This window comes from Acinetobacter sp. YH12063 (genome assembly GCF_013419715.1).
Taxonomy (GTDB): domain Bacteria; phylum Pseudomonadota; class Gammaproteobacteria; order Pseudomonadales; family Moraxellaceae; genus Acinetobacter; species Acinetobacter amyesii.
The window spans coordinates 1-57671 of record NZ_VOZO01000014.1; the positions used below are offsets into that span (position 1 = coordinate 1).

A 57671-nucleotide genomic window follows, 5' to 3' on the forward strand; every position below is an offset into this window, starting at 1 on the left:
TTGAAAACCTTCAAAATTCTTGCTGAGCGATATCGCAATCGAGGCAAAAGACTAGCATTAAGATTCAATCTAATTGCTGGAATTTATAACTTGGAGCTGAGTGAAAAATGACTTATGAAAGAAATCTTATGTATATTTAAGTATAGTTATACCATTAAAAATCAATGAGAATGCATATTTTTTTAAATTCCTTACTTACGATGTATTGTTCAATTTCAATATTTATGGTCATTTTTATATATTTTTTATCTAATTGGCAAATATGGGAAAAACATTTTACATTCATTAGTTTAATGTCATTCTTAATACTGGCAATTTGTTTTTACTTTAAATATAACGAAAAATTGAATGATGGTAATATTTTATTCAAGCAGTTGCCAATGAAAGTACAACTACCAATAAGAACTTCAACTATATTATTTTTAAACCTAAATTTGGGTTTTATCTTATTTATATTGGCAGTGCTTACGATAGTAATTACAGCTAATATATGGTTTTTTACACTTTGTATTTTTATTATTTGGAATGCAATAATTTGTCATCCTCATATTTGGTTTGTAGATTCAATTGATTTAAAACAAGATATAAAAAATAAAACAAACGAATTTGAAATTCTAAGACAGGATAAAGGTGATTTTGAATATTTTAATGATGGTTTCACATACACTATAACTGGGCCTGAAATAAGCACTAAAACTATATTATGGAAAGATATTCAAAGTATAGATGTCGTACGCCAAGATCTTGGAACCATTGATGAGATTCAGCTCTATATATTGTGTTCAAATACAATCATTTATATTGCCGAAAATACACCGGGTTATTACTATTTCATTGATCAACTGCATCAGAATTTTCCAGAAATAGATGAAATTTGGCAAATTTCAATCATTGCAGATGATTCAGGGCAACCATTCAATATTTTAAAAAAAGGTAATGGTCTCTGATATGAAAAGCTATTTAGCCATCTATGACATTGGCGCATAATTTGCTTGCTTCTACCTAATTTTTTTACTGTTTGATATAACAAATTAGGAAGTTGAAGTGACTACAGGCTACTTACGTGGACAAGACTTAATTGACCAGATCCAACAACAGGATTATTCCAGAGACCTAATTGGATATCATGGCGATGTACCTCAAGTCGTATGGCCTAATCAGGCACGTATCGCAGTGCAGTTCGTGTTGAACTATGAAGAAGGTGGAGAAAACCACATCGAACATGGGGATACAGGATCAGAACAATTCTTATCCGATATTATTGGAGCGGCCAGTTTTCCTGCCAAACATATGTCGATGGACTCGATGTATGAATATGGCTCCAGAGCCGGTTTTTGGCGGATTCATGAAGAATTTAAAAAACGTGATTTACCCATGACGGTCTTTGGTGTCGGTATGGCTTTAGCGCGCAATCCTTATATCGTCGATGCGATCAAACAAGCCAATTATGATGTCGTTTCACATGGTCAACGCTGGTTACATTATCAGGATATGCCGATAGAGTTGGAACATCAGCACATGGATCAGGCAATTAGTGTGCTTGAAGCTTTATTTGGAAAGATGCCTATTGGTTGGTACACAGGGCGTGACAGTCCCAATACACGTCAGCTATTGGCTGAATTCCCGCAAATCAAATATGACTGTGATCACTATGGTGATGATTTACCTTTTTGGAGTCATTTGACGAATGAAAATGGTCTAACCCGTCCTCATTTAATTATTCCTTATACACTCGAAAGCAATGATATGAAGTTTTGTTCACCGGGTGGTTTCAACAGTGGTGAACAGTTTTATCAATATCTTAAAGACGCTTTTGATGTGCTATATGCAGAAGGTGAAAGCGCGCCAAAAATGTTATCGATTGGGATGCATTGTCGTATTTTAGGGCGACCAGGCCGTTTTAAAGCACTACAACGATTCTTAGATTATGTGCAATCACATGAAAAAGTCTGGATCTGTCGCCGTGGTGATATCGCGGAACATTGGTATACACATCATGCAGTCTAGTAAAAAAATATTTGGATAAAGAGGAGCTTAGCTCCTCTTTTTTTAGGCCTGTACTTAGGTAACTGACATCATAGACCTAGGTTGGCACTGATATTGCAAAACTAAATTTGAACAATCATTCAATAATTTTAGGCGATTTTATAGTGCAACTTGTTGAATTTAATAAAGCATCCGAAGCAGATGCAAAAACTTTTTTAAAGCACTGTGTGCAAATTGAAGGCTGGGCAGAACATATTGTAGCGCAGCGTCCTTATACCTGTGTCACACAAATCATAGAGCAAGCAGTAAAAGCTGCAAATGCTTGGACTTGGGATGAAATCAAAAATGCTCTAGATAACCATCCACGGATTGGTGAAAAAAAGGCACAGGCAGAATTAAGTTGTTTGGAACAACAATTTTCAAATCAAGAACAGTCTGAAATTTCAGCAGATGAAGAAACTCAATTTGCATTGCTCAAAGGCAATGTCGCGTATGAGAAAAAGTACGGATACCTCTTTTTAATCAAAGCCTCTGGCCTTAGTAGTGAAGATGTACTACAGGCACTGCAATATCGATTATTGAATGATCCTGAAACTGAAAAACGAATTGTTCATCATCAATTGGCTGAAATTGCCTTATTAAGATTAAAACAGGAGCTTAGCGCATGATTAGCTCACATATTTTAGATACCAATCTGGGTAAACCTGCAGCGAATGTCCACATTCAATTATTTAATGCACACGGAGAGTTACTAGGTTCAGCCCAAACCAATGCAGATGGTCGCGTCAATGATTTTGCGCTGAAGGACTTTACAGCAGGTGCTTATAGCCTTGAATTTGCGACTGCTGAATATTTTCAGACTTTAAATACCGAAACCTTTTTTCCGAAAGCTGTGATTCATTTTTATGTAAAAGATGCCTCGCAGCATTTTCATATTCCTTTACTCATCAGCCCATTTGCATATTCAACGTATCGTGGCAGCTAAGAGCAAAGTTAAAAAATAGGGGATATAAAAATGACAGAACAAGATAAAACAGATTCACCAGAACATGAATATTTAGGCGCAGGGAAAAGCCTTGCCTATGGTTTACAGCATGTATTAACCATGTATGGCGGTATTATCGCTCCGCCATTGATTATTGGTACAGCCGCGGGACTTGAACCTGCGCAAATCGGTTTATTGATTGCGGCGGCGCTTTTTGTCGGTGGCTTGGCGACCATACTACAAACCGTAGGTGTGAAATATATCGGTGCAAAATTACCCTTAGTACAAGGTGTTTCATTTGCAGGTGTGGCGACGATGATTGCCATAGTAACCGCAGGCGGTGGGCTTTCTGCTGTTTATGGCGCGGTGATTGTTGCATCCCTAATTGGCTTTTTCCTAGCACCTTATTTTTCAAAAATTATTCGTTTTTTCCCACCGATTGTGACAGGCTGTGTGATCACCGTGATTGGTCTTTCATTGCTTCCTGTAGCGGTACGCTGGATGATGGGGGGCAATAATAAAGCACCAGACTGGGGAAGTGCTGAGAACATCAGCTTGGCATTTTTAACTTTGGGTATCGTGATAGCGCTGAATTTAACACGTAATGCAACCATCCGACGTTTATCTATTTTGTTAGCCATCGTCTTCGGTACAGTGCTCGCTTATACCTTTGGCTTTGGAGATTTTTCTAAAGTTGCACATGGTAACTGGATTCAATTTCCAAGCTTCTTTGCTTTCGGTATGCCAACTTTTGAGTTAAGTGCCATTATTGCCATGCTGATCGTAACTTTAGTGATTATGACTGAAACGACGGCAGACATTATTGCTGTCGGGGAAATTGTAGGTACCAAAGTGGATGCTGAGCGTATTACCAATGGCTTACGTGCAGATATGCTATCTAGTGCAGCAGCGCCAATTTTCGGTTCATTCATGCAAAGTGCTTTTGCACAAAATGTCGGTTTAGTAGCGATTACAGGTGTGAAAAGTCGCTTTGTTGTCGCAGCGGGTGGAATGATTTTAGTCGTATTAGGCGTTCTACCAATTATGGGGCGACTGATTGCAGCGATTCCAGTCCCTGTATTAGGTGGTGCTGGTTTAGTTTTGTTTGGAACGGTTGCGGCAAGTGGTATTCGTACCTTGGCGAAAATTGACTATAACGAGCAAAAGAACCTCATCATTGTTGCGACTGCAATTGCAGCAGGGATGATTCCAATTATCGATCATTCTTTCTATGCAAACTTCCCGAAATGGGTGCAAACACTCTTTCACTCAGGTATTAGTTCAACTTGTTTGATGGCGATTATTTTAAATATTGTGTTCAATCATTTGAATTTATTTAAAAATAAAGAAGTGAATATGAGCAAAGATCAGGTTAAAAACCCAAGCATGGCGATAGATGTGCATCATTAATCATGGCAGATCTTGGGTCTTGAACCATACGATGATTCATAGAATATAGTTTGTATCGAACAATAAAGCCCTCGAAGTAGAGGGCTTTTTTATTGCGATATTTTTTAATTAAACTATATCAAGAGGTGAAATAAATTATGTATTAACAGATGGTTAGATGGTTAGATGGTTAGATGGTTAGATGGTTAGATGGTTAGATGGTTAGATGGTTAGATGGTTTTTAGTCTATTTAACTCTAAGTATTTAAGCTAAATACATTAATTTGAAATGTGAATAGGCATTGGGAACTGGAACACATCACAATTATGCCCAGTCCCAATACGATCGATGACGGCAAAGCTACTTGGTGCTTCGAGTGTTAGGAGAGGATGATGCCATGTTCCTGCACGATAATTGACTCCTTGGCTACCATCAGTAATGAAAGCACATAGCTGTGTAAGATCAGGGCTGTGATCATCCAATGCAGGTGCGACTAACACTAAAAAAGCCTGTGCTTGCATTGGAATAAACGCTTGCGAGCCGTTGGGATGCCGCTCTAACATCGAAATCGTAAAAGGCAATTCAGTGGTTTTGATATTTCTAAAGATGCTAATTCCAGCAACCGCATCACCTGAAATTTCTGTTTCTACGAGGGCATGATATCGCTCTGTATGTGCATCATTGATGTGGAAAAAATCATGTCCAGTTGTGCAAATGACCTCTCCAAAAGGCGCAAAGCCTTCAATACTGAGAGCTTGTATTTTTATGCTGTGTGTCATGTTTAGATATCTTATAGGGCATTTAATTAAAAAAATTGAAACCAAACACATAGGAAGCACGAAGGCTTCCTATGTGATTAACACTGCAATTAAGGATGTATTTTTCCCCATAACCGTATGCGACTAATCCCCCCGTCAGGAATCATATTGATGCGGATATGCGATATTTTTTCATGCTTTAAAATCTCACTGACAAAGCTATGAATATGATCCATCTGCATGTCTTGTGCATCGAGTAAAAAAGGCCAGAACATACTTTGCGGAATCAGTTGAGGGTCAGTGGCATCTTCTACATAGATCGCTTGTATAGAAACCTGCGCAGGGAAGTTGCCTTTAAAATGGGCAGTATCAATATCAATTTTTTCAATTGAACCAGATTGACCCAAAGCCAAAATACACCAGTCAAAACCTGGTGCACGGCGACGTTTAGTTTCCCAACCATCTCCCATATTGATGCCGCGACCAGGGTTAATTAAGTTTCGTGGATGTCCAAAATGAGCATCACTATAAGCAACAACACGTCCACCATTTTCTAGCGCAACGAGGTCTAATGTGCTCGTATTGTCTTGAATTTGAACCTGAACTTCACCATAGACTTTAAATCGTGCAATACCACCGTCTGGATATATATTTAAACGTACATGGGTAAAAACCTGATCATTTGAGACGGTCAATATATGGTGTTGGCTCGGGCCCAATACTGTATTGTCTAAGATATTGACCCATGCTGCCTGTGCTATTTCACCACTCGGTGCAAAACAAGCTTCAACTGATGCGGAAGCTGGATAATTCCCTGTAAAGAATGTTGTATCAATATCTAAGGCTTGAATTTGGCCAGCAACACCGAGTTGGATGATGGCCCAATCATAACCTGCATGGCGTTTACGACGCGTTTCCCAACCATCCATCCATTTGCCATGATCATCAAATTTATCTTCGACAAAGATTGGTGCATTAAATTGAAGCATGCGTTTTGCTTCTGCAAAAAAATCATCTGAACAATCAAGTATTTTTGCACCAATACGGTCATCAGCTAAATTTGTAAGTGCCTGTAATTGTGCAGGAATATCAAAACTTGGTGCGAGTAAAGTCGCCATATATAAAATCCATTCACTATTTTCATTTAAAACATATGCATTTTGTTTTCAGTGTTAAAAATTTAACATTTGATAAAAACAAGCATTTACACGTGTTTAGAAGCACAGCGTGTGCCAACTTTAGAATTTTTTATTGCTTGTTTGAAAAAATGGCATGCTTTTCGCTTTTTAGGAGAAGGATATTTAAAAAAACACAGGGGGAGTTATAGATGGACATTACAATTATTGGTGCAGGTATGGCGGGCCTAACGACTGGGATCGCTTTGAAAAAATTTGGACACCAAGTAACCATCTATGAACAGGCAGAACAAATTTTACCTGTTGGAGCCGCTATTTCTTTATGGTCTAACGGTGTCAAATGTTTGAACTATTTGGGGCTAACCGAACAAGTCGAAAAGCTCGGTGGCAAGATGGATCACTTAGCCTATATTGATGGCTTAACGGGCGATGTTATGACGCAGTTTAGTCTGTTTCCTTTAATCGAAGAAGTTGGACAACGACCTTATCCCGTTTCACGTGCAGACTTACAAAATATGCTCATGGATGAATTTGGTCGTGAGAAGATTCATCTAGACAAAAAAATGGTGAGCTTCTCAGAACAAGATGATCAGGTGATCACCCGTTTTGCCGACGGAAGTGAGGTTCAGGCTGATTTATTGGTTGGCGCCGATGGTACACATTCATTGACACGGGCATATGTATTGGGTGAACAAGTTGAGCGCCGCTATGCAGGTTATGTCAATTGGAACGGTTTAGTCGACATTTCAGAAGAATTTGCTGCGGCAGATCAATGGACGACATTTGTAGGAGAAGGTAAACGCGTTTCGCTGATGCCCGTTGCCGACAACCGATTCTATTTCTTCTTTGATGTACCTTTAGCAGCAGGCTTAGAAAATGACCGCACACAATATAAGGCCTTATTTAAAGAATACTTTAAAGGTTGGTGTGAACCGGTTCAAAAGCTAATTGATGCTGTAGATGCCAAAAAAACCAATCGGGTAGAAATTCATGATATTGAACCTTTTGCAGATTTCTACAAAGGTCGTGTGGTGATCGTGGGTGATGCAGCACACAGCACAACGCCTGATATTGGACAAGGTGGTTGCCAAGCAATGGAAGATGCAATTTATCTAGCTCGTGCTTTGCAAATCAATACTTTGGGCTTGCATGATTCATTGCGACGTTATCAAAATAAACGTAATGAACGTGCCAATGAATTGGTTTTGCGAGCGCGTAAGCGTTGTGATGTGACCCATATGAAAGATGAAAGTGTGACGCGTGAATGGTATGCAGAACTGCGTAAGGAACAAGGCAATCATATTATGAAAGGCATTATTAGTAATATTGTAGGTAATCCATTGGATTAAAAAAATAAACTAATAAAACTTTAGCTTTCAGCAGCCAGTACGGGTTATTCGCACTGGCTTTTTTTTACAAAAAAATAAGTGACAAAAAAAGCCTAAATAATGGTTTTAGGGGTTCAAAGATTTTAAATTGATCTTAATTTCTTCCATTTTTTCCACCAAAAGATTAATCATGATCTGAGAAATTCGGGAGGTTTGGCGCTTCGATGCGACACATAAAGCGATGGTTAAACTGTGTAAACCTTTTTCACGGATCGGTTTAAAAATAATCTTATTATTCTCAAGCAGTGGCAAAGCATCCATGTATGACATCAAACTGATGCCTAATTGTTGCTGAACCAATGACAATATCATTCTAATGTCATTACATTCGATCTTTTGAATCGGACTAAACTTATGATGTTTATATAAAGTCTGTACATATTCACTAATAATGAGTGGATCACTCGGTAAAATATGCCGTTCATTTAACGTATCTGAAAGATAGATTTTATCCATCCCACCCAAGGTATGATGCGGCGACATTACAAAGCCCAACGGAATTTCTATAAAGGATAAAATCTCTAATTGGCTATGGCTTTTGGGATTTAAAATAATGCCAAAATCTAATTCTGCATCGACGATTTTTCTAGAAATGTCTTCACTGCTATTCATGCTGATGTTGAGGTTGATCCACGGATAGGTTTCAGCCATCTTTTGAATGCAGTCGACGACAAAACTGTCATTCAAAGCCGCAATAAAGCCCATTTCAATGTTTCCACGGTTCAAACCTTGGATTTCATCAAATCGAGTTCGCGTCAGTTGATATTCTTTTTGCCATTTTAATAAATCGGCGTACAGTAATTCACCCGCAAGCGTCAGTTTTAAGCCCTGAGGTAGTCGTTCAAATAGGGCAACCCCCAGTTCTTCCTCTGCCAAAACGATTTGTCGATGTACTGCCGAGACTGAAATAAAAAGTTGTTCAGCAGCTTTGCGTAGACTTCCAGTCCGTGCAACCGCCATAAAATATTCAGAAAATCTAGAAAAAGTAATCGACATACAGGCTTCAATCTCTATCGCGTAAATAGCGAATCATAATGTTATGCATTTTAAGCGATATTCATGCCAGCTTTATCAAATCGTGCAGAGTTCAATGCTTAATGTTCTAAAAAACAGAACAATCCATGCAAATCATTCTAATAGACAGAAATGTGTTTAGATTTTAATTTCGACTTAGAAAATAAGGATTTAGCAAAATTTAAATAGCGCTAAATGCTAAAGAAATATTGCAATTGTCGAGATGAACTATGAATGCCATTCCAGTACTCAATTTATTTACCCAACCTCAGTGCAGTACATTTGATGCCAACGACTGGAATATTTTGGCGCAGCACTGGTATCCCGTTGCACGTGTAGAAGATGTTTCGACTGAACCGCAACAAGTGCAATTACTCGATGTAAAAATGGCGTTATATCAAACTGAAAGTGGAAAAATTCATTTGGTTCGTGACATTTGTCCACATCGAGGGGTGCCATTAACTAAAGGCTGGGTCAAGGGTGAAGACATTATTTGTCCATATCATGGTTTACATTATAACGGCGCAGGAAGGTGTGTAAAAATTCCCGCACAGCCAGAGCTGACTCAAATTTCAGAGCGTTTTTCATTAACTAAATTTCCAGTTGTATTGAAATATGGATTGGTGTGGACCAGTTTATTTAATCGCGATGAATCTACGGCCAATTTTCCAGATTTAGACACGTGGGATAACGAGCAGCACCAATCTATATTGCCACCTTATGTAGATATTGGTGGTTCAAGTGGACGTCAGCTTGAAGGCTTTATTGATGTTGCACATTTCGCATGGGTGCATCATGAGAGCTTTGCAGACCGTGAAAACCCCAAAGTGAAAAAATATTCGACAGTGCGTACAGACTATGGACTACATACAGAATATCTCAGTGATGTGAGTAATTATCCGCATGGCTTACAACATTTAGCGCCAGAAGATTTTTTATGGAAAAGAACGTTTGATGTCTATCCGCCATTTTCTGCAATTTTAACCATCGATTTTCCTGAAAATGGGGTGTTAAAAATCTTAAATGCTTGTTGTCCTGTATCGCATAATAAAACCCGTTTATTTGTGCCTTTAACTCGTAATTTTGATACCACTGGCGATTTACAAGCGGTCTATGATTTTAATGCACAAATTTTTGCTGAAGATCAGGACATGGTGGAAAGTCAAAAACCAGAGGAATTGCCACTGGATATTAGTATGGAGGCGCATTTCGAAGCAGATCGATCATCGACAACCTATCGTCGCATATTAGCTGAATGGGGGTTAAGCAAACGTTATACCGTTTAATATATAAATTCCAAAATTTTTAAATTTGAAATTTTCATGCAAAAAAGCGACTCAATCGAGTCGCTTTTTGAATTTGTACGATACGGATTAGTTTACACGTATCCATGTCTGGCTGCGTCCAAGCGCGGATACTCCAATATAGCCACGACCATTCAAGGTCTTACCGTCATTCGACATTTTTGCATTGAAGCTATAAGTTTTACCATTTTTCGGGTCAGTAATTTTACCGCCGTCATAGGTATTTTTACCGGTATTTTTCAAACCATTCACGATTTGCACACCGAGTAGTGGTTTATTGTGGAATTTACCTACACATTTTTGGCAGTTTTCTGCTTCACCCGGGGTGAGTACATCAACGATTTTTGCAGATAAAACGCCCTTTGATGTTTCATTAAATTGAACTACAGATAAAGGTTTTTTGGTTTGGTCATCGATGGTTTTCCATTTAGTACCATGCAATGGATCAGCAGCCAAAGCTAAGCTAGACACCAGTGACAAACCGATTAGGCTAAGAGTTGTTTTTATCATTTTAGAACCTCTATTGAACATAGTAAGAGATGTGCATCCCTGATCTTCCAAAGGGTGGATACACAAGACTTGGAAAATTACAAAGCATCAGCCTTGTTGTCTTCAAGGGCTATATTCACAAAAAAATAAGTATATATTGTGGATTTTATATACTGATTTTGAATATGTAGAATCTGGATCGTGTAGAAAAATAGAATAAATGTTGAGCTTTGTTTATAACATTTGGGGTTTGTATCACTTTTATAAATATCAAACGCAATTTGATTTAAAAAAATTGGAGCTACAATCCCAAAAAAAGCCGGAGCTAAAAGGCTCATTTAAGTTTTCAATTTTTGCTCTAATCATGTTGAATTACATTAATTTGATTTGAAGCAATAACGCTAAAGAGCTATGTATAGCATTCATATTTTACAATTAAATAAAATCATTTCATTCATAGATCAGTTATCGTTAAGCTTGTGTTATGAATAATATGAAAATGCAGCTTGTTCACTGAACGAGATTAAGTGTGTATAGGAATAACGATGAAAAATTTTAACAACAAAGTCGCAGCCATTACTGGAGCAGGTTCAGGTATTGGGCAGCAGTTAGCCATTCAACTGGCTCAATCAGGTGCGCATCTAGCATTAAGTGATCGCAACCTTGACGGTCTTGCACAAACGGCTGAAATGATTAAGCACACCGGTGTGAAAATAATTCAGACCCAATTAGATGTGTCTGATCGTGCCGCTGTCGAGCAATGGGCGGCTGCAACCCAAGCTGAATTTGGTCAGGTCAATTTGATCTTTAATAATGCGGGTGTCGCGCTAGCCAGTACAGTAGAAGGTATGCATTATGATGAAATTGAGTGGATTATGAATATCAATTTCTGGGGCGTGGTGTATGGGACAAAAGCATTTTTACCGTATTTAAAACAAAGTGGTGATGGACATATTGTGAATATTTCCAGCTTATTTGGTTTGACGGCTCAACCGACGCAAAGTGCCTATAATGCAACAAAGTTTGCAGTACGTGGTTTTACGGAATCTTTACGTCAAGAATTAGATTTGGAAAATGTCGGAGTGAGCGCTACCTGCGTGCATCCGGGTGGAATTCGAACCAATATTGCAAATAGCGCGCGTATGAGTGACAGTATTCGTGCGTTAGGGATGAACCCAGATAGGGCAACCAAAGCATTTAATAAAGTGCTAAAAACACCGCCTGAAGTCGCAGCAAAAGTCATTTTAGATGCGGTAAAGCAGAATAAACGTCGAGTTTTAATTGGTAATGATGCCAAAATTATTGATTTAATTCAGCGAATTGCACCTACACGTTATGCCCAAGCCGTAGATCTACTTAGTGGTAAGAAAAAACGTAAATAATTCAAAGATAAGTAAAAAAGGGATGATGCAACATGATCCCTTTTTTATCCTATAGAGCTCTTAATTTCGAATATTGAATTTTTAAGTTTAAATGACAAGAAAATCAAAAAATTGAGTTTTCGATTAAACAAAGAAGATGTAGTGTTCCATCTTCTTTGTATTGGCAATGCGTTTGGACATTATGAACTTTTAGAATCTTGAGTCGTTGTCATCGGTGCTTGTGTGGCTACTCGTTTGGTCAAAATGACATGTGCAGCGACACCGATACAAATCCCCCAAAATACTGAGCTTAGCCCTAAAAAATGCATACCTGAGGCTGTCGCTAAAAAAGTGATTAGCGCCGCATCACGGTTGGCCTCATTTTTCATCGCAACGGACATGTTTGTTCCAATCGCACCTAATAACGCTAAACCTGCAAGTGCAGCGACCAACTCTTTAGGTAATAGGCTAAATAACATGACAATACTGCCTGCAAATAAGCCGCCTAAAATATAAAAAATACCATTGGCAATACCAGCTATATAACGTTTTTCTTTTAGTTCATGTGCATCTTTGCCCATACACATGGCTGCGGTAATAGACGCTAAAACAATGGTAATGCCTCCGACACATGCTACAGCGAGCGAGGCAATACTGGTCGCAGTGATAATGGGCTTAGCTGGCGTGTCATATCCACTTAGTTTCATGATCGCCATCCCCGGAAGGAATTGACCACTCAGACTGACTAAAATTAAGGGAATCGCCAAATTTAAAGTCGAGTTCCAAGTCCAAACTGGAGCAATAAACTGCGGTATAGCGAGTTGAAAATTCACATCAACAGGATTAATTTTTCCTAATGTAAAACTCAGGATGACACCAGTCAGTAAGACCCAAATCATCGCGTAGCGTGGCGAAAGTCTTTTCGATATGAGAAAGACCAATAACATGCCAAAGACAATGATCGGCATACTATCTGTCGCAGTGAACAGCCCAAGTCCAAACTGAAATAAAATACCTGCCATCATTCCCGCAGCGACATCTTGAGGAATCCATTTTAAGAGTTTGTCAAAATAGCCAGTGATGCCAATCAAGAAAATAACAATAGCGGACGTGATATAAGCTGCTATGGCTTCATTCAGTGAAATATTCGGAAATAGGGTGACTAAAAGGGCTGTACCGGGCGCTGACCACGCGGTAATCACCGGGGTTTTATATTTAATAGAGAGATAAATACCCGCCAGCGCAGCACCAATAGAAATCCCCCAAATCCATGAAATCATCATGGCTGGGGAAACTTGAGCTTTTTGTGCGGCTTGGAAAAAAATAATCAGTGGGCCTGAATATGAAATCAGCACGGCTAAAAATCCTGCAACCGTCGCTGAGATCGACCAATCTTCTTTTAATGTTTTTAACAGGGGTGCCATCGCTTTTGCCTCCATGCGACTATGTCAATGAGCCTGTTGAATTAAACCAATGACGGTATAGCGTTTAACCTTGATCTCCACCACCAACAGGGACGACTGTTCCTGTCATATAAGATGAATCATCGGATGCCAAAAATAAGATGGCATTGACTTGTTCCTGAATTGTGCCATAGCGTCCTAAGAATGTACGGTCAATGGTTTGATCGACCACGTCTTGCATCCATTGTTTTTCATGATCTGACAATGGATTGGTATTTCTTGGTACTTTTCGTGGTGGGGCTTCTGTGCCACCTGTGGCTACGGCATTGACTCGAATACCATCTTTGGCATGTTCAAAAGCGAGAGCAGCGGTTAAGCCATTGACCCCACCTTTTGACGCTGAATATGGCACACGGTTAATACCACGGGTTGCAATAGAAGATACATTTACAATTGTCCCTTGCTGATTTTGAATCATTTCAGGTAACACGGCTCGGCAGCACCAGAGGGTTGGAAATAATGAACGATTAACTTCCTTAATGATTTCTTCTTCTGAAAATTCTTGGAAGGGCTTCATCCAAATCGCACCGCCAACGTTATTGATTAAAATATCAATTCGGCCATATTTTTCAATGGCTTGAGCAGCAACTGATTGAGCGCCTGCAAATGTTTCAAGATTGGCTTTAACAATAATGGCATCGCCATTGTGGGCTTGAATATCGTTAAGCGTCTCTTCAACAAAATCTGAGAGATCTGCCAATACCACTTGAGCGCCTTCTCGAGCCACTTGTAGTGCTACTCCACGACCGATACCTTGAGCGGCACCGGTAACGATGACAACTTTATTGTTAAATCTGGCTTGTTCTGACATTAAACTATTCTCCCTTAATTCGCTGAGAATTTTTCAAACAAAAAGTTTGCAGGTTTAACGCCTTCGGTATCTAACCAGCCACGTACCGCTTCGACCATCGGTACAGGACCACAGAGGTAAATATCCACATCGCCATTGTTTAACCAATCTTTTTCAACATGACTGGTCACATAGCCTTTACGTTCATGCTGTGACTCAGGGTGAGCGACCACAGTACGGTATTCGAACCACGGGAGTTTGCTTTGTAATTCATCGAGCTTGTCTTTTGCTACGATGTCAAAGTCATTGGTTACGCCAAATACAAGACGAACAGGTTGTTCAGAACCTTTTTCTTCAAGCACTTGTAACATGGACATAAACGGCGCAATACCTGTACCACCTGCAAGCATGACCACAGGGCGGACAACATTACGCAGATAAAAACTACCAAAAGGTCCTTTGAAGGTCATTTTGTCGCCGGCTTTCGCATCGGCACTCAGGAAAGTACTCATTTTGCCTTCAGGGACATTACGAACCACGAAGCCTGTTAAACGATTGCCCGGCTTTGAACTAAACGAATACGAACGAGTTTCTTCAGTCCCCGGAATGCCGACATTGACGTATTGACCTGCCAAGAAGTTAATGTCAGGTTGACCTTCATCCAGTTGAATATCAAAGGTAATCGTAGAATCCGACATATTTTCAACACGAGACAATGTGCCTTGAAACTCATGAATTTCAGTTTTACACACGTCAGATGATGCACTGATTTGGAAAACCGCATCTGAACTAGGACGACATTGGCAAGCTAAAATATAACCTTGCTCTGCTTCTTCGGGGGTTAAAGCGTCTTCGATATAAGATTCTTCAGGCATGTCGTAAGTACCCGACTCACAAAATGCACGGCATGTCCCGCATGCGCCATCACGGCAATCTAGAGGGATATTGATTTTTTGACGATAGGCTGCGTCGGATAGGGTTTCACCTTGAGCAACACTAATAAAACGAGTAACGCCATCTTCAAATTGAAGTGCAACATTATGGTTTGACATGGCTGAATATCCTTTTGAAAATCTGGTATAACGTGTCCTTTCAGCCAAATATCCTTCTGGCTGAAAGTTAAACCTTGCTTAGTGAAATAAGCTTTTATAGGTGATAAATATCAATAACTTGGTTGATATAATCGTTTTTCAGAACAACATATTTGCTGAGGATTTTTGGCTGCTCGCCTGAAAAATCAATTTCATAACGTGACATGCCAAAGTAGCTATAGTTGGTTTTGTAGCGGAAACTTAAGGTGTTCCAGTTAAAACGCACCGTCACTTTTTCGCCATCACGTTCAATAATCTCGACATTATTAATGTTATGGCTGGTGCGGGTATCTGGCATCGTTGCAGATGAACGCTCAGTTTTAATGCGGAAGACACGGTCTTCTAAACCTTGGCGGTCTGGATAATAAATTAAAGAAATCTCAGACTGAGGATCTTCCGTTAGGCGGTCGTCGTCATCCCAAGCCGGCATCCAAAATGATGCAGATGGGGCATAGCACTCTAGCCATTCATCCCACTTTTCATCATCTAAAAAACGCGCTTCGCGGTAGAGGAACTGAGATACAGCTTCAATGCTTACGCTGTCTAAATGTGCAGTTGCATTCATGCGACATCTCCTTGTTCATTTGCGACTTGTTGTGCCAATTCTTTTTCTTCAGCGATGGCATGTTTCATGGTTTTTAACCAATATTGATGCTGAGCAAGGTAAAGACCTTCATCTTCGGTTTTGATGCCACTTAATAGTGGTTTTAATCCAATTTCATTGGCTGCATCATCCGGTCCATGAATCCAGTGTTTTGAACCACGGCACATGTCGTTCCATTCCAGTTCAATCCCTGCATAACCTGCTTGGCAGGCACGGAATTCTTCTAAATCGTCAGGTGTTGCCATGCCTGAAGCATTAAAGAAGTCTTCATATTGACGAATACGACGTGTACGTGCTTCTGGCTCTTCACCGACAGGGGCGATACAGTAAATGGTGACTTCAGTTTTATTGACAGAAATCGGGCGTAAAACTCGAATTTGTGAACCAAATTGATCCATCAAATAAACGTTTGGATAAAGACATAGGTTACGTGAACGTTCGATCATCCATTTCGACATCGGCGCGCCAAATTTTTCGGTATATTCATCGGCTTTGCTAAAGTTTGGACGGTCTTCTGGGTTAGCCCATTGTGTCCACAACAACATGTGACCACTGTCAAAACCATAAGAACCACCACCTTGCTTGCCCCAAGAACCCGCACTCATGGCACGAATATTATCTGCCGCTTGTGCTTCTTTACGGTGCTGAGTGGTCGCTGCATAGTTCCAATGCACGGCTGATACGTGATAGCCATCTGCGCCATTTTCAGCTGTCAGTTTCCAGTTACCTTCATAGGTATAGGTAGATGAACCACGTAAAACTTCTAAACCGTTTTCCGACTGACCTTCGATCATGTCGATAATTTTGGTGGTTTCACCTAAGAATTCTTCTAGACTTGGCACATCAGGATTTAAGCTACCAAATAGAAAGCCTTTATAACTTTCAAAGCGTGCGACTTTTTTCAAGTCATGTGAACCATCTTGGTTAAAGCAATCTGAATAACCGGCTTCAGCAGGGTCTTTAACTTTGAGTAATTTACCTGAGTTATTAAAAGTCCAACCATGGAATGGACAGGTGTAGGTTGCTTTATTGCCTTTTTTATAACGACATAACTGTGCGCCACGGTGTGAGCAGGCATTGATCATGGCATTCAGTTCACCATTACGGTTACGTGCAATGATAATGGGCTGGCGACCGATATGAGTCGTGTAATAATCATTGTTATTTGGAATTTGGCTTTCATGTGCCAAATACACCCAGTTACCTTCAAAAATGTATTTCATTTCAAGATCAAACAACGCTTGATCGGTAAATACTGAGCGGTGCAGTTTAAATTCACCAGTATCAAAATTATCGACAAGAAGTTCATCAATACGATCTAGATGGCTGGTGTTAATTACAGGAATACGTGGCATGTCCATTCTCCGACTGTCCAATGAGGGGATAGTCGCCGAGTTGTCAAACTTGGATGAGACAGCTCGGCTTCCTTTGAGTGAGTAATTAAGCGCTAGCGCGTCGACGATCAACTTCAGTATTTGGTGCTGCGGCTTGTTCTTTAACTAACTCAACATTAAAGCTAATGTGCTTAAACGGTTGGTTTAGACCACGACGCGCAATTTCAGCTTCGTCTGTGATATCAACAGCAGTTGCTACCAGACCATCACGAGTTGCAAAGGCAAAGTCGTCCCAAAGGTATTTATCACCTTCGATGTTGAATTGAGTGGTTAGCTTGCGGTAACCTGGTGCAGAGATAAAATAATGTACATGTGATGGACGGTTACCATGACGGCCTAATTTGTCTAAAACAAATTGAGTTGTACCTTCTGGAGGGCAGCCATAACCAACTGGCATCGTGGTTTGTGCAACATATTTACCGTCTTGGTCAGAAAGAATCGTACGGCGAAGGTTAAAGTCAGATTGTGACTTATCAAAGAAAGAATAGTTACCCAGGCTGTTGGCATGCCAAATCTCAACTTTAGCGCCTTCAATGATGTTGCCTTCGGTATCTGTTACTGTACCTTCAATAAACAGAGTTGGAATTTTATCGGTTTCCGTACCATCATCCATACGAGCAAAGCCCACTGATTCAGGTGCGCCAGCTACATATAAAGGGCCTTCAATGGTACGTGGTGTACCACCTGTAATACCTGCTTTCGCATCAGCTTCATCGGCACGTAAATCTAGATAGTGCTCTAAACCTAAACCAGCGGCTAAAAGACCTAATTCGTTCGCTTGACCTGCATCTGTAAAATACTCTAGACCTTTCCATAATTCAGTTTGAGTAATATCTAGATCTTCAATCGCTTGGAATAAATCACCCAATAAACGGACCACAACTTGCTGTACACGTTGGTCAACAGGCCTTGTCGCTGTATCTACGTTCATTTGTTTAACCAGAACATCAATCTCTTGACGGTTCATACTATATCTCCTTAAGTATGCATTTAAGTATGGGTGGCTATCACTCGATAAAAGAGGTCTTTGGCTGCCACGTTCCTTGTTTGGTTGTCTAACAATACTTTTTAAGTTGTTTCGTGTAGCGGCTGAAGCTTCTTTCAGGTAATGCGCTGCACGATGTTTTTGATCTGTTGGATGGGATTAAAGTTGCTTAATCCTGTCTATGTGATATACCTTAAAAGAATAAAATCTTCACGTCGAAGATCAAATTTGCATTTTATTATACTTAATAGGTATCGTTAGCCATGGAACTAAGACACTTAAGATACTTTGTCGCGGTGGTTGAAGAGCAGAGTTTTACCAAAGCGGCAGAAAAACTATATATAGCTCAACCACCTTTGAGTCGGCAGATTCAAAATTTGGAACATGAGCTTGGAATTCAGTTATTTGAACGCGGTAGCCGTCCGCTTAAGACTACGGAAGCAGGCCAATTTTTTTATCATCATGCTTTAAAACTTTTGTCTAATGCAGAAGAAATAAAATCGATGACGAAACGAATCGGTTTGACAGAAAGAACAGTGACAATCGGTTTTGTGAGCTCTTTATTGTTTGGTTTACTCTCGAATATTTTGTACTTATTTAAACAACAACATCCACATTTAAAAATAGAAATGGAGGAAATGGCGACCACTGAACAAATCAAAGCATTAAAGGAAGGTCGTATAGATGTCGGCTTTGGGCGTTTGCGTATTTCAGACCCTGCAATTAAACGGGTTTTACTGCGTGAAGAACGCTTAGTAGTTGCCTTACACGCTAGTCATCCTTTGGCACAAAAAAAGGAAGGAGTCTATCTTGCAGATCTGATCGATCAACAATTGATTTTTTACCCAAATCACAATAAACCGAATTTTTCGACCCAAGTGCGTGGCATATTTTCAGAGTATGGTCTGGAGCCTAAAAAAGTACGTGAAGTACGTGAATTACAACTGGCCTTGGGCTTTGTTGCAGCGAATGAAGGGGTTTGTATCACCCCAATGAGTGCCCAAAGTGTGCAATTAACACATTTAACATTTGTTCCTATCTTAGATGAAGCCGCGATAAGCCCTGTATTTATGGCTGTGCGTAATATGGATGAAAGCGAAGATATTCGTGGTTTATTTGATAGTGTTTATCAAGTGTATGATTTAGAAGCGATTCCATATGATCGTGCTGTGTTTTAAATAATGTGTTGATAGACGTTCAGATGAACTGCAGTTATGAAATGATCTATTTAAATAAAGCGGAATGAAGGGATTAATTTGTATTCAACTTTTTAGGTATACAAACATGCCTAATCGGTTTTGGACATTAAGCACCGACTTATTCATTGTGAAAAGCGAATTTTACAAGCTTCACAATTAGGAGGTGGGCTATGCAAAACCAGAAAATTAATATTAATACCTTGGTTGATGAAGCCAAATTTACGCCATTTCATTGGGGTGTTTTGATTTGGTGTCTTTTGATTATTATTTTTGACGGTTATGACTTGGTGATCTATGGCGTTGCCTTACCGTTGTTGATGCAAGAATGGTCATTATCTGCGGTACAAGCGGGCTTACTGGCAAGTACGGCTTTATTTGGCATGATGTTTGGTGCAATGTGTTTTGGCACACTGTCCGATAAAATTGGTCGTAAAAAAACCATTATGATCTGCGTCGGTATTTTTAGTGGTTTTACCTTCTGCGGCGCTTTTGCAAGTACTCCAGTTGAGTTTGGTATTTTACGCTTTCTTGCCGGTCTAGGCATCGGTGGCGTTATGCCGAACGTTGTGGCATTAATGACAGAATACGCGCCAAAACGTATACGCAGCACCTTGGTTGCACTAATGTTTAGTGGTTATGCCATTGGTGGTATGGCTTCAGCATTATTGGGAGCTTGGTTAGTGCCAGTATATGGCTGGAAAATCATGTTTTATATTGCGATTATTCCATGTCTTGCACTGCCTTTAATTTGGAAATTCCTCCCTGAGTCATTGATGTATTTAACCTCGAAGCATCAAACAGATACGACTCGAACGATTGTCTCAAAAATTGCCCCTGAACAAGTCCTCACAACAGATACTCAATTTGTACTCAATGAAGTTTCTGAAGAAGATAACGCTCCGTTAAAAGCATTATTTCAACAAGGCCGTAGTTTCAGTACGTTTATGTTCTGGATTGCATTTTTCATGTGCTTACTGATGGTTTATGCACTTGGAAGTTGGTTACCAAAATTGATGATTCAAGCCGGCTATTCGCTTGGTGCAAGTATGATTTTCCTCTTTGCACTGAATATTGGTGGAATGGTAGGTGCTATTGGTGGTGGTGCTTTGGCAGACCGATTCCATATCAAAAAAGTTCTGAGCATCATGTTCATGTGTGGCGCATTGGCTTTAATCTTACTGGGCTTTAACAGTCCGCAAATGGTTCTGTATACCTTAATTGCTGTTGCAGGTGCAGCTACCATCGGTTCACAAATCTTACTTTATACCTTTGTCGCACAATACTACCCAACCACGGTACGTTCTACAGGTATGGGCTGGGCATCGGGCATTGGACGAATTGGTGCAATCGTTGGACCGGTACTTACTGGTGCGCTGTTAACCATGAATTTGCCGCATCAAATGAACTTCTTGGTGATAGCCATTCCCGGTGTCATCGCTGCATTAGCAATATTTATGGTGAATTTACAAGCGTCAGTAGAAGCGTCTACTCAAGGTCAATCGCCAAAGCTCAATACGCAAGCTATCAAAAATCCAGCGAATTAAGCCGATATTTAAAGATTTAACATTACCCCAAAATTTTAAGTTTCTAGGCCCTGATGCACAGCATGAGGGCTAGTGGAAAATTGTGAAAAAAAAATAAGGAAAGGGCATTGCCCAAATCGAGGTCAGGATGAAAACTCAAAAGCTAAATTTAGTCAAAAAAACCTTTAAAATGAAACCGATGATACTGGCTTGTGCAGCCGCGTTCCCCATGTGGACACATGCGGCAGTCAGTGAGGCTGAAGTTGAACAGTTGCGTGATGAAGTCAAAGCATTAAAAGCCATGATGCAGCAATATGTTCAGCAGCAAAACACTTTGTCGAGTGAAATCAAAGACGTAAAACAACGACCTGTAGTTGCTGCGCAGAATCAAAAACCGACTCAAACACCAAGCCTGAGTTTAAATACCAAATCGGGCGCTGAATTTAGCTTGTATGGCAATGTACGTGCAGATGCATCTTATCAGGCAGAAGGCGGCAGCTTATCTCGCCTGTATAACCAAATGAATAGTGTTCCGCTAGAAGGGAATGCTGAAAGTTCAGATCGTTTAAAAGCAACACTTGCTGCCACACGTTTAGGACTAGACTTTAAAACGCCGACTCAAGTGGGCGATGTAGGCGGTAAAATTGAAGTCGACTTTTTGGGTGCGAATGATGGACTGCGGATTCGTCATGCCTATTTGACCTATGGTGATTGGTTGGTGGGGCAAACATGGTCTAACTTTGCTGTACCTGATTATATGCCTGAAACCATTGATGCATTGGGCTATGTCGGTGGTGCTGTTAAACGTACACCGCAAGTTCGCTATAGTCACAAATTTAGTCCAGAGACAAATCTTGTACTCGCAGCAGAAGATTCTAAGGATGACAGCTCAAATATGCGTTTGCCTGCATTAACAGCGCGTTTAAACCATAAAATGACAGATACACTGATGTTAAGCGCACGTGCGATGGGTGCTGAAAAGAAAACGGATACGGATATAGAAACCGCATGGGGACTTGGTCTGGGCGCAAAACTAGATTTGACGGATAAAACAGTGCTCAAAGCGGATTATTACCATGTCAAAGGCGACAGTAGTTTTGTGTCATGGACGAACCAAGGTTTTGTGACCAATGCGGATAAAGACATCATCGCCACCAATGAATTTGACTCGATTACAGTAGGTTTAACTCAACAAATTTCAGCACAATGGCGCGGAACATTGGGCTATGGTTATATGAAAGCAGATGGTAATGCAGATTATGTCAACTCATTAGTTGATAAAACCAAGGCCAATAAAAACTTGTGGCAAGCATGGGCAAATGTATTTTACAGCCCTGTTAAGCCGATTAGTTTAGGTCTGGAATATGTCTATGGTGAACGTGAAGCTTTTGGCGCTGCACCAAATGGCAGTACTAAGGGTGAAGATAACCGAATCAATGCGGTCGCGATGTACAACTTCTAATGCCCTTACAGAGAATTGTTTAATTTAAATTGCCTTAGAAATTTCAATATCAATTTAACGAGAGCGTGATTGGAAGTATGTTCAGGTTTTGACATCTGACTTTCCGACAATCTTTCAATGCGTACTCTTAATCAATACACGCCCTTGATCTTTATCGATTGAGGGCTTTTATCTTATTTAGAAACTTTTATTTTTTGACTAAAAAATATAATTATCTGTTTTATTTCATTTAACAAATCATTTGAATATAAAAATACGAAGAAGAATATTAATAAAAATCATGAATTTTGAAATATTTTGATACATACATGATGATAAAACACACTACAATCCTTGCCGTTAAATTCGTTTCACTTAGAAGACGCAATCATGGATGTCCCTCAATTTTCCAAATATAACAACACGTCACTTAAGCTTTTAAGCCTAATGATGCTTACTGCAATGGCACAATATAGTGTTGCAGATAGCAATGTATTACCTGAAATCACCATTAACGTTGAACAAAGTTCAATGGATGATCAAATAAAAAAAGCACTGACTAAAGTAAATGGTGCAACCAATGCGATCGTTGCAGCAGACATTCAAGATGTACCCAAGCGAACAAATGCTGATTTATTTAAAAATCAACCGGGGATATACGCAGCATCTTCTGGAAATGAAGGGGTGAAACTGTCGATACGTGGCTCCGGGATCAATCGTGCACCGGGGGCGCATGCTTCAGGGTTGTATGTGACCTTAGATGATTTGCCATTTACAGGGCCGGGTGGAACACCTTATGAACTGCTTGAGCCGCTGTGGGTAGACCATATAGAGGTTTTACGGGGGGCTAATGGTTTAACACGTGGTGCATTAAGCTTGGGTGGTCTAATTAACTATGATAGCCCAACTGGAAAAAATGCAGCAAAACTGTCAGTGCATCATGAAATGGGTAGCCACGGTTATCAGAAAAGTGAAATCAGCTCAGGACAACAAATCGGTGACTTAGACTATTATGTTTCATTAACGCAAAGTGATGATGATGGTTTTCAAGATCATGCTTCAAGCCAGAGTAAAGGTATATCGGCCAATGTGGGATATCAAATAAATCCAAACCTAGATACACGTTTTTATCTGCGTTACCGAGAGACTGAACACCAAACGCCGGGACGTCTAACCCAACAACAGATTGAACAAAATCCAAAACAAGCAGTAGCCCAAAATATCTCGCTGAATAATAATCGTCCGCAGCCGGGAAGTCTTTGGTTGGCGAATAAAACCAATATGACTTTGGACTCGGGCGATCGTTTACAGTTGGGTCTGGCCTATCATCATTATCCGATGGATTTGCAAGAAGGTTTGTATAGTACCGATGTTGACTATGACGATATCATTACCTTATTTAACTACCAATTTGACCGAACGCTATGGGGGCATGAAAGCCAAAATACTTTAGGTTTTCGTAGTACCACGCATTTGCCAGATGGTCAGGTCGTTGAACGCTTGCGTGTAGCGCAAGGCGCCTATGCTGCGGGTACAGAAACGCGGCATTATACCTACCAAGGTGGTGACTATGTTTTACATTATGCCAATGCCTTGGCACTACACCCACAGTTTTGGCTCGATAGTCGAGTTGCATTGGCGTACACCCATCGTGAAAGTGAAGTGACATGGCCTGTGCAAAGTCATAAAGAAAATATTCGTGAATGGAATGTCCTGCCATCGCTAGGTTTTCGATATCAAATCCAACCTGAAACACAGCTCTTTGCCAATGTCAGTCGAAGCTTAGAAGCACCACATCCTTGGGCTTTAATTTGGGGTTCGGATCAAAAGTTCCCCGATGAAAGTGGCGCAGCGACGGGACGCCAAAATGCTCCGATTCATTTGAATAGTCAGACAGCGAATACTCTTGAACTAGGTGGGCGTGGTCAACATGCACTGGGTGAGTGGAATATTGCATATTACTATTCACAGGTTAAAAATGAACTGTTGGCTGTTGAAATCCAACCAGAGCCTAATCCGATAATTTACGAATCGAATGCTTCAGACACTGTCCATCAAGGGATTGAAGTCGGTTTAAACAGTTCACTTTGGCAAAATGATACATATGGACAGGTTCAACTAAAACAAGCCTATACCTTGAATGATTTTCACTATAAAAATGATGCGGTATTTGGAAAAAATGAGCTGGCAGGTATACCAAAACACATCTATCAGGCTGAACTGAAATACGAACATCCTTTAGGCTTTTATGCTGCGGTGAATACACTTTATGCCGCAAAGGTCGCAACCGACTATGCCAATAGTTTCTACGCAAAAGATTGGCAAATTTGGGGAGCATCGTTCGGCTATATGCAACCACAAAAACAGTATTTGGCTTGGTTGGATTTCAGAAATATGGCCAATAAAAAATATGCATCTACCGTGACACCGGGCTATAACGATGCCGGCAAAGATCCTGCTCGTTTAACACCGGGTGAAGGTCGGGCGGTATATGCAGGACTAACGTATCATTTTAATTAAGTATCTTGTATTCAAATACAGTGATCCCTTGCAAAGCCTTATGCTGCGGATTTGAAAATAAAAAAGGGAGCCAATCAGCTCCCTTTTTTAAACCTTTGATTGGGCTGTTAAGCAGTTCGAGGCATATCCTGAATACGTCGCCATGGCTGAGCTTCTTCAATTTCATACGCCAGTTCGATCAAGGTTTTTTCATCACCGACATCGGCTGATATTTGCATACTGATCGGTAGTCCGTCGTTTTGGGTTTCTCCCATAGGAATCGACATACCTGGCGCACCAACAACATTTTGGATGGGGGTAAAAGTCACATAGTTCTGTATACGTTCAAATAACTGGTCAAACGGTAATTGAGGTGATAAATAGCCGATTTTCGGTGTGGTATGTGCAAGTACAGGCGATAGCAAAACGTCATAATGCTTAAAGATTTCACGATATTGTTGCTGCATTTTCTTTAATCGATACAGAAACAGCGGGGTTTTATAAAAGTTCTTTTTATACAACTTCGATAAACCAACGGTTAAGTGATCTAACTCTTTGGGATTAAAGTCAGCGCCAAAGATTTTCTTGCCAAAGGTACTCAGTAAAAAGGATAACATCCCCCAATATTCACTAAAATCTTCAACAAAGCTTAAGGAAAAAGGTAATTGAAGTTCTTCAACATGATGGCCTAATTTTTCTAAGAGTGCTGCACTATGCATTAAGGTTGCAGTTGTTTCGCTATCTATTTGCCCTGTAATCGATTGCGGGACTAAACCGATGCGTAATCGACGTTTAGAAGGCCCATGAATCATGCCTATGCGTGGCAGCTTTTTATTGTAATAACTTGATTCCATTCCTGCATAGAAATGAGCAGTATCTCGTATGCTACGGGTTAGGACACCTTCACTGATGATATTAATCGGAAGAGAGCCTGCTGCTTCACTGTCATAAGTACGGCCACGGCTAGGCTTTAATCCAATCAAACCGCAGCATGCAGCAGGGATACGAATCGAACCACCGCCATCATTGGCATGGGCAATCGGCACTACACCGGCTGCCACGAGAGCTGCGGAACCCCCTGAAGATGCACCGCAGGAATAACTTAAATGCCAAGGGTTATAGGTGGCTGATCCATCTTTATATTCGGTGCTGGCATTTAGACCAAATTCAGGGAGCTTGGATTTTCCTAATACGACAAACCCTTGATCTAAGATTTGTTGGCTAATTTGAGGATTACGATCGGCTGGTTTTGAACCGATGGCCTTTGAACCATGGCGTGAGGGCAATCCTTGATAATCTAGATTATCTTTAAAGAAAAAAGGGACACCCGCAAAAAGACCATGTTCAACATATTGATTTTGCTCTAAAGCACGCTGAAAACAGTCCAGTTCAATGGCATTTAGATGCGGGTTCACTTGTTCCGCACGTGCAATGGCCGCTTGTGTTATTTCTTGCACGGAGGCTTCTTTAGATTTGATGAGCTGTGCAATCCCCACAGCATCCAGATCTGTGAGTACATCCGAACTAAAGGCATGTATGCGTTGACTGTGTTTTTGATCTTCCATGAACTAACCTATTTGTTTTTTGAATTTTGGTAAATATTGAATGAATTCATTGTTATCTCAACAACAAATATATGTATTTGAACTGTATTGCTTTGAGCATAATAATGACAATAAAAATTGTCAAATATTCATCTGATCTGAGGAAAGTGCAGAGATTGTACTAAGGAGGGCATCTAAAGCCTGTTGAATCTCATCCTTCCATGCAAAGGAACAATTTAAACGGATATATTGAGTTTTGGCTTCTGATACGTTAAATAAACGGCCTGGAGCAACACCGATCTGCTGTTGAATTAAGGCTTCATAGACTGCCATACTTTCAACATTCTCCGGTAATTTTAACCAAAGAAAATAACCACTTGGATGATATTGTAATTTGCATCCAGTCGGTAGGCGGCTTTCTAAATAACGGTAAAACTGTAATTTATGTTGCTGTAGACTTTTTCTTAAGACCCGTAAATGTTTTTCATAATGATAATTTGAAATAAATTCCACCAAGGCATTTTGCAATAAGGTATTGACGGAAATAGTACTCATGAGTTGTAAGTGTTGAATCGCTTGAGAGTATTTACCTGCATGCACCCAACCCACCCGAAATGCAGCGCCCAACGTTTTAGAAAAAGAAGAGCAATGTAAGACCATATTATTTTGGTCAAAATATTTCATTGAAACGGGCTTCTTGGACGCATAATGCATTTCCTCATACACATCGTCCTCAATTAAATGCACATGATATTGGTGTAATAACACGGCAATTTTTTGCTTGATTTCATCACTCACTGTGAAGCCCACAGGATTATGTGAATTTAGCATCAGCCAACAGATCTTGACGGGATAAGTTTTTAAAATATGTTCAAACGCGGTTAAATCAAAACCGTCTTGTGGATGTTCCGGTAAGGTCACCACTTTAAGGCCTAAGCGCTCTGCAGCTTGCAAGGCGCCATAGAAAATATTTTGCTGTAACACGATATAGTCACCCGGTGAGGCTATGGCCTGTAAGGAAAGATTCAGTGCATCCATACAGCCTGAGGTAATCACAATATCCTCTGGATCAGTGGCTATGCCTTGCATGCAATAACGCTGTGCAATCAACTTACGAAGGGCTAAATTACCGGGTGGAAGATTATCAATGGCATCGTAACTTTTGGGATTTCGGGAAATTTGCCCCATGATTTGGGTTAACTTTTTAGAAAAAACAATGTCTTGAGCTGGAAAAGCTGATCCCAATGGAACGATTTTTTCATCTTGTATTGATTTTAAATACTTAAAGACCAGAGAGTTAATTTCAATGGGGGTGTTTAAAGACACGATTTGAGTTTGTTCAGCCTCTATTTCGACTAAGCCTTGCGCTACATAGTAGCCTGATTTTTCACGTGCATAGATTAAGCCACGCGATTCCAACTCCTGATAGGCATTCATGACCGTGATTAAACTAAAACCGGACAACTGCACTTGTTCACGTAAAGACGGGAGCTTTTCGTGCGCTTTTAAAGTGCCATTTTCAATCAGTTGACGTAGGTGCTGTGCGAGCTGTTCCGATTTATACATAGTCATCAACAAGACAAAGTTCTGTTATAAATATATCAGTAAACGAAACTTTACATTATATTTTTATAACAGATGAGTCTGTACTGTTATAAGTTTTTTCAAATTCACTGTATCTAGTTTTAAGCTTGAATTTTTTATAAGGTGCATTGACCACAACACTTGTGGCGTCAAATGGTATGGAAGTTAGGGAGTTGAGTATGTTTAAAGCCAGTGAATTAGATCTGTTACAACATTTACTGGTGGATGTTCCATTGACGGATTCAACACTGCATCTGTTGCAACAACAGCATACAAATTTAGAAGCGGTGCTTTTACGCAGTCGAATTTTGCGACAAGTACAGCAAGTGGGCTATGTCAGTATTTGTCAGGAGCATATGCACGCCAAGGCTGAAAATGCGGCTTTTTTATTTGCACCATTTATCCTAGCGAATTTGAATCAGAAGGTGATCTACGCTACACCGCAAAGCCCTGAAAATGTTGCGATATTAAATCGTTATTATCAAGCGGAGACTAAACTTAGCGCATTTAAAGTTGATGATGTTTTATCGGGACTCAATGTCTACATTGAGCTACATAATGAACAACTATCGCCAGCAGAATACTTCTATTTTAGTTTGATCAATAGCTTATGTAATCCGAAAGTTTCCAAAATCATTTGTATTACACATCTACATATAAACCTAGAGAAATTAAAACAGCTCGCTGAATTTTTAGATGTTGAAATCCATGTATTGGCGGATAAAGTTGAATCGATCGACTTTGATTTAAGTAAAATCAATATGTTAAAGCTGCTATTTAAAGACAAAGATCAGCAATATATCGATTTATGCCAAAAATTTTCGTTTATTAATGCGCAAATTTTACAACGATTAGGTTTATATGAGTTTGACCGTGCGCAAGTCTTGGTAGAAGACATGTTTTATTCAGAACACATCTTTGAAAAAATGTCGGTATACGGTGAATATATTCAAACGCATCTACAGCACCAAGTTTAAAAAAACAGAGTCCTGCATAAGCGATTCAGAGGGGAAAGTAATTTTATAGCTGTAATTTTATAGCTGTAATTTGATCACTTTAAAAATGCAAAAAAGCTTGTAAATGTAGACTTACAAGCTTTTTTAAAATTCAAATTTAAACCAATTTATTTGGCCTAATGATCAATTCAATATGATCTGATCACTAGCAAACATGAAATGTAAGATGTACATGCAATAGCGAGTTGCCATAAGTGAATAGATTATCGTTTAAGGTAGATAGGAATTATCTGCACCAACAACAAACGCTACACCAATACAGAATAAAAGCACATAGATCGAGAACCAAATAATGGCACGTTTAAAAGCCTTATCTGAAATTTCACTGTCTGCATATTTTTGCGGTTTTTTAGGCTCTTGATTGCTCATAAGATGTACTCTAAATCCCTAGTGGTTATAGGTGATTATTGGGGTATATCGCCTGAAAGCATAGATACAACATTCATCTAAATTTCTATAACAGTTATATTTTAGAAGAAGCCATCCTGACTTAATCCATTAATAATCTATGATATTGGTCGGTTCTTTTTCTCAAAAAGTCCCAGACCAGTTTAATACGCGGCTCGTGTTGTAAATCGACTAAGGTCAGCATCCAAAAGGTATGTACAAAACGAACATCTTGCGCCAAGACTTGTTCTAATTCGGGTTTTTCCTCGGCCAAAAACTTGGGCAATATTGCCAATCCTGCACCCGCACTCACGGCAATTTGTTGTGCCAAAATACTACTACTTCTAAAGTTTGCATTGAGCTGAATAGGTAAACGTTCTAAACAATACAGTTCAGGGCTATAGACCAAATCATCTATATAATTCACAAAGGTATGTGATTTTAAATCTTCTAATGTATGAATGGGTTGCGTGTTTTTTAAGTATTCTTTACTGCCATAAATCTTTAAACAATAGTCTGCCAGTCGAGTAATGATATAAGGCCCAGATTTTGGTCGATCGATGGAAATAACAATATCTGCTTCACGATGTGAAAGCTTGATCATTTTCGGCACAGGAATAAGGTCGATAGTCAGCAAGGGGTATTTTTTGGACAATTCTGCCAAGAGCTGTGTCAAAAATGCCGTTCCAAATCCTTCGGGTGTGCCAATTCGCACACGACCTTGCATAGGTTGGTTGGGTTTTTCGATTTGTAAAAAAGCCTGTTCCATTTGTTCAACCCGAGGAACCAGTGCCAAACCTTCTAAAGTGAGCTCATAACCTGTGGCTTCACGTTTAAATAATGGTGTGCCTAAAGCCAGTTCTAGTGCATGTATACGTCTAGAAACCGTACTGTGCTCCACACCAATAATTCGTGCGGTATTGGTTAGGGTTTTCGCACGAGCCAAAACCAAAAAATACTGTAAATGATCCCAATCTACTTTCATTGTTATTGTCATCCCTGTGCATATTTGCACATCAATCGTGCGTGAATCTCTATTGGTAGTCAAAATTTTCTTTGCTAGTTTGAAGTGAATTGGAAAATATAAATATAAGGCTTTTGGATATTTTCTAAGTCAGTACAAAACAATAAATGCCTATGGAGAGGTCATGAACACAATGTCAAATATTCAGTCAGCGACGGCTAAATTATTAATTAACGGTAAATTTGTAGAGTCAAACACTACAGAGTGGCAAGACATTCTAAATCCTGCAACTCAAGAGGTTTTGGGTCGTGTTCCAATGGCGACTATGGAAGAAGTGGATGCAGCGATTGCTTCAGCGCAAGAGGCGTTTAAGACTTGGCGCTTAACACCCGTACAAGCACGTATGCGCATTATGCTGAAGCTACAAGATCTCATCCGTAGCAATATAAAAGACATTGCCCGCGTACTGACTGCTGAGCAAGGAAAGACACTTGCAGATGCTGAAGGTGATATTCAACGTGGTTTAGAAGTCGTTGAGCATGCGTGTTCGGTTGGCACACTTCAAATGGGCGAATATATAGAAGGTGTTGCACGTGGTGTGGATACCTATACTTTGCAGCAACCTTTGGGTGTATGTGCAGGAATTACGCCATTTAACTTTCCTGCGATGATTCCACTGTGGATGTTCCCAATGGCCATCGTCTGTGGAAATACCTTTGTTTTAAAGCCATCTGAACAAGATCCATTATCGACCATGATGCTTGTCGAACTTGCGATTGAAGCTGGTATTCCAGCAGGTGTATTAAACGTAGTGCATGGTGGTAAAGACGTTGTTGATCGTTTATGCACACATCAAGCTATTAAGGCCATTTCATTTGTGGGCTCTACAGCTGTTGGTACACATGTATATAACCTTGCAGGACAGCATGGAAAACGTGTGCAGTCGATGATGGGGGCCAAAAACCATGTGGTGGTAATGCCGGATGCCAATAAAGAACAAACTTTAAATGCCCTCGTTGGTGCAGCATTCGGTGCGGCAGGTCAGCGTTGTATGGCTTTGTCGGTTGCTGTCATGGTTGGTGAAAGTAAAGAATGGGTCAATGAACTGGTTGAAAAAGCCAAAACTCTGAAGGTTAACGCAGGGCATGAGCCGAATACCGATATTGGCCCAGTCATTTCACCTCGCGCAAAAGCACGTGTACTGGATTTAATTCAAAGTGGTGTAGAACAAGGCGCAGAACTGTTGCTGGATGGTCGTGATGTTCAAGTCATCGGCTATGAGCAAGGAAACTTTGTCGGAGCAACGGTTTTTAATCAAGTTTCAACCGATATGCGCATCTATACCGAAGAGATCTTTGGACCCGTATTAGCCATTATTCATGTCGATACTCTGGAGCAGGCGATTGAATTAATTAATGCCAATCCATTTGGCAACGGTGTTGGACTATTTACACAAAGCGGTGCAGTCGCTCGTACATTCCAAAGCGATATCGATATTGGTCAAGTGGGTATCAATATTCCAATTCCTGTACCTGTACCTTTCTTTAGCTTTACAGGATCGCGTGGTTCAAAACTGGGTGACTTAGGTCCATATGGTAAGCAAGCAGTTCAGTTCTATACACAAACCAAAACGATCACCAGTCGTTGGTTCGAAGATACACAAGAAAAAGGTGAAGTGAATACCACCATTAACCTACGTTAATTTAGGAGTTCAAGGATGAATATTGCCTTTATCGGTTTAGGAAACATGGGCGGAAAAATGGCTCAAAACCTACTCAAAGCAGGTTTTACGGTTTACGGTTTCGACTTAAGCGAAATTGCGATTCAGCATTTTACTGAAGCAGGTGGCATCGTTTGCCAAAGCCCACAAGATGCCGCGAAACAAGCAGATGTCGTGATTAGCATGTTGCCTGCTGCCAAGCATGTCAAAGAGGTGTACTTGGGAGAAAATGGTGTATTGGCGGTAATGAAAGCAGGAAGCTTATGTATCGATAGCAGTACCATTGATCCGCAAACCATTAAGGATATAGCCGAGGCGGGTGCTGCACATCAGATAAAAATCTGTGATGCACCTGTTTCAGGCGGAACTATTGGTGCTCAGGCAGGTACATTAACCTTTATGGTCGGTTCAGATGATCAAACCTTTGAAAAAACCAAAGCGGTATTGGGCCACATGGGTAAAAACATTGTGCATTGTGGTGATGTGGGTGCAGGTCAAATTGCGAAAATTTGCAATAACTTGATTCTTGGTATTTCCATGGCAGCCGTTGCTGAAGGTATGGCACTCGGTGCGCGTCTGGGAATTGATCCTCAAGCCTTAGCGGGTGTGGTGAATAGTTCGAGTGGACGTTGCTGGAGTTCGGATGTATGTAATCCATGGCCGGGTATCTCAGCAAATGCACCTGCGGGACGTGGCTATACTGATGGTTTTGCAACGCAGTTGATGTTGAAAGATTTAGGGCTGGCTGTAGAAGCCGCAGGACAAGTCAAACAGCCGATTATTTTAGGCGGACTGGTTCAGCAAATGTATCAACAGCTGTGTTTACAAGGTAATGCTCACTTAGATTTTTCAAGCATCGTGCAGCAATATTTACCTAAGGATGCTGAATAATCGCATTGAACACCAATCTAGCCTAGGGATGGCTAACAATACTAACACTCGTGTCGGAATAACAATAAATTGAGACTGAGGTAGAGAACATGTCGAATTATCAAGATGTTGCAAAGGCATTTGACTTAAATCATGCTGCCAAAGAAATGTTATCAGGCTCTTTAGAGCAATTAAATGCATGTTATGAATGCTGCGACCGTCATGCGATTGATCAAAATAAGGTTGCACTGTATTGGCAAGGTAAAGATGGGCGGAAAGAACAATATACCTTTGCAGAGCTGCAACAGTGGTCGAGCCAATTTGCCAATTTTTTAAAGTCACAGGGTGTGCAAAAAGGTGATCGTGTATCGGGTTTATTACCCCGTACAGTTGAATTACTTGTGGTGATTTTAGGTGCTTGGCGAATAGGTGCTGTATATCAACCGCTATTTACCGCCTTTGGCCCCAAAGCCATTGAACATCGTTTACACCTTGCGCAAAGCAAATTGGTGATCAGTGATGTGGGTAATCGCAGTAAATTAGATGAAGTTGCACATTGTCCTCAAATCGTCACTGTTGCAGATCGAGCGGGTCAAGGGATTCAACAGGGAGATTTAAACTTTTGGGATGAAGTAAACGCACAGCCTACAGCGTGTGAATTTGTCCTACAGAGCATCAATGATCCATTTCTTTTAATGTTTACTTCAGGTACGACTGGTCCTGCAAAACCTTTAGAAGTCCCGCTCAAAGCCTTAATCGCTTTTGGTCAATATATGAAAAATGCGGTAGGACTGCGTGAAGATGATTCGTTTTGGAATATCGCCGATCCGGGTTGGGCTTATGGTTTGTATTATGGAATCACTGGGCCACTTTTACTTGGACATGCAACACTCTTTTACGAAGGTGTTTTTAGCATTGATAGTCTCTGTCAGATCGTAGATGACTACAACGTGACGAACCTTGCAGGCGCACCGACAGCGTATCGGATGATGATGGCAGCTGATCCTGAACAAATGGCAAAACTCAAAGGGAAATTTCGAGTCGTCAGTAGCGCTGGTGAGCCGCTTAACCCTGAAGTGTTCCGCTGGTTTAAACAAGTTTTAGATGCACCGATCTTTGACCATTATGGTCAGACTGAAGTTGGTATGGTGGTGTGTAATCACCATGGTTTACAACATGATATTCGCGCAGGTGTCGCAGGTTATGCCAGTCCGGGATATCGCGTGGCGGTTGTTGATGAACAAGGGCAAGAGCTACCTGCAGGAACGCCAGGAGTACTGGCTGTCGATATTAGTCAATCACCGATGATGTGGTTTGGTGGCTATAAAGAAAGTCGTAAGTCACCCTTTGTAAAGCATTATTACCTCACTGGTGATACCGCAGAATTACACGCAGATGGCAGTATGAGCTTCGTTGGTCGTAATGATGATGTGATTACAACATCCGGTTATCGTATTGGGCCATTCGATGTAGAAAGCGCTTTACTTGAGCATGATGCAGTGATTGAAGCTGCGGTCATTGGTGTGCCTGATCCAGATCGGACAGAAATCGTAAAAGCTTTTGTGATTTTAGCTGAGCATGTCACAGCGTCAGAAGAATTAGCGGAGCAGCTGGGGCAATTTGTGAAAAAGCGCCTATCTGCACATGCTTATCCACGATTGGTGGAGTTCGTTCAAGAACTACCGAAAACTCCAAGCGGAAAAATTCAGCGCTTTTTATTAAGAAATCAAGAGATTGCAAAACAATCTACGCAGCATGCAAGTTAAGAGACGCAACGATTAACCCTTAATTAATGCCGAACAATCAGGATCAAAATCAAGCTTTCATTCAGTTTTAGTCATTTTCGAACTGGATGAAAGCAATTGATTGATGTACAGGAAGATAAGATGCAATTTACCGAAGAACAATTATTAATTCAGGACATGGCACGCAGTTTCGCGCAGCAACAAATTAAACCTCAAGCGGCTGAATGGGATAAACACGGTACCTTTCCCAAAGCGGCTTTAGCGCAGATGGGGGAACTGGGTTTATTGGGTATGTTGGTATCAGATGAATGGGGTGGTTCAGATACAGGTAATCTTGCTTATGTTATGGCTTTAGAAGAGATTGCCGCGGCCGATGGGGCAACCTCAACCATTATGAGTGTACATAACTCGGTAGGCTGTGTTCCTATAGCTAAATTTGGCACAGAAGAACAAAAGCAGAAATATTTAGTGCCTTTAGCACAAGGCAAAATGATCGGCGCATTTGCATTAACTGAGCCGCATACAGGTTCAGATGCTGCTGCCATTAAAACTCGTGCAGTCAAAGATGGAAATGAATGGGTGATTAATGGTGCTAAGCAGTTTATTACCTCTGGTCATAATGCAGGGGTCATTATTGTCTTTGCTGTGACTGACCCAAGTGCAGGGAAAAAAGGCATGAGTGCTTTTATTGTCCCTCGTGAGACAGCCGGTTATGAAGTGATTCGTACTGAAGAAAAGCTTGGATTACATGCCTCAGATACCTGCCAAATCGCACTCACAGACGTGCGAGTGCATGAAAGCCTAATGTTAGGAAAAGAAGGTGAAGGTTTGAAAATCGCCTTATCAAATCTAGAAGGCGGTCGTATTGGTATAGCGGCGCAAGCAGTCGGACTTGCACGTGCAGCATTAGAAGAAGCAACCCGATATGCCAAAGAGCGTATTACTTTTGGTAAACCAATTTTTGAACATCAGGCAGTTGCGTTCCGATTGGCAAGTATGGCAACAGAAATAGAGGCCGCACGCCAATTGGTCTATCACGCGGCACGTTTAAAAGAAGCAGGACAACCTTGTTTAAATGAAGCGTCTATGGCCAAGCTTTTTTCGTCTGAAATGGTAGAACGAGTTTGCTCCGCAGCATTACAAGTCTTTGGAGGTTATGGCTATCTCAAAGATTTCCCGATAGAGCGTATATATCGTGATGCACGTATTTGCCAAATCTATGAAGGCACAAGTGATATCCAACGTTTAGTAATTGCCCGCAGCTTATAACGTTGTCTTTAAGACCTTTAAACGAAAAGGCTTCAGATATGAAGCCTACTCATAAATATTGAATATATATAGGGATATCACATGCAATTTGAAACGATTCTGCTCGAAAAGAACAATGGTGTTGGACTCATTATTTTAAATCGTCCTCAGGCCTTAAATGCGTTGAATAGCACAATAATTAAAGACCTTAATTTGGCCTTGGATGATTTAGATCGAGATCCAACCATCGGTTGTATGGTTATTACAGGTTCAGAAAAAGCCTTTGCCGCTGGTGCAGATATTAAGGAAATGGCTGAACTGAGTTTTCCGAATATTTATTTGGATGATTTTTTTCATCTGGCAGATCGAATTGCTCAGCGCCGTAAACCTTTAATCGCAGCTGTCTGTGGTTATGCGTTAGGTGGAGGCTGTGAGTTAGCACTCATGTGCGACTTTATTTACTGTGCCGATAATGCAAAATTCGGTTTACCAGAAGTGACTTTGGGAGTAATTCCAGGAATAGGTGGTACACAGCGCTTAACGCTTGCTATTGGTAAGGCCAAAGCCATGGAAATGTGTCTGACTGCCAGACAAATGGGCGCAGTAGAAGCAGAGCAGAGTGGTTTAGTTGCTCGAGTCTTTCCTAAAGAGGTGTTGGTCGAAAAGACCTTAAAAGCTGCTGAAAAAATAGCCGAAAAATCTGTGGTGGCAACCATGATGATCAAAGAGTCAATTAACCGTGCATTTGAAGTCAGTTTGCAAGAAGGTTTACGCTTTGAACGTAGAACATTCCATTCGATTTTTGCAACTCAAGACCAAAAAGAAGGCATGCAAGCATTTGTTGAAAAGCGCCAAGCCAATTTTAAAAACAATTAAAAATAAAAAAGGATTATATGGATATGAGTACAAATAACTTAATGATTGAAGAACATGGACATTTAGGCCAAATCAGTTTAGATCGCGTGGCAAGTTTAAATGCCTTGTCTTTGGAAATGATTCAAGGGATTCAACAGCAATTAGCACTATGGGCTGATCAAACTAATATTCATGCTGTACTTATTCGCTCAAATAGTCCTAAAGCATTTTGTGCAGGTGGCGATATTCGCTATCTCTATGATAGTTATATGAATGGTAAAGAAGATCATCAAGCTTATTTTCAAGCTGAGTATGAAATGCTGAATACCATTCGTGCGTATGAAAAACCCATTATTGTCATACTTGATGGCTATGTACTTGGCGGTGGATTTGGCTTGGCCCAAGCATGTCATGTGCTTATCAGCAGCGAAAAATCTAGATTTGCCATGCCTGAAACTGCCATTGGATTTTTCCCAGATGTGGCTGCGACACACTTTTTATCACGTTTAGATGATATTGGTGTGTACATGGCAACTACAGGCGATCAAATCAGTGCCAGCGATGCGTTGTATCTAGATTTGATTGACTACCATGTTCCGAGTGAGCAACTTGTTCAATTAGAAGAAGAATTAAGAAATTCCAAGCAACTAAGCAAGGAAAATATTGAACAATTGATTGCGAAATATATTACTCGACCAGCGGAAAGTGAACTTAGTCAAAATGCAGATTTAATTCGTAAGCATTTTGGTTTTGAGAGCATTGATGCCATTGAAAATAGTCTTGAAAATGAACAGCATAATGATGCTCAAGTGTGGGCGCTAAAAATACGCAATACCTTGGAACAACGATCTCCAATCGCGAAAAGAATCAGTTTACAACTCCAGCATTTAGGTCGTGGTCTTTCACTGAAGCAATGCATGCAAATTGAACGACATTTACAAGACGTTTGGTTTCAACATGGCGATATTGTCGAAGGTGTGCGCGCATTAATTGTGGATAAAGACAAACAGCCAAAGTGGCAACAGTCTAGTCCGACCTTAGATAAAATAATGGAGGAAATATCTATTTAATCAGTAATTTAAAAACATTCACGGTTCAAACACTTGGGTAATATTCATATTCAATTTCTTATTCAATATGAACAAGTGACTCAGCGTAAATTAAGCATATATAAGATCTAAAAATATTGATTTTCATGAAGAAAATCATCACACAAATCAAGCATCGTGAAAATGCAACATAGAAATATCTTGCAGAATAAGGAAGATAACAATGCAAAATGTACAGGGAAACACAGCTCCACCAGCTAAGTCCTCGCATCGTTTAGCGGGTATTTCCAGCATGGTGGGTACAACCATCGAATGGTATGACTTTTTTATCTATGGTGCTGCCGCAGCACTCATTTTCAATCGACTTTTTTTCCCAAATCTTGATCCCTTAACTGGCGTGTTGGCAGCATTTGCTACCTATGCTGTAGGCTTTATTGGTCGTCCACTCGGTGGCATTGTTTTTGGCCATTTTGGCGATAAAATTGGTCGTAAATCAATGTTATTGGTCACATTAATGTTGATGGGTATTCCCACAGTGATGATTGGGTTGTTACCGACATTTGAAACCATTGGTTATTGGGCAACGGTTTGTTTAATTATTTTAAGATTTATACAAGGCATGGCCATGGGTGGAGAATGGGGCGGAGCAGTCCTCATGGCGGTAGAGCATGCGCCAGCGGGTAAAAAAGGCTTTTGGGGAAGTTTGCCGCAAGCCAGTACAGGTGGTGGTTTATTGCTCGCTTCGGTGGCTTTAGGTCTAGTCTCAATGTTGCCTGAAGAAGCACTTTTTAGCTGGGGTTGGCGTCTACCATTTTTAGCCAGCATTATTTTACTGGCTGTAGGTTGGTATATTCGTGTAAAAGTACCTGAATCACCAGACTTTGAAAAAGTTAAAGCTCAAACCAAATCAATTAAAGTTCCAGCAAAACAAGTGTTTAAAAATCATCCTAAGCAGTTGATTACGATTATTTTATCTCGAGCTGCTGAAAATGCTTGGTTCTATTTGGCATCGACATTTGCTTTAGCCTATACCACCACACAGCTAAATATTCCTAGGCAAGATATCTTGTTTGCAACGATTTGTGGTGCTGCAGTCATCATGGTTATTACGCCAATTTTTGGACATTTGTCTGATAAAGTTGGGCAAAAAAACATGTTTAGATTTGGTTTATGCATATTGGCTTTATACAGCTATCCATTTTTTGCGATGTTAAATACCAAGGATCCTGTATTGGTTTGGACGGCCATAGTGATTGGTATTGGTGTGGTTTTTCCTTTGATGTATGCGCCGCAGTCACAGTTATTTTCGCGCCAATTTCCAGCAGAAATACGTTATAGCGGTATTTCAATCTCAGTTCAATTTGCAGGCGTGCTAGGTGGTGGTTTAGCTCCATTAATCGCGACGAAATTGTTGAGTATTGGTGATGGAAGCCCCAATTTAATTATTGCCTATATTTCAGGCTTTGCAGTGATTGCGATTATTGCGTCGTCATTTTTAAAGCCGGATCAAATAGAGCAAAAAACAAAAGCATTTAGCAGTAAAGAAATTAAATCTTCATAAATCAAAAATCAGGTAAACAGTAGGCTGATTTAAATATAGAAATTAATGTGAATTAGCCATAGCAATCGTTGTTATGGCTTTTTTCTTGTCTGAGGATTGTAGCAGGACAAATAATATTGTCAGTATTGCGTAGGATCTTGGCGGCACAAAATATGTTTGATGTGTAAGAGCAACAAATCAAGTTTGTTACACAGATGAAAGATTTAAGCACCAATAAATTAAAAAATATTAAATATCAAAGTCTTAATCATACTATTTCGTATAATGTAACCGTGATTATGTTACTTGCACTTCACATTGCTACAAATAAAAAGCCCATTGGTAAATTCTCTCCAGTGGGCTTTTTTTTTGTCAATGTTGCTAGGATCACAGAGGGCAGAGAAGTGCATTTAACATCAATCTGTATTATACGAAATTAGTCTTTTTATAGTTTTGGCTCTTTTCTTTCATCAATCTTATTTTTTTCTTTATAGCTAAAGTTTATCTCTATATCTTTGTTTTCATAGTATTTAATTAGTTTATATATCACATATACAATTATTACTAATAATACTAATGCTGTAATTCCTTTCATTAAAATCATTCTAAAAACCATTGATTCTATTTCAGCACTCATATTATTTAATTGTATTGCTGTTTCTTGCATTTTTTAGCCCCAGTAAGTAGTAGGTAGTAGTAGGCGCAGGCAGGAACTTGTTCCGCCGCGACTACTGCTTTTGTTTTATCGGTTCTGAGAAAGTCCACGTTCTCTAGTGTGGACTTAACTGCGGAAAAATGCACTTATCTTGGTATTATGGCTTTTCCACTGTTTCCTATTTCTATGAGTTCTATTCCTTCTTCAATAAGAATATGTACCAACTCACTGTCTCTAAGTGGTTGTTGTCCTCTTTGAATTAAAATTTTGTTTAACTCTACTGCTTTTTTCCTTAGTAACTCTTGCTCTTGTTCATTTAAGCGAACACTTTGAACCATTTTTAATATATCCAATGCGTAATTGTGGAAAATGATACATGTATTTTTGCATGCATGTATTGTGCATACTTGCATCCTTGTGTTAAATTCCACCTGTTGCATAAATGCATGCATGTAAACATGGATTCGGAATGTTAGATAAAATCGTAATGCATATACCTGTTGATGCTTCTCTAGTCGATATCGACTCAGAGGGGAATCATTGCATTTTCGGTTTTGATCTTCTTGATCTTGGTCTTTTAAAAGTCGGTTCTTGGGACGTTTACAAAGATGAATATGGTGAAACACAACATCGTGTTTTAAACCATGGTTATGAGCGTTTACCAACTTCTTATACAAGTATGGCTTTTAAGTTTTTTCATGAAGGTCGTTATTTTCCCCATGTTGAACTTAAGGCTTCACCTGCAAAAATTTTGCAAGGTCACAATGTTTACGGAACAGATTGGATAGAGGAGGGTGCAATGGAAATGCTTGGCTATCTTGCTGAATCACAACCTACGCTTTATTCAATGTTATGTGTTTCTGAAACAGAAGTATTACAGCTTGATGCTACTTATTCAGCACGTCTAAAAGACGATAATCAAGTTGCTCAAGCTTTAGATTTTATGCGCAATATGTCCTCACGTCATATTCGTAAATCACAAAAACAAATTGTTTATAAAAATACTGTTTATTTTGGTTCTGAGCGTGGCAAACGCTATGCACGTAAAGTTTACGGAAAATCTAATGAGTTTCAGCATCAGTTAGAAGAACAAATTAAACTTGCTAAATCTAATGACAAATGCGCTCAACGTGTTGTGAAAGTTATGTCTGATCCTGATCTTCAATCATGGACTAAAGGTCTATTACGGTTTGAAACAGGTATTAAACGCTATGTTTTAAAGGAACTTGGCATTCCTACAAATTTATTTCAATTAATTCGTTATCAACGTGAAAATCCTACTTTTTTAAAAGACTTATGGTCAAAAGCAAACGCTGAATTATTTAAAGCCCTTGAGGGTACTGCTATGAAATGTACTGATCCTGATTCTGTTTATAAAAATCTCTGTAATGTTTATGGAACTGTCACACCTACAGGCCGTTCAAGTGTTACTAAAGCTCGAAATCTTTTTAATTTTTATTCGTCTTTAGAGCTTCATGGTTGTGATGTTATGAAGACTCGTTACGGTCAACGCCAATATTATCAAAATATGGCTGATCTTGTAGCTGCTGGTTACTCAAAAGCATACCTTCAAAATCTACATATTGAATCTAAAAATAATGTAATCCCTTTTCTTAAACTCGTTGAAATTAACTTTGAAAATCAAGTTCCTCCACAATTTCAAGAGCCTGTTTCTACATTTAATCAACGTCAATTAAAAATCGTCGCATAGGTGAAATTATGTCTAAATTAATCTTTCAAGCAAAACTTCTTAATGTTGAAACTGGTAGCAAGGATGGTCAGCTAACAATGCGACTTATTTTTGCATCGGAACGCTATGACAAAGGACTTGATCAAATCGTTCCTTGTTCTCAAAACGTTAAAGTCGTTGAAGATCATCATCACATGAAAGATTTTTATACCTCATTTAAAGGTCGTGAAATCTTCTTGCCAATTGAGCAGTCAACTATGGATCGAAATATTTATTACCGTACTACTGGTGATGGTAAGCCGTTGATGCTTCTTGAACAAAAGCCTGTCGAATCAAAGGCTTAAAATACATCATTTCGTATAATATATAATATGTAAATAAATCAATAACTTAGGATAATAAACATAATGTCACAAGCTTATTATAAGTGCAAGAAGTGCGGGGCAAAATTCCAAAGTCAATTGGTTTATTGTCAACATTTTTACAATTGTAAGGATTTTAAAAAATGATTCAGATGCTCGTTTGGTACTTCTTTTTAGTTGGTGTACTTCTTCACATCGCTGCACCTGTAGTCATTTTTAAAATGAGAAAAGCAAAATGATTTGTATGTTCTATTCATCAGATCAAACAAGTTGTTTAGCTTATCTCTCCAGTGAAGCTGTGGGCGCTTTGATGATCATGTTTATTGTTCTTCTCGGTGTCTATGGCGTTTTTAAAATCATACTCCGCTTGATGGGGTTTAATTAATAGGGGTCTATCATGGATCAACAACAACTTGAACAATGTTTAAAAAACAAATATGGCACTGGTAAGACTGCTTTTAAAGCTTTCTTAAAAGATGCTCGTGTTTATGGTCTAGGTGCTACTTTGGGCGGTGCTTTGGCTGCTTCTAATGCTAATGCTGCTGTAGATGTTACTGCTATTGTTGGCGATCTTACTACTGATGGTACTGCTGCGATTACTGCTGTTGGTACTGCTTTGCTTGCGCTTGCAGGTATTGCGGTCATCTTCAAATGGGTTAAGGCTGCATTTTTCAGTTAATTTTTTCGGGTGGGCTTCGGCTCACCCTTTACAAGATAAATATTTAAGGGATTAGAGATTTTATGAGATTTTTTAAGTATTTATTTTTTATTTTTTTGGTTGCTTTATCTACTTCTTCATTTGCTGCTATTTATTCTGTTTCAGGATTTACAGGATCAAGTCCTTCTGCTGCTTGTATGAGTTATGCTAATAGTCAAGGGCATACTTATGTTTCTTCAAATAACCTTGTATGTAAAACAATGTATTATAATCAATCTCATGAAGCTACAATTTCTTTAGATGAAGAATGCTGGCATCCCGATTATAAAATCGTTTCCCAAGATGTTAATAATTCACAAATAAAAAAATCAATCTGTATTAGAAATAACGGAGCTATGTGTAAATACACAACTAATGAATTAACTTTAAAAAGAAAGGCTGTAATTAATGGTTATATAACCACTATTTTTGAATCTGTTTCAAAAACGCCTGATCCAAACTGTAAAGAAGATTTATTAAATACTCCTTGTGATCCTAAAGATCCTTACGGTGGTTGTTATACACCTCCTAATCAACAATGTACTCGTCAATTTGATGGATCTATTGTTTGTCCAGATGACAAAGAACCTCCAATAGAAAAAGGCTGTAAAGGTGCTGATTACTGTAAACGTCCTCCACAAGGCTGTGGTGAAGGATATGTATCTGGTACGTGGAATGGTGAACGTATTTGCATAAAGACAAGTCCTTCTACTGGTGATGGATCCGGTTCAGATGGTGATGGTTCAGATTCGGGCGGTGATGGTTCAGGTTCAGGTGGTGATGGTTCAGGTTCAGGTGGTGATGGATCAGGTTCAGATGGTGATGGGTCAGGTTCAGGCGGTGATGGATCAGGTTCAGGTAATAGTTCTAATACTTCAACAAGTACTAGTACTTCAACAAGTACGAGCAGTAATGGCTCTACAATTGTCAATGTTGTTAATAATATTTCCACTACTGTAAATATTGATATTTCAGCTGTTGTTAATGCTGTTAATAAAGTTTCTGATAAATTGACTTGGCTTAAAAATGAGTTAGTTGATTCTATTTCTGATCTTGAAAATGTATTGAAAGGCACTAATGAAAAAATAGATAAATCAAATGATCATTTGTCTGATTTAAAAGATAAAACTCAACAAACTAATGATTTGCTAGATCAAATTAAAGACGCAGTTAATGCAATAAAAGAACAAGGTACTGGTGCTTCTGATGGGTCAGGAAGCGGTACTGGTGATGGTGGATCTGATAAAGATTGTGTATCTCAAGGCGAATACGATGATATGAGTGAAGCTTCTGCTGCTCAAGTTCCTACAAACAAAATTTGTAAAGGTGAATATCATAAAACTTTAGACAGTATTAATAAGAATACAAAAGAAATTAATGAAAAACTTGATAAGAATGTCTTTACTGATGAAGGTAAGGAAGATTTAGAAAAGATTGGTCAGCCATCAGATGATCTTCGTTATACAAATGCACAATCTAATGCCCAATCTTCTATTAATGCTTTAGCTAATAAATTAACTTTTGGTTCTTCTTCTTGTCTTTCTGATTTTCAGATTCAACTTCCTATTTTTGGTCCTGTAAATATTGCTCTTTCCCAGTGGTGCAGCCTTCTTGCTTTGGTAAAAATCCTTTTTCAATTGGTTGTGCTTCTTACTTGTTTGAGAATGCTTGACGCTACAGTGAGAACTATATAATGCCTATCCCTTTATTAGTTTTACTTTATTCAGTTATCTCGGTTACGGCTAAACTTGTCACTGGAGCTGTTACTGCGGGTCTCGTTTATTACTTTTTGATGAATACGGTTCAGCCGTTAATGGATCGTTTAACTTCTCAGATTGTTAGTCAAGTTTCTGATTTTTCCTTAATTGGTGGAACGTCTTTACAGGTCATACAGTATTTAGATTTTCCTCATGCAATCTCTATTTTACTTGCTACTTCTTCTGCATGTTTCAGCATAAAAATAATGTCTATTGCTATTCGTGCATTTGGTATTAATACAGGATCATAAAAAATGGCAATTCACTTAATTACTGGTAAGCCAGGCTCTTATAAATCAGCTTATTTAATGTCTATGGCTCTCGATGAAATTCAAAAAGGGCGTTTAGTCTATTTTTGTAATTTTCGTGGTTTACAAGCTGAAAAATATCAACTTAATGTATTAGATCATTTTAATGAATGGGCTTCTGTTCCTGATGGTGCTTTAGTTATTATTGATGAGGTACAGGAATTTACACGTGATGTTCCTACTAATGCTAAAACCGAAGAACTTCCCCAGTGGATGACTTTATTAGAAAAACATCGTCATAGAGGTATTGATATATTTGTTGTTACTCAACACCCTATGTTTATTCATACGCATATTAGAAGGCTTTTAGAAAAACATATCCATATGCAACGTGTTCAGGGTATGCCGTGGAGTAATAAAAGAGAATGGCAGCAAGTTTGCTCCGATCCTGAGAATATTGATAACGCTTCAATCAAAAAAGGTTGTACCACTACAATCTATAGACCTAATAAAAAAGTATTTGATTATTATGAATCAACTGTTGTTGATACTCATAAGTTTAAAGTACCTCGAAAATTACTTACATCGTTGGCAATGGTTGGCGGTGCTTTAGCTTTTGTTTTTTGGATCGGTGCGCCTGTATTCTCTAAATATATTAATCCTACTGGTGATAAGGAGGTGGTTCAGCAAATTGCTGAAAATCCTAATGCTCCGAATCCTGATTTTTCAGCAGAAAATCAATTAAAAGTTAATATCTCAAAATGTATTGATCAATTGAATCTTACTGAGCAGCAATGTGCTGAAATGTATAATCCTGACCTTTTAACATCTCGTCATGCTGAATTAGAGGAAACTACAAGAAATCATATTGATATGGTTGTTGTTGATTATTCTCCTTCCGATCCTTTTAAGCCTGTTCAGGTTCAATATGAGGTTACGGCTAAGCCTGTCTTTTCGGGTTGTACTAAGTTTAATGGTAGATATTATGCTTATACTCAGCAGGGTACTAAATTGGATGTTGCTCCATCCGTTTGTCAGCGTGTTATTGATGATAATGATCGACCGTTTAATTATTTTAAGAATGATCAGCAGCTTCAAGCTAATAATTTGCAACAATCCCAAGTTCAGCAAATTGCTACACAGCCTCAAGCTGTTAATACCGCCGCAATGTGGTAAAAATGAATTTCCTTTCCTTGATTACAAAGCTCTCTTTTGCTTAAGATCGGGATTTATTAGAAAATGGGTTGGGGTTCCCATTTTCGTCACAAAGATAATCCTCACTGGAGACAACAATGACAGCAGATGAAATTCTTTGCGTATATTTATTTGCTTGTATATTTTTTAGCTCATTTGCTTTGTATGTACTTTATAAATTAGATGTATAACCACTGGAGACAACAATGATTACTTTTCAATATGTTAATGATCTTGCTGTACAACTTGCGACAGATCATAAAAAAACTGGTGTTTATAGAGAAACAACAATTTCAAAGCGAGTTCTCAAAAATAAGAAATTAAGAGGATTTTTTAAGCTTGAATATAATAATGCTTATGGTGGTGTTTATTTTAAGCATTTAGACTGATTTCGTATAATGTAACCGTGATTATGTTACTTGCACTTCACATTGCTACAAATAAAAAGCCCATTGGTAAATTCTCTCCAGTGGGCTTTTTTTTTGTCAATGTTGCTAGGATCACAGAGGGCAGAGAAGTGCATTTAACATCAATCTGTATTATACGAAATTAGTCTTTTTATAGTTTTGGCTCTTTTCTTTCATCAATCTTATTTTTTTCTTTATAGCTAAAGTTTATCTCTATATCTTTGTTTTCATAGTATTTAATTAGTTTATATATCACATATACAATTATTACTAATAATACTAATGCTGTAATTCCTTTCATTAAAATCATTCTAAAAACCATTGATTCTATTTCAGCACTCATATTATTTAATTGTATTGCTGTTTCTTGCATTTTTTAGCCCCAGTAAGTAGTAGGTAGTAGTAGGCGCAGGCAGGAACTTGTTCCGCCGCGACTACTGCTTTTGTTTTATCGGTTCTGAGAAAGTCCACGTTCTCTAGTGTGGACTTAACTGCGGAAAAATGCACTTATCTTGGTATTATGGCTTTTCCACTGTTTCCTATTTCTATGAGTTCTATTCCTTCTTCAATAAGAATATGTACCAACTCACTGTCTCTAAGTGGTTGTTGTCCTCTTTGAATTAAAATTTTGTTTAACTCTACTGCTTTTTTCCTTAGTAACTCTTGCTCTTGTTCATTTAAGCGAACACTTTGAACCATTTTTAATATATCCAATGCGTAATTGTGGAAAATGATACATGTATTTTTGCATGCATGTATTGTGCATACTTGCATCCTTGTGTTAAATTCCACCTGTTGCATAAATGCATGCATGTAAACATGGATTCGGAATGTTAGATAAAATCGTAATGCATATACCTGTTGATGCTTCTCTAGTCGATATCGACTCAGAGGGGAATCATTGCATTTTCGGTTTTGATCTTCTTGATCTTGGTCTTTTAAAAGTCGGTTCTTGGGACGTTTACAAAGATGAATATGGTGAAACACAACATCGTGTTTTAAACCATGGTTATGAGCGTTTACCAACTTCTTATACAAGTATGGCTTTTAAGTTTTTTCATGAAGGTCGTTATTTTCCCCATGTTGAACTTAAGGCTTCACCTGCAAAAATTTTGCAAGGTCACAATGTTTACGGAACAGATTGGATAGAGGAGGGTGCAATGGAAATGCTTGGCTATCTTGCTGAATCACAACCTACGCTTTATTCAATGTTATGTGTTTCTGAAACAGAAGTATTACAGCTTGATGCTACTTATTCAGCACGTCTAAAAGACGATAATCAAGTTGCTCAAGCTTTAGATTTTATGCGCAATATGTCCTCACGTCATATTCGTAAATCACAAAAACAAATTGTTTATAAAAATACTGTTTATTTTGGTTCTGAGCGTGGCAAACGCTATGCACGTAAAGTTTACGGAAAATCTAATGAGTTTCAGCATCAGTTAGAAGAACAAATTAAACTTGCTAAATCTAATGACAAATGCGCTCAACGTGTTGTGAAAGTTATGTCTGATCCTGATCTTCAATCATGGACTAAAGGTCTATTACGGTTTGAAACAGGTATTAAACGCTATGTTTTAAAGGAACTTGGCATTCCTACAAATTTATTTCAATTAATTCGTTATCAACGTGAAAATCCTACTTTTTTAAAAGACTTATGGTCAAAAGCAAACGCTGAATTATTTAAAGCCCTTGAGGGTACTGCTATGAAATGTACTGATCCTGATTCTGTTTATAAAAATCTCTGTAATGTTTATGGAACTGTCACACCTACAGGCCGTTCAAGTGTTACTAAAGCTCGAAATCTTTTTAATTTTTATTCGTCTTTAGAGCTTCATGGTTGTGATGTTATGAAGACTCGTTACGGTCAACGCCAATATTATCAAAATATGGCTGATCTTGTAGCTGCTGGTTACTCAAAAGCATACCTTCAAAATCTACATATTGAATCTAAAAATAATGTAATCCCTTTTCTTAAACTCGTTGAAATTAACTTTGAAAATCAAGTTCCTCCACAATTTCAAGAGCCTGTTTCTACATTTAATCAACGTCAATTAAAAATCGTCGCATAGGTGAAATTATGTCTAAATTAATCTTTCAAGCAAAACTTCTTAATGTTGAAACTGGTAGCAAGGATGGTCAGCTAACAATGCGACTTATTTTTGCATCGGAACGCTATGACAAAGGACTTGATCAAATCGTTCCTTGTTCTCAAAACGTTAAAGTCGTTGAAGATCATCATCACATGAAAGATTTTTATACCTCATTTAAAGGTCGTGAAATCTTCTTGCCAATTGAGCAGTCAACTATGGATCGAAATATTTATTACCGTACTACTGGTGATGGTAAGCCGTTGATGCTTCTTGAACAAAAGCCTGTCGAATCAAAGGCTTAAAATACATCATTTCGTATAATATATATTATGTTAAATAGCATATCCAAGACTGTGGCCTACACAACGCATCCGTTGCCACAGCTCGACATCGTGAATCTGTAAAATTATCATTCACGATGCCGAGTACGCTAATGAACATAATATACGTTATGCCGAAATCAGAATCTTATCAATTGGCGAATCTGACGTTCCTGATGTTTAAATTCAAACCCTCTCATTTTTTCAACTCGCTCAGGTTATAATAATGGTCTCCCAAAATATGATTGATCTAATATGAGCACCTCCAATGACCCTTTACACGGCAAAAAACTTGCTGACATCTTGGATGAATTATTGGATTACTACGGTGGTTTTGAAAGCTTAAGCCGCAAAATTGAAATTAGATGTTTTTGCATAGATCCAAGCGTTAAATCATCACTACGATTCTTACGTACTACACCTTGGGCACGTGAAAAAGTAGAAAGCTTATATTTGTATGTCTTACGCCAAAAAGCCAAACAGAAAGCGTAACGATGAATGCCTATGCTCGAATAATTTTGTATAGCAGTTTATGGTTTAAGATAGAATAAAACTGCTTAATCCTTCTAGCACTTCCTTGTACGCAGTATCTTCGCCTCAGATTTAAATTGATCCCTATTATGAGCAATACTTTTTCCCAGCATCCTCAAATTGGTGTAGTCACTACATTTTCTGAATTGATTCATAGTCATTTCGAAGGTCAAATGAATGCGCTTTGCTGGCAACGCAGCATACAAGGCGACTTTAAAGAAATAGTCGAAAAACTCGAACTGATTGAAAATATAACCGAAATTTCTATAGATGATCTGATGAAGTTAACACTTTCATCGCAAGGCCATTTAGCCAGAGAAGTTATTTTAAATGATCTGCAACAATTAACAGAATTTGGTGCATCACCTTCGTTGAACTTGCTCAAATGTTATGAACGAGATGATGAATTCGATTTCATCTCAACCGATGTTTATTCCTTTCATGTCGATCGATCACCTATCGCTACCGATACCTTTTTATGTACATATTATGGTGCTTCCAGTGATATTGTGCCAAATGATCAAGTGACACAAAGAATCTTAATTCCTAAAATACGAGAACAACTTAAAGATTTGTACGATGGCGCTACCTCAGAATTTGATGATTTTTTAGCGGAATATTTTTTTGATTTACATTATCAGCTCAAAGAAAATGCTGTGCCTGTAAATCTAGGCAATGGTCATCTTTGGCGTTTAGCGGTGGATCATCCTACACAGCAAGTTTTGCCTTGTGTACACCGCGCACCTGTAGAAAATGTAGGTGAATATCGGCTTATACTGATTTGCTGATTTTAGCTGTGTTTAAATATTGATAAATCGTAAGTCCATACGATCCATTCTGTCTAATGAATGAACCGTATGGGTTAATGCAATATCGTTTTAATCAAAATTGCTTAGTCTAGATTATTGAGATCGAGCTGTATTAAGCCAGCGGTAAAGCACTGGCAATAGCACCAAGGTCAGCAAGGTGGAAGAAAGAATACCGCCGATCACAACCGTGGCTAAAGGCCGTTGCACTTCCGCACCTGTACCTGTTGCCAAAGCCATTGGTACAAAACCTAAAGAGGCAACACAGGCAGTCATGAGTACTGGGCGTAATCGAAGTACAGCGCCCTGCCATACGGCTTCATGTAATGGATATTTGTCCCTCAGCTCTTTAATAAAGGTCAGCATGACTAGACCATTTAGCACAGCAACGCCTGAGAGTGCAATAAATCCAATCCCTGCAGACATCGAAAGCGGAATATCTCTTAACCAAAGAAACAATACACCGCCCGTTAAGGCAAAGGGTACGCCAGTAAAGACCAGCAGACTTTCTTTCACATTATGAAATACTGCCATTAATAAAATAAAGATGGTCAGTAGTGCTAAAGGAATGACAATTTGCATTCTTGCTTTGGCAGATGCAAGGTTTTCAAATTGACCGCCATATTCAATCCAATAACCGCTTGGTAATGCATATTGTTTCAGCTGAGTCTGCATATCCGCCACAAAAGAACCTAAATCACGGCCTTCAACATTGGCAGTCACTACAATACGGCGTTTACCATTCTCACGGCTGACTTGATTGATCCCATCTACATTATTAGACACTGTGGCAACATTTGAGAGTACAATACTGCCACCATTTGGCAACTTTAACGGTAGTTGTGAAATTTTACTTACATTACGATCTTGATCATTTAAACGAATAACAAAATCAAAACGGCGGTCGCCTTCTAAAATCTTCCCTACACTTTGTCCGCCTACACTGGCTGCCACAGTATCCTGTATAGATTTAACACTTAAACCATATTGCGCAGCCAAAGCCTTATCTATTTCAATATTTAATAAAGGTAATCCTGCAGTTTGTTCAACTTTTACGGCGCTACTCCCCGCAACTTGCTGCATAATTTTGGCGATTTTAGTGGCTTCTGTGTTGAGCACTTGCATATCATCGCCAAATATTTTAACGCCCACATCACTACGCACACCTGAGATCAGCTCATTAAAGCGCAGTTCAATAGGTTGGGAAAACTCACTGTTATTACCTGGAATTGTAGCCACATAAGCCACCATACGGCCACGCAGTTCATCCACACTTTCCTTAGGGTTTGGCCATTCATTACGTGGCTTGAGCATAATATAACCATCGGAAATGTTCGGAGGCATAACATCGGTTGCCACTTCTGCCGTACCTGTACGAGCAAATACAGCCTGAATCTCTGGAAATTTTTTCAACAGCAGTTTCTCAGCGTTTTCCTGCATTCTTAATGATTCTTCTAAACCAGTGCTTGGTGAGCGCATAAGTTGAACTGCAAAATCACCTTCACTCAGCTGTGGTGCAAACTCACTGCCAATTTTGGTGCTTAAAAGCCCAGTAATGAGCAGTAAACACAGTGCAAAAGTCATCACTACAGCCTTGTAATGAAAGGCTGTATTTAATATTCGAAGATACTGCTTTTTCAGCCAAGTCATCCAACGGCTTTCTGTTTCTTTAATTTCACCTTTTACCCAAAGCGCTACAGCAGCAGGTACAAATGTAATAGACAGAATGATCGCCGCCACAAGTGCCAATACCACAGTTAATGCCATCGGATGGAACATTTTTGCTTCTACACCGCTTAAAGCAAAAATTGGCAAATAAACCACTAAAATAATTAATTGTCCAAATATCAGCGGACGGCGTGCCTGACGTGCAGCCAAAAAGACTTCTTTAAAGCGTTCATTTTGCGTTAATGGGCGTTTCAACATTTGCTGTGCATGGGCTAAACGTCGTATACAGTTTTCAACAATCACCACTGCACCATCAACAATAATCCCGAAATCAAGCGCACCTAAGCTCATTAGGTTCGCGCTGATATTCTTTTGTGCCATGCCAGTTAAGGTAAATAGCATTGAAAGTGGAATAACGCAGGCAGTAATTAAGGCGGCACGGATATTACCTAAAAAGATAAATAAAATGATAATGACCAGAATTGCGCCTTCAACCAAGTTCTTTTGAACGGTTTTAATGGCTTTCTCTACCAATGTGGTACGGTCATACACTGTTTCAATCTTTACCCCTTTGGGTAAGCTGGCTTGAATGTCTTTAATTTTGGCATCTACAGCTTTCGAGACAGTTCGGCTATTTTGTCCCATGGCCATCATGGCAATACCTAAAACGGTTTCTTCGCCGTTATAGGTTGCACCACCTGTGCGCAAATCATGCCCTATCGATACTTGCGCAATATCACCCACCCGAATTAGACTGCCATTAGGGCTGTCAATCATGGTGTTTTCAATATCTGAAATGGTGTTTAAGGTTCCCGGCACTCGAACTGTTAACTGCTGACCATTTTCTTCAATAAAACCTGCACCACGGTTTTCATTATTTTCCGTGAGCGCTTGCTGTAATTGTTCTAATGACAGATTCAGCTGTTGCATGCGGTTTAAATCAGGTGAAACCACGTAGGTTTTATTAAAACCACCAATACTGTTGACCTCGGCAACACCTTGTACACGCTGTAATTGCGGACGCACAATCCAATCTTGAATTTCACGCAAATCCATCGCGCTATATGCCGTGCCATCTGCTTTTTTTGCATTGGGTTCAGCTTTCAGCACCCATTGATAAATTTCGCCCAAACCTGTTGAAACGGGCGACATCGTTGGAGAAACTTGGGCAGGCAATGTCGACTGAACTTCTTGTACACGCTGATTAATTTGCTGACGCGCCCAATAAATATCCGTACCGTCTTTAAAGACAATCGTGACTTGTGACAGGCCATAACGGGAAATAGAACGGGTCAATTCCAAATCTGGAATACCAGCCATCGCATTTTCAATCGGATAGGTAATCCGCTGTTCCACTTCAAGCGCTGTAAAGCCACTGGCCTGTGTATTAATTTGCACTTGGGTATTGGTAATATCAGGGACTGCATCAATCGGCAGTTTTTGATAACTATTAATCCCGACGGCAATCCATGTACAAACAAACAGCATCACCCAAATTGCATTTTGAATTGAAAACTGAATAATGCGTTCGAATAGACCTTCTGGCTTTGGTAAATTTGTGTTCGGGTTCTCTGAATTAGTGTTCATGGCCAGCCTCGTCTTTTTCCAGTTCAGATTTCAGTAAAAAACTGCCTTGGGAAATATACTTTTGCCCTGCTTCAAGACCCGAAATCACTTCTAGCCATTGTCCATCACTGGATGCTTGTCCAAGTTTTAGCGCTTGCGCTTTTAAATGCACTTGGCCTTTTTGTTCAGATTCAACAATAAAAATACTGTCTTGACCCTCAATACTTTGCACGGCGGACTTTTGCACCCGTAATACATTCTTGTTACCTGAATCTGCCAATAGCACATTGACCATCACATTTGGGCGAAGCTCAGCAGATTGTTGTTTTAATTTGGCGCGTACTACCAAGCGTCCAGTTTGTACATCTGCCTGTGATGTCAGGCTTTGTACCTCCGCGCTATAGAGCTGATCTGAGCCATTGATTTTGAAAGAGACGTTTTGACCCGTTTGTAATTGTGCGGAATATTGATGAGTTAAGTTAAATTCTAGCCACAAATCTTTTAGCTGTTCAATGGTGAACAATTGATCTGCCAATTGCACATTTTCACCTACAACAATATCTTTTTGACTGATTACACCTGCAATAGGCGCACGAATGATAAATCGTCCGTTTTGACCGCTATTCGCGCCCAAAGCTTGCAAGCGCGATTGTGTCGACTGTACGCTAATTTGAGCCTGACGATAGGCATTTTCAGCACGCTGATAATCTTGCTTGGCAGAAATTCCTTGAGACCATAGCTTTTGCTCACGCTGATATTCTTGACGGGCTAAATCTAAATTGGCTTCAGCCATACGTAAATTGGCTTGCTGATCAATCAATTCAGGTACTGACAGCACAGCTAAAGTTTGCCCTTTTTGTACAGTTTGACCGAGTGCTACGTTGACTTGTTCGACATGACCGCTGAAGTTTGGGGAAATATGTGCCTGCTGATCTGTATTAACGGCCAATTTACCTGGCAATTGAATAATATTTTCGACCAGACCACTTTCCGCAGTCGCCATTTTAATTCCTTGTTCCGCCATTTGCTGAGCGGTGAGTTGCAGTTCACCTTCTTCAGCATGTTCTGCTTCAGCATCACTATTATTAGCCTCGTTATGCTCTCCTTCATGCTCAGTTTTATCCGCATCGGATTTATTTGTACTGAACCAAAGAGCAGTAAACAGCATCAGCGTTAAGCCAATTAAAACTGCAATCATCAAAGGCTGTGAAATTTTTCCATCTTGTTTAATTTTCATGTGATTAACTGCCTTATTGTGCTGATGCGCTGTTGATGAGAGTGTGGGATGCTTCAATGGCTTTTTTATTCAATTGACTATAAGCATCTGAACGGCTGATTTCTTCATAACTAGTGCCAATACTTAAGGCTTCAGCACTGAGTGCGCTCTGCCAAGCCTGCGCCAAAATTTGCATTTGGCTAAGTCGAAGGTCTTGGAGTTGTTTTGTGGTTTGCTGTACATCTGTAATGGCAAATTTACCTGCCTGAAAACCTTGCAAAGTTCGGTTTTGAACCTTTTCAGCCAAGCCAATCTGACTGCCTGTGGTATCAAACTGCGTACGCAGACCTTTAAGCTGGTGAACGTTGTTGGCAATATCCAAAACTTGCTGTTTTAACTCACGCTGTTGCTGATGATTTAATAAAATTTGCTGTTTTTGCGCCATTGGGATGGCATATTGCTGGCGGTTAAAAATATTGAGCGGAATATCCACACCAAGCACCAAGGCCGTATCATTGGCGTCAGTTGAAGACTTAGTACGTGACATGCCCATATTTAGGGTTGGGTTTGGACGTGCCTGTACTTTTAAATGTTCAATTTGCTGATTTGCCTGCTGAACATTCAAGGCATACAATTTTTGTAGCCAACCTTCCGATAAATTACGCTCAACTAAACTTTGGCTCTGTTCAGGCCAAGGCGTAACGCTGTTATTCAACGCAATTTGCGACGTAGTTTCACCCCATAAATTAGAAAGCTGACGCGCCACAGTTTGCTGTTTTAAAAGCGCCTGTTGGTATAGACGCTGTATTTCCAAAGCTTCAATTTGAGCGCGCTCTACATCCACCAAAGCAATACTGCCTGCCTGATAGCGTTTTTGCGCGCTGTCCAAATTAGATTTACTGAGTTTGAGCTGTGTAGCGTAAATCGATTGCTCATTTTGAGCGATGGCTAGCTGTGACCATGCAAACTTCACAATCAACTGACTTTGCGCATTCCAAATTTGCTGTTGCAACTGTATTTGCTGTGCAGAGGTACTCGCGAGTGCTTGATTGATTTTACGCTGACCGAATACATCCATTGGCTGGCTAATTCCGATACTGAGCTCTTGATCTTGATTGTTACCAAAACCATTTTGTTCAATCGATAGGCTTGGGTTCTGCCAGAGCTTGCTTTGGCGCACATTAAAATCAGAGATTTGCTGTTGTTGTTGCCAAATATCTGTTTGTGCTTGGTAATTTTGTACTTTGGCAAATGCCAATTCAAAACTACTAACATTTTGCGCAAAAGTACTTTGTAAGGCCGTCGAAATACCGACAGCTAAGCCTAGACCTATAAACGTCGTAAAATATAAAGACATGATTTTTCCCACTCATTTATTAAAAAAAGTGGCGGGAATGTTTTAGGCTACCCCGCCATTAGCGGGGCATAAACAGGAGGAGGTGTTTGCAGTAAGAGATCAGGTGCTTGATAAAGATTCTTCCAAACAAATTTTGGCGAATATTCAAAGGCCTGATGTGCAATAAAAAGAATCGATTGTTGATTTTGTACAATCAAATGCGTCATAGACGGCAAATGGTCTTGATGATCTTCACCAAGTTGCAGATCGTTAGCGATATTTTTGACTGGTTTGCTACTAGATTCATCAGATGCTTGATGCAACGAATGCTGTGGATCGGTTTCATTGCTAACGCATAAGATATTTTGATGATGACCAAAATGATAGCTTTGAACAACTTGAGTTTGCTCTTCATGCACACAGAAAGCGGCTGCCACGTTCCAAAGGCTTTGGAACATGAACAATCCAACTAAGACTGTTATCCATGTCGCAGAACGCATATTGCATCAATCAAGAAAATTTTAACGATTATAAAGCTTGGAGTCGGTCGAAGGTCAAGTGAATCTTTGAATTTGTCTTAAAAATGGATTGCCATAGAGATATAACGTAAGGCATTCGCTTTAATCCCCTGACACGGCACATGCTAAAGACAATCCATTGGTTCATGATTACGATTTTTATCGGCGAAACCTTTTTTAATTTAGTTCTGAATCATTCTTCAAATTAGCTTTTCTTGTCACAACTAAGCCGCAGAGAACCACCAATGTCGTAACACCTAAAGATAATGAAGTTTCATAACTGTAGGCTGGAGATAAAAACATATAGATCAGCACACTTAAGATCACCAAAATGACTGCCCATGTCAGCCATGGAAATAGCCACATTTTAAACGCAACTTCAGTCCCATTTTTTTCGATTTGTGTTCTCAATTTAAGCTGTGAAAATGCAATCACTAAATAAACCAATAAGGCAATTGAACCTGTTGTAGACAGTAAAAATCCAAATACTTGGCCTGGAAATAAATAATTGACTGCACAGCAAATTAAGCCCACTACAGACGATGCAAATACAGCAATAGCAGGTACACCAGAGGCATTAATGGATGTGACCCATTGAGGTGCTTCTTTGCGTGTCCCCAATGAAAATAGCATCCTTGATGAACTATAAAGTGCAGCATTCATACAACTTGCAACCGCAATAAAGACTACACTATCAATAATCAATTTTGATTGTGGAACATTTAAACTGACCAAGACATATTGGAAGGTGCCTAATTGTTGTAATTGCGGTGAACGCCAATCTACCAGTGCAACCGTTATAAAAATTGAAACCACAAAAAATAAGATGACCCGATACAATACTAAATTGGTTGCACGTTTAATTTTTTGTTCAGGATCTTTTGATTCTGCTGCAGCGATCGATAGTATTTCTACACCAAAGAATGAAAATGCTGAAATCAATATTGCTGAAAGTACACCACCCAGGCCATTTGGCATAAATCCATCATTTTTGAACAGATTTTCTACACCACTCACGTCAGGTGCTAAGGGCCAAAATCCAAATATTGCGGTGAGTCCAATGGCGATAAAAATCACAATAGCCAAGACTTTTATCAGAGAAAACCAAAATTCAAACTCACCAAAACTTCGAGTACTAAAAAAGTTGGCTAAACTGAGAAGCACAATGAAGAATGTTGCAAATACAGCACTGGATATTGATGGAAACCATGCATGCAAAATTTCTGCACCGGCAATTGCTTCAATAGGAATAACTAAAACCCAAAACCACCAATATAACCATCCGA

The 57671-nt window shown here is 39.4% G+C and carries 54 protein-coding genes and 1 pseudogene (1 of these 55 running past the window's edge); 32 read left to right on the forward strand and 23 right to left on the reverse strand.

Features of this window, described 5'->3' with window-relative positions; genetic code table 11:
• From FTU12_RS13880 to FTU12_RS13905, 6 genes and pseudogenes are all read left to right on the forward strand, one after another.
• A pseudogene (locus FTU12_RS13880) lies at positions 1 to 111 on the forward strand (IS5/IS1182 family transposase); the annotation flags it as partial.
• 269 nt (positions 112 to 380) lie between these two features.
• Positions 381 to 947 (forward strand): hypothetical protein, encoded by a 567-nt coding sequence (locus FTU12_RS13885; protein ID WP_180022852.1) that lies wholly within the window; start codon positions 381 to 383, stop codon positions 945 to 947.
• 97 nt (positions 948 to 1044) lie between these two features.
• Complete coding sequence (gene puuE, locus FTU12_RS13890) at positions 1045 to 2007, forward strand: allantoinase PuuE (RefSeq protein WP_180114618.1); 963 nt, start codon at positions 1045 to 1047, stop codon at positions 2005 to 2007.
• 143 nt (positions 2008 to 2150) lie between these two features.
• Positions 2151 to 2654 (forward strand): 2-oxo-4-hydroxy-4-carboxy-5-ureidoimidazoline decarboxylase, encoded by a 504-nt coding sequence (gene uraD / locus FTU12_RS13895; RefSeq protein ID WP_180114620.1) that lies wholly within the window; start codon positions 2151 to 2153, stop codon positions 2652 to 2654.
• Positions 2651 to 2971, forward strand: a complete 321-nt coding sequence (uraH, locus tag FTU12_RS13900) for a hydroxyisourate hydrolase (RefSeq protein ID WP_168379624.1) — start codon at positions 2651 to 2653, stop codon at positions 2969 to 2971. Before uraD ends, uraH begins: the two co-directional genes overlap by 4 nt.
• Positions 2972 to 3001: 30 nt before the next feature.
• Entirely contained in the window at positions 3002 to 4381 is a 1380-nt protein-coding gene (locus FTU12_RS13905; RefSeq protein WP_180114622.1) for a nucleobase:cation symporter-2 family protein, read from the forward strand.
• 257 nt (positions 4382 to 4638) lie between these two features.
• On the opposite strand, the gene FTU12_RS13910 is transcribed toward FTU12_RS13905, so the two are convergent.
• On the reverse strand, positions 4639 to 5139 hold the full coding sequence (locus tag FTU12_RS13910) for an ureidoglycolate lyase (protein ID WP_180114624.1): 501 nt from the start codon (positions 5137 to 5139) through the stop codon (positions 4639 to 4641).
• Between the two features lie 89 nt (positions 5140 to 5228).
• The gene (gene alc / locus FTU12_RS13915) at positions 5229 to 6236 is read right to left on the reverse strand and encodes an allantoicase (RefSeq protein WP_180114626.1); all 1008 of its coding nucleotides are present in this window, start codon (positions 6234 to 6236) and stop codon (positions 5229 to 5231) included.
• 209 nt (positions 6237 to 6445) lie between these two features.
• Between alc and hpxO the strand changes: the two genes are divergently transcribed.
• A complete protein-coding gene (hpxO, locus tag FTU12_RS13920) occupies positions 6446 to 7603 on the forward strand; it encodes an FAD-dependent urate hydroxylase HpxO (protein ID WP_180114628.1) in 1158 nt (385 codons plus the stop codon).
• 105 nt (positions 7604 to 7708) lie between these two features.
• Here the strand turns inward: hpxO and FTU12_RS13925 are convergent, their stop codons facing one another.
• On the reverse strand, positions 7709 to 8638 hold the full coding sequence (locus FTU12_RS13925) for a LysR family transcriptional regulator (RefSeq protein ID WP_078190745.1): 930 nt from the start codon (positions 8636 to 8638) through the stop codon (positions 7709 to 7711).
• A gap of 248 nt (positions 8639 to 8886) precedes the next feature.
• Between FTU12_RS13925 and FTU12_RS13930 the strand changes: the two genes are divergently transcribed.
• Positions 8887 to 9942, forward strand: a complete 1056-nt coding sequence (locus FTU12_RS13930; RefSeq protein WP_180050827.1) for an aromatic ring-hydroxylating dioxygenase subunit alpha — start codon at positions 8887 to 8889, stop codon at positions 9940 to 9942.
• 87 nt (positions 9943 to 10029) lie between these two features.
• Here FTU12_RS13930 and FTU12_RS13935 read toward each other — a convergent pair whose 3' ends face one another.
• The gene (locus tag FTU12_RS13935) at positions 10030 to 10470 is read right to left on the reverse strand and encodes a DUF2147 domain-containing protein (RefSeq protein ID WP_168379617.1); all 441 of its coding nucleotides are present in this window, start codon (positions 10468 to 10470) and stop codon (positions 10030 to 10032) included.
• Between the two features lie 524 nt (positions 10471 to 10994).
• Between FTU12_RS13935 and FTU12_RS13940 the strand changes: the two genes are divergently transcribed.
• Positions 10995 to 11831, forward strand: coding sequence for an SDR family oxidoreductase (locus FTU12_RS13940; protein ID WP_180114630.1), 837 nt, complete (start codon positions 10995 to 10997; stop codon positions 11829 to 11831).
• Between the two features lie 179 nt (positions 11832 to 12010).
• Here FTU12_RS13940 and benE read toward each other — a convergent pair whose 3' ends face one another.
• From benE to catA, 6 genes are all read right to left on the reverse strand, one after another.
• Positions 12011 to 13234 (reverse strand): benzoate/H(+) symporter BenE, encoded by a 1224-nt coding sequence (gene benE / locus FTU12_RS13945; protein ID WP_180027183.1) that lies wholly within the window; start codon positions 13232 to 13234, stop codon positions 12011 to 12013.
• Between the two features lie 64 nt (positions 13235 to 13298).
• On the reverse strand, positions 13299 to 14084 hold the full coding sequence (benD, locus tag FTU12_RS13950) for a benzoate diol dehydrogenase BenD (protein ID WP_180027182.1): 786 nt from the start codon (positions 14082 to 14084) through the stop codon (positions 13299 to 13301).
• Positions 14085 to 14098: 14 nt separating this feature from the next.
• Complete coding sequence (gene benC / locus FTU12_RS13955; RefSeq protein ID WP_078190731.1) at positions 14099 to 15115, reverse strand: benzoate 1,2-dioxygenase electron transfer component BenC; 1017 nt, start codon at positions 15113 to 15115, stop codon at positions 14099 to 14101.
• 94 nt (positions 15116 to 15209) lie between these two features.
• Positions 15210 to 15719, reverse strand: coding sequence for a benzoate 1,2-dioxygenase small subunit (gene benB, locus FTU12_RS13960; RefSeq protein ID WP_180109337.1), 510 nt, complete (start codon positions 15717 to 15719; stop codon positions 15210 to 15212).
• Entirely contained in the window at positions 15716 to 17113 is a 1398-nt protein-coding gene (gene benA, locus FTU12_RS13965) for a benzoate 1,2-dioxygenase large subunit (protein ID WP_180106481.1), read from the reverse strand. The genes benB and benA overlap by 4 nt, the downstream gene beginning before the upstream one ends.
• A gap of 85 nt (positions 17114 to 17198) precedes the next feature.
• A complete protein-coding gene (gene catA, locus FTU12_RS13970) occupies positions 17199 to 18119 on the reverse strand; it encodes a catechol 1,2-dioxygenase (protein ID WP_180114632.1) in 921 nt (306 codons plus the stop codon).
• Positions 18120 to 18400: 281 nt separating this feature from the next.
• On the opposite strand from catA, the gene FTU12_RS13975 reads away from it, so the two are divergent.
• The 4 genes from FTU12_RS13975 (at position 18401) to FTU12_RS13990 (ending at position 24820) form a co-directional block, all read left to right on the forward strand.
• On the forward strand, positions 18401 to 19315 hold the full coding sequence (locus FTU12_RS13975; protein WP_180022865.1) for a LysR family transcriptional regulator: 915 nt from the start codon (positions 18401 to 18403) through the stop codon (positions 19313 to 19315).
• 191 nt (positions 19316 to 19506) lie between these two features.
• Complete coding sequence (locus FTU12_RS13980; protein WP_180011805.1) at positions 19507 to 20880, forward strand: MFS transporter; 1374 nt, start codon at positions 19507 to 19509, stop codon at positions 20878 to 20880.
• A 127-nt stretch (positions 20881 to 21007) separates the two neighbouring features.
• The gene (locus tag FTU12_RS13985; protein ID WP_180114634.1) at positions 21008 to 22321 is read left to right on the forward strand and encodes a DcaP family trimeric outer membrane transporter; all 1314 of its coding nucleotides are present in this window, start codon (positions 21008 to 21010) and stop codon (positions 22319 to 22321) included.
• A gap of 441 nt (positions 22322 to 22762) precedes the next feature.
• The gene (locus tag FTU12_RS13990; RefSeq protein ID WP_257227323.1) at positions 22763 to 24820 is read left to right on the forward strand and encodes a TonB-dependent receptor domain-containing protein; all 2058 of its coding nucleotides are present in this window, start codon (positions 22763 to 22765) and stop codon (positions 24818 to 24820) included.
• Positions 24821 to 24927: 107 nt separating this feature from the next.
• Here the strand turns inward: FTU12_RS13990 and FTU12_RS13995 are convergent, their stop codons facing one another.
• Positions 24928 to 26364, reverse strand: coding sequence for an amidase (locus tag FTU12_RS13995; protein ID WP_168379606.1), 1437 nt, complete (start codon positions 26362 to 26364; stop codon positions 24928 to 24930).
• Positions 26365 to 26484: 120 nt separating this feature from the next.
• Positions 26485 to 27909, reverse strand: coding sequence for a PLP-dependent aminotransferase family protein (locus FTU12_RS14000; protein WP_180114708.1), 1425 nt, complete (start codon positions 27907 to 27909; stop codon positions 26485 to 26487).
• 197 nt (positions 27910 to 28106) lie between these two features.
• Here FTU12_RS14000 and FTU12_RS14005 point away from each other — a divergent pair, with 197 nt between their 5' ends.
• Positions 28107 to 28904: a hypothetical protein gene (locus tag FTU12_RS14005; RefSeq protein WP_180114638.1), complete on the forward strand. Its 798-nt coding sequence runs from the start codon at positions 28107 to 28109 to the stop codon at positions 28902 to 28904.
• A 249-nt stretch (positions 28905 to 29153) separates the two neighbouring features.
• Here FTU12_RS14005 and FTU12_RS14010 read toward each other — a convergent pair whose 3' ends face one another.
• Positions 29154 to 29312 (reverse strand): hypothetical protein, encoded by a 159-nt coding sequence (locus FTU12_RS14010; RefSeq protein WP_168379604.1) that lies wholly within the window; start codon positions 29310 to 29312, stop codon positions 29154 to 29156.
• 121 nt (positions 29313 to 29433) lie between these two features.
• Positions 29434 to 30315: a LysR family transcriptional regulator gene (locus tag FTU12_RS14015; RefSeq protein ID WP_218955958.1), complete on the reverse strand. Its 882-nt coding sequence runs from the start codon at positions 30313 to 30315 to the stop codon at positions 29434 to 29436.
• Positions 30316 to 30478: 163 nt separating this feature from the next.
• On the opposite strand from FTU12_RS14015, the gene FTU12_RS14020 reads away from it, so the two are divergent.
• The 7 genes from FTU12_RS14020 (at position 30479) to FTU12_RS14050 (ending at position 39342) form a co-directional block, all read left to right on the forward strand.
• On the forward strand, positions 30479 to 31996 hold the full coding sequence (locus FTU12_RS14020) for a CoA-acylating methylmalonate-semialdehyde dehydrogenase (RefSeq protein WP_180114642.1): 1518 nt from the start codon (positions 30479 to 30481) through the stop codon (positions 31994 to 31996).
• Positions 31997 to 32011: 15 nt separating this feature from the next.
• A complete protein-coding gene (gene mmsB / locus FTU12_RS14025) occupies positions 32012 to 32905 on the forward strand; it encodes a 3-hydroxyisobutyrate dehydrogenase (protein WP_180114644.1) in 894 nt (297 codons plus the stop codon).
• An 89-nt stretch (positions 32906 to 32994) separates the two neighbouring features.
• On the forward strand, positions 32995 to 34650 hold the full coding sequence (locus tag FTU12_RS14030) for an AMP-binding protein (RefSeq protein ID WP_180114646.1): 1656 nt from the start codon (positions 32995 to 32997) through the stop codon (positions 34648 to 34650).
• A 120-nt stretch (positions 34651 to 34770) separates the two neighbouring features.
• Positions 34771 to 35898: an acyl-CoA dehydrogenase family protein gene (locus tag FTU12_RS14035; RefSeq protein WP_180114648.1), complete on the forward strand. Its 1128-nt coding sequence runs from the start codon at positions 34771 to 34773 to the stop codon at positions 35896 to 35898.
• A gap of 81 nt (positions 35899 to 35979) precedes the next feature.
• Positions 35980 to 36753, forward strand: coding sequence for an enoyl-CoA hydratase (locus FTU12_RS14040; RefSeq protein WP_180114650.1), 774 nt, complete (start codon positions 35980 to 35982; stop codon positions 36751 to 36753).
• A 23-nt stretch (positions 36754 to 36776) separates the two neighbouring features.
• Positions 36777 to 37802: an enoyl-CoA hydratase/isomerase family protein gene (locus FTU12_RS14045; RefSeq protein ID WP_180054714.1), complete on the forward strand. Its 1026-nt coding sequence runs from the start codon at positions 36777 to 36779 to the stop codon at positions 37800 to 37802.
• A 202-nt stretch (positions 37803 to 38004) separates the two neighbouring features.
• Positions 38005 to 39342, forward strand: a complete 1338-nt coding sequence (locus FTU12_RS14050) for an MFS transporter (protein ID WP_180114652.1) — start codon at positions 38005 to 38007, stop codon at positions 39340 to 39342.
• A 424-nt stretch (positions 39343 to 39766) separates the two neighbouring features.
• Here the strand turns inward: FTU12_RS14050 and FTU12_RS14055 are convergent, their stop codons facing one another.
• The gene (locus FTU12_RS14055) at positions 39767 to 39988 is read right to left on the reverse strand and encodes a hypothetical protein (protein WP_180114654.1); all 222 of its coding nucleotides are present in this window, start codon (positions 39986 to 39988) and stop codon (positions 39767 to 39769) included.
• 134 nt (positions 39989 to 40122) lie between these two features.
• Positions 40123 to 40314 (reverse strand): hypothetical protein, encoded by a 192-nt coding sequence (locus FTU12_RS14060; RefSeq protein WP_180114655.1) that lies wholly within the window; start codon positions 40312 to 40314, stop codon positions 40123 to 40125.
• A gap of 131 nt (positions 40315 to 40445) precedes the next feature.
• On the opposite strand from FTU12_RS14060, the gene FTU12_RS14065 reads away from it, so the two are divergent.
• From FTU12_RS14065 to FTU12_RS14095, 7 genes are all read left to right on the forward strand, one after another.
• The gene (locus FTU12_RS14065) at positions 40446 to 41687 is read left to right on the forward strand and encodes a phage/plasmid replication protein, II/X family (RefSeq protein WP_180114657.1); all 1242 of its coding nucleotides are present in this window, start codon (positions 40446 to 40448) and stop codon (positions 41685 to 41687) included.
• 8 nt (positions 41688 to 41695) lie between these two features.
• Positions 41696 to 42010 carry a hypothetical protein gene (locus tag FTU12_RS14070; RefSeq protein ID WP_180114659.1) on the forward strand — a complete coding sequence of 105 codons (315 nt, stop codon included), beginning with the start codon at positions 41696 to 41698 and terminating at the stop codon, positions 42008 to 42010.
• 415 nt (positions 42011 to 42425) lie between these two features.
• The gene (locus FTU12_RS14075; RefSeq protein ID WP_180114660.1) at positions 42426 to 42707 is read left to right on the forward strand and encodes a major capsid protein; all 282 of its coding nucleotides are present in this window, start codon (positions 42426 to 42428) and stop codon (positions 42705 to 42707) included.
• Positions 42708 to 42769: 62 nt separating this feature from the next.
• Positions 42770 to 44419 (forward strand): hypothetical protein, encoded by a 1650-nt coding sequence (locus tag FTU12_RS14080; protein ID WP_180114663.1) that lies wholly within the window; start codon positions 42770 to 42772, stop codon positions 44417 to 44419.
• Complete coding sequence (locus tag FTU12_RS14085; RefSeq protein WP_180114664.1) at positions 44419 to 44733, forward strand: DUF2523 domain-containing protein; 315 nt, start codon at positions 44419 to 44421, stop codon at positions 44731 to 44733. The genes FTU12_RS14080 and FTU12_RS14085 overlap by 1 nt, the downstream gene beginning before the upstream one ends.
• A 3-nt stretch (positions 44734 to 44736) precedes the next feature.
• Positions 44737 to 45906 (forward strand): zonular occludens toxin domain-containing protein, encoded by a 1170-nt coding sequence (locus FTU12_RS14090; protein WP_180114666.1) that lies wholly within the window; start codon positions 44737 to 44739, stop codon positions 45904 to 45906.
• A 224-nt stretch (positions 45907 to 46130) separates the two neighbouring features.
• The gene (locus FTU12_RS14095; RefSeq protein WP_180114668.1) at positions 46131 to 46313 is read left to right on the forward strand and encodes a hypothetical protein; all 183 of its coding nucleotides are present in this window, start codon (positions 46131 to 46133) and stop codon (positions 46311 to 46313) included.
• A gap of 169 nt (positions 46314 to 46482) precedes the next feature.
• On the opposite strand, the gene FTU12_RS14100 is transcribed toward FTU12_RS14095, so the two are convergent.
• Together FTU12_RS14100 and FTU12_RS14105 are read right to left on the reverse strand one after the other, a co-directional pair.
• Complete coding sequence (locus tag FTU12_RS14100; RefSeq protein ID WP_180114654.1) at positions 46483 to 46704, reverse strand: hypothetical protein; 222 nt, start codon at positions 46702 to 46704, stop codon at positions 46483 to 46485.
• A 134-nt stretch (positions 46705 to 46838) separates the two neighbouring features.
• The gene (locus tag FTU12_RS14105; RefSeq protein WP_180114655.1) at positions 46839 to 47030 is read right to left on the reverse strand and encodes a hypothetical protein; all 192 of its coding nucleotides are present in this window, start codon (positions 47028 to 47030) and stop codon (positions 46839 to 46841) included.
• A 131-nt stretch (positions 47031 to 47161) separates the two neighbouring features.
• On the opposite strand from FTU12_RS14105, the gene FTU12_RS14110 reads away from it, so the two are divergent.
• The 4 genes from FTU12_RS14110 to FTU12_RS14125 all read left to right on the forward strand — a co-directional run bounded on the left by FTU12_RS14110 (position 47162) and on the right by FTU12_RS14125 (position 50063).
• Positions 47162 to 48403, forward strand: a complete 1242-nt coding sequence (locus FTU12_RS14110; protein ID WP_180114657.1) for a phage/plasmid replication protein, II/X family — start codon at positions 47162 to 47164, stop codon at positions 48401 to 48403.
• Between the two features lie 8 nt (positions 48404 to 48411).
• Positions 48412 to 48726, forward strand: coding sequence for a hypothetical protein (locus FTU12_RS14115; protein WP_180114659.1), 315 nt, complete (start codon positions 48412 to 48414; stop codon positions 48724 to 48726).
• 273 nt (positions 48727 to 48999) lie between these two features.
• A complete protein-coding gene (locus FTU12_RS14120; protein WP_180004441.1) occupies positions 49000 to 49236 on the forward strand; it encodes a VF530 family DNA-binding protein in 237 nt (78 codons plus the stop codon).
• A gap of 128 nt (positions 49237 to 49364) precedes the next feature.
• The gene (locus tag FTU12_RS14125; RefSeq protein WP_180114670.1) at positions 49365 to 50063 is read left to right on the forward strand and encodes a DUF1826 domain-containing protein; all 699 of its coding nucleotides are present in this window, start codon (positions 49365 to 49367) and stop codon (positions 50061 to 50063) included.
• Positions 50064 to 50177: 114 nt separating this feature from the next.
• Here FTU12_RS14125 and FTU12_RS14130 read toward each other — a convergent pair whose 3' ends face one another.
• The 5 genes from FTU12_RS14130 to FTU12_RS14150 all read right to left on the reverse strand — a co-directional run.
• Positions 50178 to 53336, reverse strand: coding sequence for an efflux RND transporter permease subunit (locus FTU12_RS14130; RefSeq protein ID WP_180114672.1), 3159 nt, complete (start codon positions 53334 to 53336; stop codon positions 50178 to 50180).
• A complete protein-coding gene (locus tag FTU12_RS14135; protein ID WP_180114674.1) occupies positions 53326 to 54552 on the reverse strand; it encodes an efflux RND transporter periplasmic adaptor subunit in 1227 nt (408 codons plus the stop codon). The genes FTU12_RS14130 and FTU12_RS14135 overlap by 11 nt, the downstream gene beginning before the upstream one ends.
• A 13-nt stretch (positions 54553 to 54565) precedes the next feature.
• Positions 54566 to 55888: a TolC family protein gene (locus FTU12_RS14140; RefSeq protein ID WP_180114676.1), complete on the reverse strand. Its 1323-nt coding sequence runs from the start codon at positions 55886 to 55888 to the stop codon at positions 54566 to 54568.
• 47 nt (positions 55889 to 55935) lie between these two features.
• Entirely contained in the window at positions 55936 to 56367 is a 432-nt protein-coding gene (locus tag FTU12_RS14145) for a cation efflux protein, CzcI-like (protein WP_218948337.1), read from the reverse strand.
• A 195-nt stretch (positions 56368 to 56562) separates the two neighbouring features.
• Positions 56563 to 57671, reverse strand: partial view of an amino acid permease gene (locus tag FTU12_RS14150; protein WP_180114677.1) — the 3' portion only. It continues 295 nt past the right edge of the window; 1109 of the gene's 1404 nt are visible here — the last part of the coding sequence; its start codon lies beyond the right edge, outside the window; its stop codon occupies positions 56563 to 56565.

Excerpts from the sequence above, each read along its gene's own strand:
- FTU12_RS14055 (WP_180114654.1), bottom strand. The coding sequence starts at position 39,988 with ATGCAAGAAACAGCAATACAATTAAATAATATGAGTGCTGAAATAGAA.
- FTU12_RS14140 (WP_180114676.1), bottom strand. The coding sequence starts at position 55,888 with ATGTCTTTATATTTTACGACGTTTATAGGTCTAGGCTTAGCTGTCGGT.
- FTU12_RS14130 (WP_180114672.1), bottom strand. The coding sequence starts at position 53,336 with ATGAACACTAATTCAGAGAACCCGAACACAAATTTACCAAAGCCAGAA.
- FTU12_RS13990 (WP_257227323.1), top strand. The coding sequence starts at position 22,763 with ATGGCACAATATAGTGTTGCAGATAGCAATGTATTACCTGAAATCACC.
- FTU12_RS14005 (WP_180114638.1), top strand. The coding sequence starts at position 28,107 with ATGTTTAAAGCCAGTGAATTAGATCTGTTACAACATTTACTGGTGGAT.
- FTU12_RS14070 (WP_180114659.1), top strand. The coding sequence starts at position 41,696 with ATGTCTAAATTAATCTTTCAAGCAAAACTTCTTAATGTTGAAACTGGT.
- FTU12_RS14000 (WP_180114708.1), bottom strand. The coding sequence starts at position 27,909 with ATGTATAAATCGGAACAGCTCGCACAGCACCTACGTCAACTGATTGAA.
- FTU12_RS14110 (WP_180114657.1), top strand. The coding sequence starts at position 47,162 with ATGTTAGATAAAATCGTAATGCATATACCTGTTGATGCTTCTCTAGTC.
- hpxO (WP_180114628.1), top strand. The coding sequence starts at position 6,446 with ATGGACATTACAATTATTGGTGCAGGTATGGCGGGCCTAACGACTGGG.
- FTU12_RS13985 (WP_180114634.1), top strand. The coding sequence starts at position 21,008 with ATGAAAACTCAAAAGCTAAATTTAGTCAAAAAAACCTTTAAAATGAAA.
- catA (WP_180114632.1), bottom strand. The coding sequence starts at position 18,119 with ATGAACCGTCAAGAGATTGATGTTCTGGTTAAACAAATGAACGTAGAT.
- benD (WP_180027182.1), bottom strand. The coding sequence starts at position 14,084 with ATGTCAGAACAAGCCAGATTTAACAATAAAGTTGTCATCGTTACCGGT.
- FTU12_RS14115 (WP_180114659.1), top strand. The coding sequence starts at position 48,412 with ATGTCTAAATTAATCTTTCAAGCAAAACTTCTTAATGTTGAAACTGGT.
- FTU12_RS14095 (WP_180114668.1), top strand. The coding sequence starts at position 46,131 with ATGATTACTTTTCAATATGTTAATGATCTTGCTGTACAACTTGCGACA.
- FTU12_RS14020 (WP_180114642.1), top strand. The coding sequence starts at position 30,479 with ATGAACACAATGTCAAATATTCAGTCAGCGACGGCTAAATTATTAATT.
- FTU12_RS13940 (WP_180114630.1), top strand. The coding sequence starts at position 10,995 with ATGAAAAATTTTAACAACAAAGTCGCAGCCATTACTGGAGCAGGTTCA.
- FTU12_RS14085 (WP_180114664.1), top strand. The coding sequence starts at position 44,419 with ATGCCTATCCCTTTATTAGTTTTACTTTATTCAGTTATCTCGGTTACG.
- FTU12_RS14030 (WP_180114646.1), top strand. The coding sequence starts at position 32,995 with ATGTCGAATTATCAAGATGTTGCAAAGGCATTTGACTTAAATCATGCT.
- FTU12_RS13910 (WP_180114624.1), bottom strand. The coding sequence starts at position 5,139 with ATGACACACAGCATAAAAATACAAGCTCTCAGTATTGAAGGCTTTGCG.
- FTU12_RS14010 (WP_168379604.1), bottom strand. The coding sequence starts at position 29,312 with ATGAGCAATCAAGAGCCTAAAAAACCGCAAAAATATGCAGACAGTGAA.
- benA (WP_180106481.1), bottom strand. The coding sequence starts at position 17,113 with ATGCCACGTATTCCTGTAATTAACACCAGCCATCTAGATCGTATTGAT.
- FTU12_RS13885 (WP_180022852.1), top strand. The coding sequence starts at position 381 with ATGAAAGTACAACTACCAATAAGAACTTCAACTATATTATTTTTAAAC.
- FTU12_RS14120 (WP_180004441.1), top strand. The coding sequence starts at position 49,000 with ATGAGCACCTCCAATGACCCTTTACACGGCAAAAAACTTGCTGACATC.
- benE (WP_180027183.1), bottom strand. The coding sequence starts at position 13,234 with ATGGCACCCCTGTTAAAAACATTAAAAGAAGATTGGTCGATCTCAGCG.
- FTU12_RS14065 (WP_180114657.1), top strand. The coding sequence starts at position 40,446 with ATGTTAGATAAAATCGTAATGCATATACCTGTTGATGCTTCTCTAGTC.
- FTU12_RS13905 (WP_180114622.1), top strand. The coding sequence starts at position 3,002 with ATGACAGAACAAGATAAAACAGATTCACCAGAACATGAATATTTAGGC.
- alc (WP_180114626.1), bottom strand. The coding sequence starts at position 6,236 with ATGGCGACTTTACTCGCACCAAGTTTTGATATTCCTGCACAATTACAG.
- FTU12_RS13930 (WP_180050827.1), top strand. The coding sequence starts at position 8,887 with ATGAATGCCATTCCAGTACTCAATTTATTTACCCAACCTCAGTGCAGT.
- FTU12_RS13995 (WP_168379606.1), bottom strand. The coding sequence starts at position 26,364 with ATGGAAGATCAAAAACACAGTCAACGCATACATGCCTTTAGTTCGGAT.
- FTU12_RS14035 (WP_180114648.1), top strand. The coding sequence starts at position 34,771 with ATGCAATTTACCGAAGAACAATTATTAATTCAGGACATGGCACGCAGT.
- FTU12_RS13925 (WP_078190745.1), bottom strand. The coding sequence starts at position 8,638 with ATGTCGATTACTTTTTCTAGATTTTCTGAATATTTTATGGCGGTTGCA.
- FTU12_RS14075 (WP_180114660.1), top strand. The coding sequence starts at position 42,426 with ATGGATCAACAACAACTTGAACAATGTTTAAAAAACAAATATGGCACT.
- FTU12_RS14015 (WP_218955958.1), bottom strand. The coding sequence starts at position 30,315 with ATGAAAGTAGATTGGGATCATTTACAGTATTTTTTGGTTTTGGCTCGT.
- FTU12_RS14100 (WP_180114654.1), bottom strand. The coding sequence starts at position 46,704 with ATGCAAGAAACAGCAATACAATTAAATAATATGAGTGCTGAAATAGAA.
- FTU12_RS14090 (WP_180114666.1), top strand. The coding sequence starts at position 44,737 with ATGGCAATTCACTTAATTACTGGTAAGCCAGGCTCTTATAAATCAGCT.
- mmsB (WP_180114644.1), top strand. The coding sequence starts at position 32,012 with ATGAATATTGCCTTTATCGGTTTAGGAAACATGGGCGGAAAAATGGCT.
- uraH (WP_168379624.1), top strand. The coding sequence starts at position 2,651 with ATGATTAGCTCACATATTTTAGATACCAATCTGGGTAAACCTGCAGCG.
- FTU12_RS14045 (WP_180054714.1), top strand. The coding sequence starts at position 36,777 with ATGAGTACAAATAACTTAATGATTGAAGAACATGGACATTTAGGCCAA.
- FTU12_RS14080 (WP_180114663.1), top strand. The coding sequence starts at position 42,770 with ATGAGATTTTTTAAGTATTTATTTTTTATTTTTTTGGTTGCTTTATCT.
- FTU12_RS14060 (WP_180114655.1), bottom strand. The coding sequence starts at position 40,314 with ATGGTTCAAAGTGTTCGCTTAAATGAACAAGAGCAAGAGTTACTAAGG.
- benB (WP_180109337.1), bottom strand. The coding sequence starts at position 15,719 with ATGAATGCAACTGCACATTTAGACAGCGTAAGCATTGAAGCTGTATCT.
- FTU12_RS14145 (WP_218948337.1), bottom strand. The coding sequence starts at position 56,367 with ATGCGTTCTGCGACATGGATAACAGTCTTAGTTGGATTGTTCATGTTC.
- FTU12_RS14135 (WP_180114674.1), bottom strand. The coding sequence starts at position 54,552 with ATGAAAATTAAACAAGATGGAAAAATTTCACAGCCTTTGATGATTGCA.
- FTU12_RS13935 (WP_168379617.1), bottom strand. The coding sequence starts at position 10,470 with ATGATAAAAACAACTCTTAGCCTAATCGGTTTGTCACTGGTGTCTAGC.
- FTU12_RS13980 (WP_180011805.1), top strand. The coding sequence starts at position 19,507 with ATGCAAAACCAGAAAATTAATATTAATACCTTGGTTGATGAAGCCAAA.
- FTU12_RS14125 (WP_180114670.1), top strand. The coding sequence starts at position 49,365 with ATGAGCAATACTTTTTCCCAGCATCCTCAAATTGGTGTAGTCACTACA.
- FTU12_RS14050 (WP_180114652.1), top strand. The coding sequence starts at position 38,005 with ATGCAAAATGTACAGGGAAACACAGCTCCACCAGCTAAGTCCTCGCAT.
- benC (WP_078190731.1), bottom strand. The coding sequence starts at position 15,115 with ATGTCAAACCATAATGTTGCACTTCAATTTGAAGATGGCGTTACTCGT.
- FTU12_RS13975 (WP_180022865.1), top strand. The coding sequence starts at position 18,401 with ATGGAACTAAGACACTTAAGATACTTTGTCGCGGTGGTTGAAGAGCAG.
- FTU12_RS14040 (WP_180114650.1), top strand. The coding sequence starts at position 35,980 with ATGCAATTTGAAACGATTCTGCTCGAAAAGAACAATGGTGTTGGACTC.
- FTU12_RS14105 (WP_180114655.1), bottom strand. The coding sequence starts at position 47,030 with ATGGTTCAAAGTGTTCGCTTAAATGAACAAGAGCAAGAGTTACTAAGG.